The sequence below is a fragment of the Streptomyces sp. NPDC053076 genome, assembly GCF_044546845.1.
GTDB lineage: Bacteria > Actinomycetota > Actinomycetes > Streptomycetales > Streptomycetaceae > Streptomyces.
The window spans coordinates 1-55953 of the sequence record NZ_JBITZL010000006.1 but is presented as its reverse complement, the minus strand read 5'-3'; the positions used below and the strand labels follow the sequence as shown (position 1 = coordinate 55953).

Annotated in this window: 54 protein-coding genes and 1 pseudogene (1 of these 55 only partly in view); 20 read left to right on the top strand and 35 right to left on the bottom strand. The window is 71.7% G+C overall.

Annotated elements, in window-relative coordinates; genetic code table 11:
• The 6 genes from ACIGYR_RS24155 to hemL form a co-directional block, all read right to left on the bottom strand.
• Positions 1–657, bottom strand: the 5' end (the start) of a protein-coding gene (locus ACIGYR_RS24155; protein ID WP_399596636.1) for a cytochrome c biogenesis protein ResB. It extends 1074 nt beyond the left edge of the window; the window shows 657 of its 1731 coding nt (coding positions 1–657); it begins with the start codon at positions 655–657; its stop codon lies beyond the left edge, outside the window.
• Positions 658–660: 3 nt separating this feature from the next.
• Positions 661–1434, bottom strand: coding sequence for a cytochrome c biogenesis CcdA family protein (locus ACIGYR_RS24150; RefSeq protein WP_391848087.1), 774 nt, complete (start codon positions 1432–1434; stop codon positions 661–663).
• A 1-nt stretch (position 1435) separates the two neighbouring features.
• On the bottom strand, positions 1436–2026 hold the full coding sequence (locus tag ACIGYR_RS24145; RefSeq protein WP_391848086.1) for a TlpA family protein disulfide reductase: 591 nt from the start codon (positions 2024–2026) through the stop codon (positions 1436–1438).
• Between the two features lie 109 nt (positions 2027–2135).
• Positions 2136–3428, bottom strand: a complete 1293-nt coding sequence (locus ACIGYR_RS24140; RefSeq protein ID WP_391848085.1) for a hypothetical protein — start codon at positions 3426–3428, stop codon at positions 2136–2138.
• A 144-nt stretch (positions 3429–3572) separates the two neighbouring features.
• The gene (locus ACIGYR_RS24135; RefSeq protein ID WP_399596631.1) at positions 3573–4268 is read right to left on the bottom strand and encodes a histidine phosphatase family protein; all 696 of its coding nucleotides are present in this window, start codon (positions 4266–4268) and stop codon (positions 3573–3575) included.
• The gene (hemL, locus tag ACIGYR_RS24130) at positions 4265–5584 is read right to left on the bottom strand and encodes a glutamate-1-semialdehyde 2,1-aminomutase (protein ID WP_399596628.1); all 1320 of its coding nucleotides are present in this window, start codon (positions 5582–5584) and stop codon (positions 4265–4267) included. Before hemL ends, ACIGYR_RS24135 begins: the two co-directional genes overlap by 4 nt.
• 515 nt (positions 5585–6099) lie before the next feature.
• Here hemL and ACIGYR_RS24125 point away from each other — a divergent pair.
• Entirely contained in the window at positions 6100–6537 is a 438-nt protein-coding gene (locus tag ACIGYR_RS24125) for a hypothetical protein (protein ID WP_003974483.1), read from the top strand.
• A gap of 147 nt (positions 6538–6684) precedes the next feature.
• On the opposite strand, the gene ACIGYR_RS24120 is transcribed toward ACIGYR_RS24125, so the two are convergent.
• Positions 6685–7566: a helix-turn-helix transcriptional regulator gene (locus ACIGYR_RS24120; protein WP_399596625.1), complete on the bottom strand. Its 882-nt coding sequence runs from the start codon at positions 7564–7566 to the stop codon at positions 6685–6687.
• Positions 7567–7769: 203 nt separating this feature from the next.
• Between ACIGYR_RS24120 and ACIGYR_RS24115 the strand changes: the two genes are divergently transcribed.
• Positions 7770–9182 carry an MFS transporter gene (locus tag ACIGYR_RS24115; protein ID WP_399596622.1) on the top strand — a complete coding sequence of 471 codons (1413 nt, stop codon included), beginning with the start codon at positions 7770–7772 and terminating at the stop codon, positions 9180–9182.
• 8 nt (positions 9183–9190) lie between these two features.
• Here the strand turns inward: ACIGYR_RS24115 and ACIGYR_RS24110 are convergent, their stop codons facing one another.
• Positions 9191–9937: an MBL fold metallo-hydrolase gene (locus tag ACIGYR_RS24110; protein ID WP_399596620.1), complete on the bottom strand. Its 747-nt coding sequence runs from the start codon at positions 9935–9937 to the stop codon at positions 9191–9193.
• An 88-nt stretch (positions 9938–10025) separates the two neighbouring features.
• Here ACIGYR_RS24110 and ACIGYR_RS24105 point away from each other — a divergent pair, with 88 nt between their 5' ends.
• The 3 genes from ACIGYR_RS24105 (at position 10026) to ACIGYR_RS24095 (ending at position 13251) form a co-directional block, all read left to right on the top strand.
• Positions 10026–10694, top strand: a complete 669-nt coding sequence (locus tag ACIGYR_RS24105) for a CGNR zinc finger domain-containing protein (RefSeq protein WP_399596618.1) — start codon at positions 10026–10028, stop codon at positions 10692–10694.
• A gap of 128 nt (positions 10695–10822) precedes the next feature.
• Positions 10823–11101, top strand: coding sequence for a hypothetical protein (locus ACIGYR_RS24100; RefSeq protein WP_399596615.1), 279 nt, complete (start codon positions 10823–10825; stop codon positions 11099–11101).
• Positions 11102–11463: 362 nt separating this feature from the next.
• Positions 11464–13251 (top strand): phosphatidylglycerol lysyltransferase domain-containing protein, encoded by a 1788-nt coding sequence (locus ACIGYR_RS24095; RefSeq protein ID WP_399596612.1) that lies wholly within the window; start codon positions 11464–11466, stop codon positions 13249–13251.
• Here ACIGYR_RS24095 and ACIGYR_RS24090 read toward each other — a convergent pair.
• The 7 genes and pseudogenes from ACIGYR_RS24090 to ACIGYR_RS24060 form a co-directional block, all read right to left on the bottom strand.
• Complete coding sequence (locus tag ACIGYR_RS24090; RefSeq protein WP_399596609.1) at positions 13246–13947, bottom strand: hypothetical protein; 702 nt, start codon at positions 13945–13947, stop codon at positions 13246–13248. The genes ACIGYR_RS24095 and ACIGYR_RS24090 overlap by 6 nt on opposite strands.
• 324 nt (positions 13948–14271) lie before the next feature.
• The gene (locus ACIGYR_RS24085) at positions 14272–15708 is read right to left on the bottom strand and encodes an ATP-binding protein (RefSeq protein WP_399596606.1); all 1437 of its coding nucleotides are present in this window, start codon (positions 15706–15708) and stop codon (positions 14272–14274) included.
• The gene (locus ACIGYR_RS24080; RefSeq protein WP_391848075.1) at positions 15709–16431 is read right to left on the bottom strand and encodes a response regulator transcription factor; all 723 of its coding nucleotides are present in this window, start codon (positions 16429–16431) and stop codon (positions 15709–15711) included.
• A gap of 481 nt (positions 16432–16912) precedes the next feature.
• Complete coding sequence (locus tag ACIGYR_RS24075; protein WP_391848074.1) at positions 16913–17485, bottom strand: FMN reductase; 573 nt, start codon at positions 17483–17485, stop codon at positions 16913–16915.
• Positions 17482–18570 carry an LLM class flavin-dependent oxidoreductase gene (locus tag ACIGYR_RS24070; protein WP_399596602.1) on the bottom strand — a complete coding sequence of 363 codons (1089 nt, stop codon included), beginning with the start codon at positions 18568–18570 and terminating at the stop codon, positions 17482–17484. The genes ACIGYR_RS24075 and ACIGYR_RS24070 overlap by 4 nt, the downstream gene beginning before the upstream one ends.
• A 245-nt stretch (positions 18571–18815) precedes the next feature.
• A pseudogene (locus tag ACIGYR_RS24065) lies at positions 18816–19460 on the bottom strand (zinc-binding dehydrogenase); the annotation flags it as partial.
• 126 nt (positions 19461–19586) lie between these two features.
• On the bottom strand, positions 19587–20474 hold the full coding sequence (locus tag ACIGYR_RS24060) for an NADP-dependent oxidoreductase (RefSeq protein ID WP_399596600.1): 888 nt from the start codon (positions 20472–20474) through the stop codon (positions 19587–19589).
• Between the two features lie 135 nt (positions 20475–20609).
• Here ACIGYR_RS24060 and ACIGYR_RS24055 point away from each other — a divergent pair, with 135 nt between their 5' ends.
• Complete coding sequence (locus ACIGYR_RS24055; RefSeq protein ID WP_399596598.1) at positions 20610–21014, top strand: winged helix-turn-helix transcriptional regulator; 405 nt, start codon at positions 20610–20612, stop codon at positions 21012–21014.
• A gap of 23 nt (positions 21015–21037) precedes the next feature.
• Here ACIGYR_RS24055 and ACIGYR_RS24050 read toward each other — a convergent pair whose 3' ends face one another.
• The gene (locus ACIGYR_RS24050) at positions 21038–21409 is read right to left on the bottom strand and encodes a hypothetical protein (protein ID WP_399596595.1); all 372 of its coding nucleotides are present in this window, start codon (positions 21407–21409) and stop codon (positions 21038–21040) included.
• Between the two features lie 237 nt (positions 21410–21646).
• Here ACIGYR_RS24050 and ACIGYR_RS24045 point away from each other — a divergent pair, with 237 nt between their 5' ends.
• The 4 genes from ACIGYR_RS24045 to ACIGYR_RS24030 all read left to right on the top strand — a co-directional run bounded on the left by ACIGYR_RS24045 (position 21647) and on the right by ACIGYR_RS24030 (position 23604).
• Complete coding sequence (locus ACIGYR_RS24045) at positions 21647–21985, top strand: YnfA family protein (RefSeq protein WP_103817826.1); 339 nt, start codon at positions 21647–21649, stop codon at positions 21983–21985.
• Between the two features lie 49 nt (positions 21986–22034).
• Entirely contained in the window at positions 22035–22811 is a 777-nt protein-coding gene (locus tag ACIGYR_RS24040) for an SDR family NAD(P)-dependent oxidoreductase (protein WP_391848069.1), read from the top strand.
• The gene (locus tag ACIGYR_RS24035; RefSeq protein ID WP_391848068.1) at positions 22808–22957 is read left to right on the top strand and encodes a hypothetical protein; all 150 of its coding nucleotides are present in this window, start codon (positions 22808–22810) and stop codon (positions 22955–22957) included. Before ACIGYR_RS24040 ends, ACIGYR_RS24035 begins: the two co-directional genes overlap by 4 nt.
• Positions 22958–23019: 62 nt before the next feature.
• The gene (locus tag ACIGYR_RS24030; RefSeq protein ID WP_399598562.1) at positions 23020–23604 is read left to right on the top strand and encodes a TetR/AcrR family transcriptional regulator; all 585 of its coding nucleotides are present in this window, start codon (positions 23020–23022) and stop codon (positions 23602–23604) included.
• 43 nt (positions 23605–23647) lie between these two features.
• Here ACIGYR_RS24030 and ACIGYR_RS24025 read toward each other — a convergent pair whose 3' ends face one another.
• Positions 23648–24841, bottom strand: coding sequence for an RtcB family protein (locus tag ACIGYR_RS24025; RefSeq protein ID WP_399596590.1), 1194 nt, complete (start codon positions 24839–24841; stop codon positions 23648–23650).
• A gap of 215 nt (positions 24842–25056) precedes the next feature.
• On the opposite strand from ACIGYR_RS24025, the gene ACIGYR_RS24020 reads away from it, so the two are divergent.
• The 3 genes from ACIGYR_RS24020 (at position 25057) to ACIGYR_RS24010 (ending at position 28392) form a co-directional block, all read left to right on the top strand.
• A complete protein-coding gene (locus tag ACIGYR_RS24020; protein ID WP_399596587.1) occupies positions 25057–25941 on the top strand; it encodes a DUF3558 domain-containing protein in 885 nt (294 codons plus the stop codon).
• A 126-nt stretch (positions 25942–26067) separates the two neighbouring features.
• On the top strand, positions 26068–26970 hold the full coding sequence (locus tag ACIGYR_RS24015) for a DUF3558 family protein (protein ID WP_399596584.1): 903 nt from the start codon (positions 26068–26070) through the stop codon (positions 26968–26970).
• A gap of 120 nt (positions 26971–27090) precedes the next feature.
• Positions 27091–28392 carry a DUF2637 domain-containing protein gene (locus ACIGYR_RS24010; RefSeq protein ID WP_399598560.1) on the top strand — a complete coding sequence of 434 codons (1302 nt, stop codon included), beginning with the start codon at positions 27091–27093 and terminating at the stop codon, positions 28390–28392.
• A gap of 92 nt (positions 28393–28484) precedes the next feature.
• Here ACIGYR_RS24010 and lysS read toward each other — a convergent pair whose 3' ends face one another.
• Entirely contained in the window at positions 28485–30224 is a 1740-nt protein-coding gene (gene lysS, locus ACIGYR_RS24005; RefSeq protein WP_399596581.1) for a lysine--tRNA ligase, read from the bottom strand.
• 127 nt (positions 30225–30351) lie between these two features.
• Between lysS and argS the strand changes: the two genes are divergently transcribed.
• A complete protein-coding gene (gene argS / locus ACIGYR_RS24000; protein WP_391848063.1) occupies positions 30352–32124 on the top strand; it encodes an arginine--tRNA ligase in 1773 nt (590 codons plus the stop codon).
• 38 nt (positions 32125–32162) lie between these two features.
• Here argS and ACIGYR_RS23995 read toward each other — a convergent pair whose 3' ends face one another.
• Positions 32163–33131 carry a helix-turn-helix transcriptional regulator gene (locus tag ACIGYR_RS23995; protein WP_399596579.1) on the bottom strand — a complete coding sequence of 323 codons (969 nt, stop codon included), beginning with the start codon at positions 33129–33131 and terminating at the stop codon, positions 32163–32165.
• Positions 33132–33203: 72 nt separating this feature from the next.
• On the opposite strand from ACIGYR_RS23995, the gene ACIGYR_RS23990 reads away from it, so the two are divergent.
• Positions 33204–33593: a VOC family protein gene (locus tag ACIGYR_RS23990; protein ID WP_391848061.1), complete on the top strand. Its 390-nt coding sequence runs from the start codon at positions 33204–33206 to the stop codon at positions 33591–33593.
• A 105-nt stretch (positions 33594–33698) separates the two neighbouring features.
• The gene (locus ACIGYR_RS23985) at positions 33699–34523 is read left to right on the top strand and encodes a DUF4253 domain-containing protein (protein WP_399596577.1); all 825 of its coding nucleotides are present in this window, start codon (positions 33699–33701) and stop codon (positions 34521–34523) included.
• 97 nt (positions 34524–34620) lie between these two features.
• Here ACIGYR_RS23985 and ACIGYR_RS23980 read toward each other — a convergent pair whose 3' ends face one another.
• A complete protein-coding gene (locus tag ACIGYR_RS23980) occupies positions 34621–36108 on the bottom strand; it encodes a helix-turn-helix domain-containing protein (protein WP_399596575.1) in 1488 nt (495 codons plus the stop codon).
• A 190-nt stretch (positions 36109–36298) separates the two neighbouring features.
• Here ACIGYR_RS23980 and ACIGYR_RS23975 point away from each other — a divergent pair, with 190 nt between their 5' ends.
• A complete protein-coding gene (locus ACIGYR_RS23975; protein ID WP_399598557.1) occupies positions 36299–37039 on the top strand; it encodes a DUF4232 domain-containing protein in 741 nt (246 codons plus the stop codon).
• Positions 37040–37051: 12 nt separating this feature from the next.
• Here ACIGYR_RS23975 and hemB read toward each other — a convergent pair whose 3' ends face one another.
• From hemB to ACIGYR_RS23945, 6 genes are all read right to left on the bottom strand, one after another.
• Positions 37052–38044, bottom strand: a complete 993-nt coding sequence (hemB, locus tag ACIGYR_RS23970) for a porphobilinogen synthase (RefSeq protein ID WP_391848058.1) — start codon at positions 38042–38044, stop codon at positions 37052–37054.
• A 433-nt stretch (positions 38045–38477) separates the two neighbouring features.
• Positions 38478–40190 (bottom strand): uroporphyrinogen-III synthase, encoded by a 1713-nt coding sequence (locus tag ACIGYR_RS23965; RefSeq protein WP_399596573.1) that lies wholly within the window; start codon positions 40188–40190, stop codon positions 38478–38480.
• Positions 40187–41182 carry a hydroxymethylbilane synthase gene (gene hemC, locus ACIGYR_RS23960; RefSeq protein WP_391848056.1) on the bottom strand — a complete coding sequence of 332 codons (996 nt, stop codon included), beginning with the start codon at positions 41180–41182 and terminating at the stop codon, positions 40187–40189. The genes ACIGYR_RS23965 and hemC overlap by 4 nt, the downstream gene beginning before the upstream one ends.
• Positions 41179–42888: a glutamyl-tRNA reductase gene (locus tag ACIGYR_RS23955; protein ID WP_399596570.1), complete on the bottom strand. Its 1710-nt coding sequence runs from the start codon at positions 42886–42888 to the stop codon at positions 41179–41181. The genes hemC and ACIGYR_RS23955 overlap by 4 nt, the downstream gene beginning before the upstream one ends.
• On the bottom strand, positions 42885–43649 hold the full coding sequence (locus ACIGYR_RS23950) for a redox-sensing transcriptional repressor Rex (RefSeq protein WP_399596568.1): 765 nt from the start codon (positions 43647–43649) through the stop codon (positions 42885–42887). Before ACIGYR_RS23950 ends, ACIGYR_RS23955 begins: the two co-directional genes overlap by 4 nt.
• A gap of 281 nt (positions 43650–43930) precedes the next feature.
• Positions 43931–44203: a glutaredoxin family protein gene (locus ACIGYR_RS23945; RefSeq protein ID WP_391848053.1), complete on the bottom strand. Its 273-nt coding sequence runs from the start codon at positions 44201–44203 to the stop codon at positions 43931–43933.
• 126 nt (positions 44204–44329) lie between these two features.
• On the opposite strand from ACIGYR_RS23945, the gene ACIGYR_RS23940 reads away from it, so the two are divergent.
• The 3 genes from ACIGYR_RS23940 (at position 44330) to ACIGYR_RS23930 (ending at position 47838) form a co-directional block, all read left to right on the top strand.
• Positions 44330–45250 carry an HAD family hydrolase gene (locus tag ACIGYR_RS23940; protein WP_399596567.1) on the top strand — a complete coding sequence of 307 codons (921 nt, stop codon included), beginning with the start codon at positions 44330–44332 and terminating at the stop codon, positions 45248–45250.
• Between the two features lie 337 nt (positions 45251–45587).
• Positions 45588–46367, top strand: coding sequence for an ECF subfamily RNA polymerase sigma factor, BldN family (locus ACIGYR_RS23935; protein WP_391848051.1), 780 nt, complete (start codon positions 45588–45590; stop codon positions 46365–46367).
• Positions 46368–46602: 235 nt separating this feature from the next.
• Positions 46603–47838, top strand: coding sequence for a DUF5667 domain-containing protein (locus ACIGYR_RS23930; protein WP_399596565.1), 1236 nt, complete (start codon positions 46603–46605; stop codon positions 47836–47838).
• A 187-nt stretch (positions 47839–48025) separates the two neighbouring features.
• Here ACIGYR_RS23930 and ACIGYR_RS23925 read toward each other — a convergent pair whose 3' ends face one another.
• The 9 genes from ACIGYR_RS23925 to ACIGYR_RS23885 form a co-directional block, all read right to left on the bottom strand.
• A complete protein-coding gene (locus ACIGYR_RS23925; protein ID WP_391848049.1) occupies positions 48026–49090 on the bottom strand; it encodes a lysophospholipid acyltransferase family protein in 1065 nt (354 codons plus the stop codon).
• Positions 49091–49104: 14 nt separating this feature from the next.
• Entirely contained in the window at positions 49105–50166 is a 1062-nt protein-coding gene (locus tag ACIGYR_RS23920) for an NAD-dependent epimerase/dehydratase family protein (protein ID WP_391848048.1), read from the bottom strand.
• A 197-nt stretch (positions 50167–50363) separates the two neighbouring features.
• The gene (locus ACIGYR_RS23915) at positions 50364–50462 is read right to left on the bottom strand and encodes a 30S ribosomal protein bS22 (RefSeq protein WP_003948845.1); all 99 of its coding nucleotides are present in this window, start codon (positions 50460–50462) and stop codon (positions 50364–50366) included.
• A 136-nt stretch (positions 50463–50598) separates the two neighbouring features.
• The gene (locus ACIGYR_RS23910; protein ID WP_121791081.1) at positions 50599–50811 is read right to left on the bottom strand and encodes a helix-turn-helix domain-containing protein; all 213 of its coding nucleotides are present in this window, start codon (positions 50809–50811) and stop codon (positions 50599–50601) included.
• 129 nt (positions 50812–50940) lie between these two features.
• Positions 50941–51756 carry a phosphatase gene (locus ACIGYR_RS23905; protein ID WP_399596563.1) on the bottom strand — a complete coding sequence of 272 codons (816 nt, stop codon included), beginning with the start codon at positions 51754–51756 and terminating at the stop codon, positions 50941–50943.
• Positions 51757–51910: 154 nt separating this feature from the next.
• Complete coding sequence (locus ACIGYR_RS23900) at positions 51911–53083, bottom strand: acetoin utilization protein AcuC (protein WP_399596562.1); 1173 nt, start codon at positions 53081–53083, stop codon at positions 51911–51913.
• The gene (locus ACIGYR_RS23895) at positions 53034–54266 is read right to left on the bottom strand and encodes an MFS transporter (RefSeq protein WP_399596560.1); all 1233 of its coding nucleotides are present in this window, start codon (positions 54264–54266) and stop codon (positions 53034–53036) included. The genes ACIGYR_RS23900 and ACIGYR_RS23895 overlap by 50 nt, the downstream gene beginning before the upstream one ends.
• 86 nt (positions 54267–54352) lie before the next feature.
• Entirely contained in the window at positions 54353–55063 is a 711-nt protein-coding gene (locus tag ACIGYR_RS23890; protein ID WP_399596559.1) for a VC0807 family protein, read from the bottom strand.
• A 92-nt stretch (positions 55064–55155) separates the two neighbouring features.
• The gene (locus tag ACIGYR_RS23885; RefSeq protein WP_391848043.1) at positions 55156–55800 is read right to left on the bottom strand and encodes an HAD family hydrolase; all 645 of its coding nucleotides are present in this window, start codon (positions 55798–55800) and stop codon (positions 55156–55158) included.
• Positions 55801–55953 lie beyond the last annotated feature (153 nt).

Below are 55953 nucleotides of genomic sequence, written 5' to 3'. Positions count from 1 at the left end.
GTACAGCTGCCCGGAGGCGAAGGCGACCAGCAGCACGATCAGGGCGATGTGGAAGACCAGGTTGCCCAGCTCGCGCAGATAGCCCTTCTCGGCGGCGACGGCGTCACCGGCGACATGGGCGCGGAAGCGGCGCTTCTTCAGCAGGGCGAGCGCGGCCTCACGGACCTGCTCCGGATCGGCCTCGGTGCGCCACGTCGTGTACGCGGGCAGCCGGGTCAGCCGCTTGGGCGCGGCCGGCGGACGGCCGCGCAGCTGGCCGACGAACTGCCAGGTGCGGGGGATGATGCAGCCGACGAGGGAGACGAACAGCAGGATGTAGATCGCGGAGAACCACGCCGAGCTGTAGACGTGGAACAGGCCGAGCTTGTCGTAGACCGGCGCCAGTGTCCTGTGGGCGGCCCGGAAGTCCTCGACCTTGCTCGCGTCGGCGCCGGTCTGCGGGATCAGCGAGCCGGGGATCGCGCCGAGCGAGAGCAGCAGGAGCAGCAGCAGCGCGACCCGCATGGAGGTCAGCTGCCGCCAGAACCAGCGCGCCCAGCCGACGACACCGAGGCCCGGCACGCCCGCCAGTTCCTCCCGCGGCGCGGTGGACAGCTGGGAACCGGCGGCCCCCAGGTCCTCCTGGTCCTGGCTCGTGTCGGTGTCGGTCTTGCTCATCGGTCAGATCCCCACGTTGAAGCCGTCGGACCAGGTCTGCATCTGCTGGATCAGTCCGCTCCAGGCGCCCGTCAGCAGCAGCACACCGGTCAGGATCATCATCGAGCCTCCGATGCGCATCACCCACACATAGTGGCGCTTGACCCAGGCGAAGGCACCGAGCGCCCTGCGGAAACCGATCGCGGTGAGGACGAAGGGCACGCCGAGGCCGAGGCAGTAGACGAGCATCAGCAAGGAGCCGCGCGCGGCGCTCGACTCCTGGAAGGAGAGGGCGTTCACCGAGGAGAGCGTCGGGCCCATGCAGGGCGTCCAGCCGACACCGAAGAGGGCACCGAGGACGGGCGCCCCCAGCAGGCTGCCCGTGGGCCGCTTGTGGAAGCGGAACTCGCGCATGGTGAACCAGGGCATCAGCCCCATGAAGAACACACCCATGACGATCATGAGCACGCCGAGCACCTTGGACAGGGCGCCCTGGTAGTCGATCAGGTTGGCGCCGAAGTAGCCGAAGAGCGCCCCGCTGGAGACGAACACGGCGCTGAAGCCGAGCACGAACAGGGAGGCGCCGGCGACCATCCGTCCCCGTCGGGCCTCGGCCAGGTCGGTGCCCGCGACGCCCGTCACATAGGAGAGGTAGCCGGGGACCAGCGGCAGCACGCACGGCGAGAAGAACGAGACGAGCCCGGCGAGCAGCGCGATCGGCAGCGAGACCAGCAGGGCGCCGTGCATCACCGTCTGGTTCGGCCCCGGCCCGGCGGCCAGCGTCAGCAGAGCACTCACGTCACTTCTCCGCGAGGACCGGCTTGAGCATCTCCAGCAGACCCGTGTCGTCCAGCGCCTCCAGGGCCCGCGCGGCGACCTTGCCGTGCCGGTCGATGATGAGCGTGGAGGGGATGAGCTGCGGGTTGAGGGTGCCCTTCTTGAAGCGGAGCATCAGCTTGCCCGTGGGGTCGTACAGGCTCGGGTACCCGACGCCGTGGTCCTTCTCGAAGGCTAGCGCGGGGGTGGTGCTGGTGTCCCGCGTGTTGATGCCGACGAACTGGACACCCTTGTCCTTGTACTCCTTCGAGACCTTGGCGAAGTACGGCGCCTCGCTGCGGCAGGGCCCGCACCATGAGCCCCAGACGTTGATGACGACGACCCTGCCCTTGTAGTCGGCGACGTCGAGGGTCGTGCCGTCGATGGTCTTGCCGGACAGGTCCGGGGCCGGGGCGCGCTTGCCGGCCGGGACGGTGTCGATGCCGTTGTCGCCGGTGACGAAGTTGGTGTCGCCACCGCCACCGGAGATGCCGCCCTTACCGCACGCGGACAGGGCCAGGGCCGCGGCGGCGGCCGCGGCGGTGAGCAGGACGGCGCGGCTACGGGTACTCATGTGAAAAGTTTCGCATGCCTGTTCCGGGGATTTCGCCCACCCCCCTGCCGGGCGGAAAACCGCATTTCAGGGCGTATTTACACAGGGCATTTCGGACACCAGGCCCCGATCAGGCGGCATCGGAGGAGGCCGACCCGCCCTTGCGCAGGAACTCCTTCCAGCCCCCGGCGGGCTGCTGCCCGACCCCGAGCGTGCGCAGCTTGGCGAGCACCTCGGGCTTCTGCACGTCCATCCAGTCCGCGAACTGCCGGAAGGAGACCAGCCGCACGTCGGCGCCCTTCTCCTTCTCCCGCGCGATGTGCTTGATGGCCTCCTCGACGGAGTCCATGTAGATGCCGCCGTTCCACTGCTCGAAGTGGTTGCCGACGAAGAAGGGCGCCCGGTTCGACTCGTAGGCCCGCTGGAATCCCTGGATGTACGCCTGCGCGGACTGCTTGCGCCAGCCCGGGTAGTTGTACGAGGGCGCCTTGGTCGAGTTGACCGACTGGTTGGCGAGCATGTTGTAGTCCATGGACAGGACCTCGAACGAACGTCCGGGGAAAGGTATCTGCTGGAGGGGCAGGTCCCATATGCCCTTCCGCTTCTCCGGCCACACCTGACGGCCGCCCGGCGAGGAGGCGTCGTAGCGCCAGCCCAGCTCGCGGGCCTTGGGCAGCAGGTTGTCCTGGCCGAGCAGACAGGGCGTACGGCCGCCGACCAGCTCCTTGTCGTAGTCGAACGGCAGCGACGGCAGATCGGTCCAGCCGGTGTTGGTCCGCCACTCCTTCACGAACGCCTTGGCCTGCCGGATCTCGTCCCCCCACTGCTGCGGGGTCCAGTTGCCGACCGTGCCCGAGCCGGCGCAGAAGTGCCCGTTGAAGTGGGTGCCGATCTCGTGGCCCTCCAGCCAGGCCCGGCGCACGTTCTTCAGCGTGGCCTTGATGTGCTCGTCGGTGAGGTAGCCGATGTCGGAGGCGCCGCGCCGGTTGTTCGGGGGCTCGTACAGCCGCTTCTTCGACTCGGGCAGCAGGTACAGCCCCGAGAGGAAGAAGGTCATGCTCGCGCCGTGCTCCTTGGCCAGATCCAGGAAGCGCGGGAAGAGGCCGTTGCCGACCTCACCGGCGCCGTCCCAGGAGAAGACCACGAACTGCGGCGGGGTCTGTCCCGGCTCCAGCGGCTCGGGCTTGGCCGGCTGGTGCGGCTGCTTGCCGGTGAAGGAGGTGGAGCCGTCGCCGATGGGCCGCGCCGGGTGCCCGCCCGCCTTGCTCCCCTGCTCGGTCCCGCCCTTGCCGGAACCGTCCGGGTGCCCGGCGTCGTCCGAGGACGTGGAACCGCCGCAGCCGGCGAGCGAGGCGGCGGCCGCCGCGCCCGCGCCGAGGCCGAGTACTCCCCTCCGGGAGAGGTTCCGGGAGAAGGTGCGCATGGAAATCCCCGATCGTCGCTACCTGCTGGTCACCCAGTCAGAGGGTGTGACGATCGGGGAGGTTCCGTTGATTTGTGTGATTTTCGTGACGGATGCCGCGAAGGTGCGCTAAGCCACCTCAAACGGACTGTCAGTGACGGGCGGTCAGGCCCCGAACGCCTTCCCCTGCGCCGCGCCCTTGCCCTTCTGGGGCTTGGCGCCGGCACGCAGATGGACCGGGACGAGATCGATGGCGGGCTCGCTGTAGCCCACGGACACGATCCTGTCGCCCTGATATGTGAAAGTCGTCAGGGAGGCGAGGGTGCACTGCCGCTTGCGCGGGTCGTGCCACAGCCGGCGCCGCTCGATGTACGACCGCACGATCCAGACCGGCAGCTGATGGCTGACCAGCACCGCCTCGTGCCCGCGTGCCCGGTCCTTGGCCGCGTTCAACGCACCCATCATCCGCACGACCTGGTCCACGTACGGCTCGCCCCAGGACGGCCGGAACGGGTTGACGAGGTGCTTCCAGTTGTCCGGGTTGCGCAGCGCGCCGTCCCCGACGCCGAACGTCTTGCCCTGGAAGACGTTGTCGGCCTCGATCAGCCGCTCGTCGGTGTCGAGGTCCAGCCCGTGCGCCTTGGCGATCGGGGTGGCCGTCTCCTGCGCCCGCTCCAGCGGGGAGGCGCAGACGTAGGTCACGTCCCGCGGGGCGAGGTGCTCGGCGACCCGCTCGGCCATCTGCCGGCCCAGCTCGGACAGGTGGTAGCCGGGCAGCCGCCCGTACAGGATCCCGTCCGGGTTCTCGACCTCGCCGTGCCGCATCAGGTGGACGACGGTGATGTCCTTGGTGTCACTCATTCCGCAGTGGCCTCCGCAGCCGCCCGGGCCGCCGCCGGAAGGGCGTCGGCGATCTTCTGGATGGCCCGCTCGTCATGGGCCGTGGACACGAACCAGGACTCGAAGGACGACGGCGGCAGATAGACGCCGTTCGCCAGCAACGAATGGAAGAACGCGGTGAAGCGGTACGACTCCTGCCGCTTGGCGTCCTCGTAGTCGCGCACCTGCCGGTCCGTGAAGAACACGGAGAACATGTTGGAGGCGGTCTGCAGCCGGTGGGCGACGCCCTCCTTGGACAGCGCCTCGCTGACCAGCGTCCGGATCTGCTCGGAGACGGCGTCGACCTTGTCGTAGGCGGCGTCGTCGAGCAGCCGCAGCTGGGCGAGACCGGCGGCGGTGGCGACGGGGTTACCGGAGAGGGTGCCGGCCTGGTACACCGGCCCGGCCGGGGCGAGGTGGGCCATGACGTCGGCACGCCCGCCGAACGCGGCCGCCGGGAAGCCACCGCCCATGACCTTCCCGAAGGTCATGAGGTCGGGCTTGACGCCCTCCACGCCGTACCACCCGGCGCGGCTGGTGCGGAAGCCGGTCATGACCTCGTCGGAGACGAAGAGGGCACCGTTCTTGCCGCAGGCGTCCTTCAGGCCCTGGTTGAACCCGGGGTCCGGCGGCACGACGCCCATGTTGCCGGGCGACGCCTCGGTGATCACGCACGCGATCTCACCGGGGTGCCGGTGGAACGCCTCCTGCACCGCCTCCAGGTCGTTGTACGGCAGCACGATCGTGTCGCCGGCCTGGGCGCCGGTGACGCCCGGGGTGTCGGGCAGCGCGAACGTGGCGACGCCGGACCCGGCCGCGGCGAGCAGCGAGTCGACGTGCCCGTGGTAGCACCCGGCGAACTTGATCACTTTGGACCGCCGGGTGAACCCGCGGGCGAGCCGGATGGCGGACATGGTCGCCTCGGTGCCGCTGCTGACGAGCCGCACCTGCTCCACGGGCTCGACGCGGGCGACGATCTCCTCGGCGAGCGCCACCTCGCCCTCGCCGGGCGTGCCGAAGGACGTACCGCGGGCGACGGCGTCCTGGACGGCGGCGATGACCTCGGGGTGGGAGTGCCCGAGGATCATGGGGCCCCAGGAGCAGACCAGGTCGACGTACTCGCGTCCGTCGGCGTCGGTGAGGTAGGCCCCCTTGCCCGACACCATGAAACGGGGGGTGCCGCCGACGGCGCGGAAGGCGCGCACCGGGGAGTTCACTCCGCCCGGCGTGACGACGGAGGCGCGGTCGAAGAGCGCCTGTGAGGCGGGCGCGTCGTAGGGATAGGGCGTTTCGCTCATGGCACTCATGACGTGCGGCTTCTCCGGCTTCTCGGACTCCGGTTGCGGGGTGACCTCCTCAGGGTAGGCCGCGTCCCGGGCGGACCGTGGACGACCTCAAGATCAAAGCGTCGCCATTCGGCGGGCATCTGCGAGACTGACACCTGATACACAGAGCCCATACGCACGTAATCATCAGGGCCGGATGATCAGGGGCCGCCAGTTCCTCGTGGACTGTTGTTCCACCGCACGTTTCGGCGGGCGGACGTGGGGGAGGTCACTGACACGATGATCGGGTTGCGCGGCGGGGGCCACGCGTCCTAGAAAAGCAGTCGGGTGGAGATATGCATCGCGGTGGCGGACTGGGCGAGGGGACTGATGACCTGGGTCCTCGACGTGCCCGGCGGGGAAGGCACCGGCGCGACGCGGAGGAAACGACCGAAGCACGTCAGAGAGACACACATCAGGCCGACGCACGTGAGGCACAGGGGCTGCGCGCCGACCGCCTCCGGGCAGGGAGCAGGAACGGTGGTCGGGTGGGGGTGACGTACAAATACTTCGGCGCGCCGGACGGCGCGACCGCGGCCCGTGTCCCCATCTCGATGCGTCCCGAGGAACTCGGCGGCGACGAGCTGGGCATGAACGGCATGTTCACCAAGATCAAGCCGGAGACGATGGCCGCGATGGTGCTGACCGGCATCGAGGGCGTTCCCCTGCACAAGGTGCCGCCCCTGGAACTGGTCGTCCTGCATCCCGACTACGCGGTCGTCAAACTGCCCATGACCGTGGTCGACCCCCTGCGCGGCATCGGCGAGGAAGCGGTCGGCGCGGCGGCCTTCATCTGGTCGACGGTCCCGGACCGGGGCGGCCCACGGGACGCCTTCAACGTGTACCAGCTGCTGCACGAGTGGCAGGACTTCAGCCACCGGCTGCATGAGGCGGGGCATCAGCCGTACTGCCTGGTGTGGCCGTAAGCCCTTTCGCCGGTGTGATCCTGCGCTTCACTCCTCCCCGCCGCGGCGACCGGCCGCAGCTCCCGGGGGACGTAGGCGGGTCGTCGGCCACCAGGAGGCCGGGGGCGCCGGGGCCGCGCAGGGGGCGGGTCGGGTCCGCGGTGTCGCCTACGAGGCCCGTGTGGTCGAACTGATCACCCAGCTGGTCGTCGTACTGGCCAGCAGACGCAGGGCGGCGTCGGACGGGGAGCCGGGCTCGGCCGTGTAGGCGATGAGACGCCGGCCCGCGGAGCCCGGAAGGCTCAGGTTCTCGAAGCTCAACTCCAGCGGGCCCACCGTCGGATGGTGCAGCGACTTGCGCCCCGAGGTGCAGGTGCGGACCGGGTGCCGGGCCCAGAGCGCGGTGAACTCGTCGCTCTGGATGGACAGCCGGCCGATCAGCTCGGCCAGCGCCCGGTCGTCGGGGTGCCGGCCGGCGACCAGGCGCAGGGAGGCGACCGCGAGGTGCGCCTCCTCCTTCCAGTCGGGGTACCGCTCCCGGTACCGCTCGTCCAGGAACAGCATCCGGACCAGGTTCGGCCGCACGGCGGGTGCCTCCGGCCCCTCCCAGGGCAGATGCCCGGCGAGCAGGGCGTGGCCGAGCCGGTTCCAGGCCAGGACGTCGCCCCGCCGGTCCAGGATGAGCGCGGGTACGTCCGTCATGGCCGCGAGCAGCTGACGGGCCGACGGGGTCGCGTGCTCGGCGCGGGGCGCGGCCGGGCGGCGCCGGACGGTGGGGCGGGCCAGGTCCTTGAGGTGGTCGGTCTCGTCCTCGGTGAGCCGCAGGGTGCGGGCGACGGCGTCCAGCACGGAGTCGGAGACACCGGTCGCCCGGCCCTGTTCGAGGCGGGTGTAGTGGGTGATGCTGACGCCGGCGAGCAGGGCCAGTTCCTCGCGGCGCAGCCCGGCCACCCGGCGGCGCTCCGGTGCGGTCGCGAGGCCGACGTCCTCCGGCCGTACCGCGGCACGGCGGGACTTGAGGAACTCTCCCAGTTCGGACGGGGCGTCCATGTCTGCCTCCGGGGTGCAGGGCGGTCGTCGTCCATCCTGCCCGTCGGGCCGCGCGAACGGTATGCGTGAGGGTGGTCGTGCGATGACCACCCTCGCGCTGACCGGTCGCGCGGGGGTGCTGGCTGGGGCGGCGCGCCCGGACGAGTCTCGTGTCCGGCGACTTCGCCGCTCGAGCTCCGTCATCCAGAGGGGACCACCTCGTCATGTCCGTCGTAGCGACACAACCGGTCGGCGCACCCGCCGCCCTGACCCCACGGCTGCGCCTGGTGCTGGTGCTGCTGCTGGCCGCCCAGTTCATGCTGGCCGTGGACTTCTCGATCCTGAACGTGGCCCTGCCGGTGATCGGCGCGGGTCTGGGCTTCTCGCTCGACCGTCTCCAGTGGATCGGCACGGCGTTCGCCCTGTGCGCGGCCGGGTTCACCCTGCTGTTCGGGCGGGTCGCCGATCTCTTCGGCCGTCGCCGGCTGTTCCTCGGCGGTCTGGTGGTCCTCGGCGCGGCCTCGCTGGCGGGCGGACTGGCGCAGAGTCCGGAAGTGCTCATCGCGGCCCGGGTGTTCCAGGGACTGGCCACCGCCGCGGTGACCCCGGCCGGGCTCTCACTGCTGACGACGTCTTTCCCGGAGGGCCCGCTGCGGGAGAAGGCGCTCGGCCTCAACGGGGCGCTGATGTCGGCCGGTTTCACCACGGGCGCGATCCTCGGCGGCCTGCTGACGGACCTGCTGTCCTGGCGCTGGGCCTTCTTCATCAATGTTCCGGTGGCGCTCGCCGTGCTCCTGGTCGCGCCCGCGGTCATCGCCGAGTCCCGGCCCGAGGAGCGGCCGAAGCTGGACGTACCGGGGGCCGTCACGGTCACGCTCGGACTGCTGGCCGTCATCCTCGGCCTGACCCAGGCCGGCGAGCACGGCTGGGGTGCGCCGGCCACGCTGCTGCCGCTGGCGGCCGGCGCGCTGCTGCTGCTCCTGTTCGCGGTCGTCGAACGCCGGGTGTCCGCCCCGCTGGTGCCGCCGAGCGTGTTCGGCAGGCGGTCGGTGGCCTGGGGCAATGGCGCCGGTCTGATCGCATTCCTCACCGAGACGTCCCTGGTGTTCCTGCTGACCCTCTACCTCCAGGAGGTGCTCGGCTTCTCCCCGTTGGCCGCCGGGCTGTCGTTCGGTGTGCTGGGCGCGGGGACGGTCGTCGGCGGCACTCTCGCCCCGCGGCTGATCGGCCGGTTCGGTGCCACTCGGGCGCTCCTGGCCGGCGGTCTCGTCCAGGCCCTGTTCACGGCGGCCCTGCTCGGGCTCGGCACCGGCCGTTCCTCGCTCTGGCTGCTGCTGGCCGCGACCTTCGCGGGCGGTGTGGGCAACATGCTGGTCATCGTCGGCTTCATGGTGACCGCCACGTCCGGTCTCGCCGACGACGAGCAGGGCCTGGCCACGGGCCTCGCGACGATGACCCAGCAGATCGGCATCACCATGGGCACGCCGGTGATGAGTGCCGTGGCCACCGCCGCCATGTCCGGTACGGGCACCCTGGCCGTCCTCGGCGGCCTGAAAACCGCCATCGCGCTGAACGCGGCCCTGGTGCTCCTGGGCACCCTCACCAGCGCGGTGTTCCTGCGCGACAGGGCGCGGTGAGCCGCCGGTCAGTCCCGTTGCAGGCGGTCCGCCAGCCCCGCCTCCTCGAACGCCCGCACCACGTCGTCCCGGGTCTCGGTGAAGTGCGCCCAGCTGTCGCAGTGGGCCGGGACCACGCGGCGGGCCTCCAGGAGACGGGCGGCGGTCGCCGTGCCGGTGCCGTCGAGGACGAGGAGAGCGTCGTCGAGGACCGGCAGGCGGGGCGCGCCGGCGAAGAGGACGGCGGTGTCGACGGGGGCGTAGCGGGCGGCGATCTCCTTGACGAGGTCCAGGGAGGCGTTGTCGCCGCTGACGTAGACGGTGGGCAGGTCGGCGGCGGTCAGCAGAAAGCCGGTGACCTCGCCGACGATCGACTCGGAGCCCTCGGGGCCGTGCAGGGCGGGGGCGGCGGTCACGGTGAGCGTGCCGCCGTCGGGGCGGGGCAGGTCCACGGACTGCCAGGGAGTGAGGGGCTCGGTGGTGCCGCCGAGCCGGCCGGCCGCGGCGGGCGTGGTGAAGGTGCGCGGGACGTCGGCGAGCAGCGCGCGGCCGGAGTGGTCGAGGTTGTCGGCGTGCTGGTCGTGGGAGAGCAGGACGACGTCGACGGGGCCGAGTTCGGCGAGCGGGGTGCAGGGCGGCGCGGTCTTGGTGAGGACCCGGCCGCTGGGCGCCGGGTAGTCGCCGGGGTCGTCGAAGGTCGGGTCGGTGAGGAAGCGGAGGCCGCCGTACGCGATGAGGACGGTGGGACCGCCGAGGACCTGGACCGGTGTCTGCATTCCGCTCACCTCATGGAAAGATTCGGCTTCATCCGTGAGAGACGCTAGCTTCTTCTCACGGATGAAGGCAAGCCCTAACATGAGATGCATGAGAGACAGCGACGAGGCACTCATGGGGGCGCGCGTGGGGCAGCCCGTACGCGGCCACGCGAAGCCACCTGCCGGACGAGGCCCCGAGCCGCCCCTGCCACCCGTCCCCGGCGCCGCACAGCACCCCGCCCTCGACCTCGCCAACACCGCGCTCACCCTTCCGGGTGGCCAGTCGGCGGACCTCCTGGGCACCCCCTCCGCCGCCCGGCACTGGCTGGTGGCCCGCGGCCTCGCCCCGGACGCCGCCGACCTGCGCGAGAGCTGCGCCGGCAGGCTGCGCGCCCTGCGTGAGCAGGTCCGCGCGCTGCTCGCCGCCCGGATCGACGGCCACCCGGCCCCGGCCGAGGCGCTCGACGCCCTCAACGACGCGCTCAGCCTGGCCCCGGCCGCCTCGCTGCTGCACTGGTCCCCGGACCGCGGCCTGTACCGGGCCGCCGCCCACCCCACCACCCAGCTCGTCGAGCACGCCCTGGCGGCCCTCGCCGCCGACGCCGCCGATCTGCTGACCGGGCCGGACGCGGAGCGCCTCACCGCCTGCGGCTCCCCGCCCTGCAACCGCTACCTGCTCCGCCACGGCCGCCGGCACTGGTGCTCCACCCGCTGCGGAGACCGCGCCCGCGCAGCCCGCGCCTACGCCCGCCGCACCCGGCAGAACGCGTCGGAGTGACCTCGTGCGCCTCGTCCCCCCGTCAGCGCGCCGCGTACGGCGCCGGACCCCACCGACCCTACGTATCGTAGGTTCCCAACAGCCAGCCCCTACCGGGCTGTTCACAAGCCTGTTCAACCGGGGGACGCATGCAGGACATCACGGAGACGGAACCCGGCACGGAGGTCTGTGCGAGCAGTCTCGCGCCGACGCTGACCGTGCTGGTCGTCAGTATGGCCATCGCCGCTGTCGGCGTGTACGAGTTGTGCGGCTTCGGTCTGCACAGCCTGGACCGGCGCCCGCACCTGTTCAGCGACGGCCTCGCGACCGGCGGGGTGATCGTCGCCACGGTGGCCGCGGGAGCGGCGGTGGGCAACCTGGCCTGGCTGCTGACGGCGGCCCGCCGCGGCATCGGCAACGGCAGCTGAGGGCAGCACGGCAGCGACAACCGAGGCGGCCGGCACGACAGCCGCCGACCGCCAGCTGACAACCACCGACCGGCAGCGGCAGTGCCAGCGGCAGCAACTGACGGTGGCTCCGCTCGGCAAGGGCAACGGCGACGGCAGTCCGCGGATCCGCTCGGCGACGGCAGTTGGCAGTCGGTGGTGGCAGTCGGTGGTGGCAGTCGGTGGTGGCACTCGGTGGTGGCAGTCGGTGGTGGCCCGGTGCGGCGTTGGTCGTCGAGAATGAGACGCTGTGCGCCGGCTGTGCGAATCCCCGTACGCCCGCGCACCGCTCCCTGCAAACCGCAGGGTCTGCGCCGCCCCGTCCCCAAGGGTGACCACTCCTCATGCCCGCACCACAGACGACCCTGGCCCCGCCACGGGTTCCCGCTCCCCGCGGCCCCGGCCGCGCCGTCCGCCTCCTCCCGTCCCCTCTCCGCACCTCCCCCGGCGACGGCCAGCTGCGCGCCCGCGCCGCCACGGCGACCGTCTGGTACCTGCGCCTGCTGGCCGTGCTGAACATCGCGGCGGTCATGTCCCTCCCCTTCCGCGAGGAGGTGCACGAGCACAACGCGGGCGAGTACTTCACCCCGTACCTGGCCACCGCCGGCCTGGGCTCGGCGGCCCTCGCCCTGTTCCTCGCGGTGGTGATGCGCCGCCGTAAGCGAGCCGCCTGGCTGTTCAACCTCCTCCTCGCCGGCTCACTCCTCGGCCTCTACGCCGTCGCCCTGACCCACGCCCCCTACCGCGAACACGCCTTCAACTGGGTTTCCGCCGCCCTCACCGGCCTGTTCGTCGCCGCCCTGCTGATCGGCCGGCGCGAGTTCGACGCCATCGGCGACCGCTCCAACCCGCGCCTGGCCCTCGCCGTCGGCGTGGGCGGCACCCTCGTCAGCGGCGGCCTCGGCACCCTCCTGGCGCACGCGACGAACAAGGTGCCCGGCGCCGCCCTCAAGGACGAGATCGCGTACAGCCTGCTGCGCGGCGTCAGCGTCGGCCCGCTCGCCGACCGCGTCGCCGCCGTCCAGGCCCCGCGCTGGGCGGACATGGTCATCAACATCCTGATGGCCGTCACGTTCCTGCTGGTCCTCTACGCCTGCTTCCGCGCGCCCCGCGGTGCCTGCCTGCTGGCGCCGGAGGACGAGTCCCGGCTGCGCGCCCTGCTGGACCGCCACGGCGACCGCGACTCCCTCGGCTACTTCGCCCTGCGCCGCGACAAGTCCGTCATCTTCTCCCCGAGCGGCAAGGCGGCCATCGCCTACCGGGTCGTCGGCGGGGTCAGCCTCGCCTCCGGCGACCCGCTCGGCGACCCCGAGGCATGGCCCGGCGCCATCGACGCCTGGCTCGCCGAGGCCCGCCGCCACGCCTGGACACCGGCCGTCATGGGGGCCGGCGAGGAGGCCGGTACGGTCTACGCCCGCCACGGCCTGGACGCGCTCGAACTCGGTGACGAGGCCATCGTGGACCTCGCCGACTTCACCCTCGACGGCCGCGCCATGCGCGTGGTCCGCCAGGCCCACAACCGGGTCCGCAGAGCCGGCTACACGGTTCGCATCCGCCGCCACGAGGACATTCCCGCCGAGGAGATGGCCGTCCTGGTGGACCGCGCCGAGCACTGGCGCGACGGCGCCGCCGAACGCGGCTTCTCCATGGCCCTCGGCCGCCTCGGCGACCCGGCCGACGGCCGCTGCGTGATGCTGGAGTGCCGGGACGCGAACGACGAACCGCGCGCCCTGCTCAGCTTCGTCCCCTGGGGAGAGCACGGCCTCTCCCTGGACCTGATGCGCCGCGACCGCTCCTGCGAGAACGGCCTGATGGAGTACATGGTGGTGGAACTCCTGCTCAGGGCGGAGGGGTTGGGGATCGAGCGGGTCTCCCTCAACTTCGCGATGTTCCGCTCGGTCTTCGAGCGCGGTGCCCGGCTCGGCGCGGGACCCGTCCTGCGCGTGTGGCGCTCGACCCTCACCTTCTTCTCCCGTTGGTGGCAGATCGAGTCCCTCTACCGGGCCAACGCCAAGTACCGCCCGGTGTGGGAACCCCGGTTCCTGCTGTTCGCCAAGAGCAGCGACATCCCGAGGATCGGCCTGGCGAGCGCCCGCGCGGAAGGTTTCCTCACGCTGCCCGGCCGCTCATAGGCTCCCGGGCCCGAGGACCGGCGGCGTCACGGACTCGGCGGCGGAGTCGGGGCCGTGGAAGCCGCCGGCACCGTCCGTCCACCCGGGGTCGTAGGCGCACGGCACGGTGGCACTGCCCGTGAAGTACTGCCGCTCCGGGTACCACGTGAAGGACATGCGCTCCCCGCCGTCCCGCTGGACGAACAGCGACCAGTCCTTGTCCTTCCCGCCCTCCTGGTACGACGAGACGTCCCAGCCGTCCTCCTGAAGCCGCCGGTGCAGCCGGCGCAGGCCGGGGACGGCCTGGCTCGCGGGCACGCGATCCAGCGCCCACTCGTGATACATCCGGTAGGCGCCGTCGACCGTCTTGTCCTCCAGCCCCAGCGGACCGCCGTCGTAGCAGTACTCGGCACCCAGCGTGTTCTGCGGGTCGACGCCAATGTCCCCGGCTCCCGGCGGCAGGGTGCGGGTGAACCCCATGGCGCCGTACGCCTCCCGCGAGTCGCGGAAGGCACGGTTCGCCATGTCCTGGGGTTCCACTCTGGGGTAGTCCGTGCCGTTCGAGGCGTTCCACAGGAGCATGCCGACCAGGGCCAGGACCGCGACGAGTACGAGACCGCCGCATCCCGAGCAGCCGAGGCCGAGGGCACGCGCCCCCGAAGCGGTGGGCGCGGGGCCGGCGGCGGGCGGGGCGGTGGGCGGGGTCTCCTCGGGCATACGGCGACGTTATGGCCGCGGGCGCGCCGAGGGGATGAGCGTGCCTACCCGCCCAGCGATAGGTACGCGTACTCAACCGACGGCGGCCCGGCACCCGCCTTCCCGGCACCCCCGGTACCCGCCCGGCACCCAGCTGCCCGGTAGCCGCCCGCCAGGCGCCCGACTGCCCGGCACCCACCACTTCGGCGCCACCTGCCCGGCACCCACCACTTCGGCGCCACCGACCTGGCACCCACCTGCCCGGCGCCCGCCCGCGCGGCCCGCTCGGGCCGCCCGTCAGCTCGTCAGCGCGTGAGCCCGTCAGCTCGTCAGCCCGTCAGCCCGTCAGCCGGAGCCGCCGCCCCCGGTGATCCCGCCCCCGACCGTGAACCCGATGACCGACCCGCCGCCCTCGCGACGGAAGGCGAACGGCGCTCCGCCGTGGGCCATCGCGACCTCGCGCACGATGGACAGGCCGAGACCGGAGCCGGGCTGGGAGCGGGCGTCGGCGGCGCGGTAGAAGCGGTCGAAGATACGGACGAGGTCGCCGGCGGCGATCCCGGGCCCCCGGTCCAGCACATCCACCCGTACCGTGCCCGGCCGGGCCGGCCCGGTGACGACGACCTGGATCGGCGCCTTGCCGTCCGGATCGAACTTGGCCGCGTTCTCGACCAGGTTGGAGATGGCCCGCTGGAGCATCCCGGGCCGCCCGTCGGTCGTCGTGTCACCGCTCGTGCGCAGCACGACGTCCCGGCCGGTACGGCGCCGGGCCAGCCCGACGACGTCCTCGGCGAGATCGGCGAGGTCCACCCGCTGCGGCGGCTCGGCGTCGGACTGCCCGGCGGCGAGGTCGACGAGTTCGTTGACCAGGTCGGTCAGTTCCCGGGCCTCCTGGGACAGGTCGGCGACCAGTTCCTCCCGGGTGGCGGGCGGCAGTTCGTCGATCCGGCGCAGCAGGGAGATGTTGGTGCGCAGGGAGGTCAGCGGCGTGCGCAGTTCATGGCCGGCGTCCTGCACCAGCCTGCGCTGGTCCTCCTCCGACTGCGCGAGCCGCCCCAGCATCCGGTCGAAGGCGCGCCCGAGCCGTCCCACCTCGTCAAGGCCGGCCACCGGCACCTGGATGCCCAGCCGCCGGGTGCGGGCGACGTCCTCGGCGGCGGAGGTGAGGACCACCAGGCGCCGGGTGATCCGCCGGGCCAGCCACCACCCGAACAGCCCGGCCGCCACCACGACCGCCGCCATCAGGATCAGCGTCCGCTGCTGGAGTGCCCGCAGCAGGTCCTCGGTGTCGCTGAACTCCTGCGCCACCTGGACCGCGCCCCGCCCGTCACCGAGCGAGACGGTGGCGATCCGGAACAGGTCCTCGTCCACCCGTACGTCCTTGTGCTGGACGACCTGCCCGGCCGGGCGGGCGACCGCCATCCCCTTGTCCTCGGAGGTGACGGGCAGCACCGGGCTGCCGTGGTCCATGATCTGCCCCCGCACGCCGAGCACCTGGACGTCGGTGCGGGCGGGGCGGACCAGGTCGTGCCCGGGGCGGGAGGAAGAGAAGTCCTCGGGCCCCATCGCGTGCTGCCGTACCTCGTCCCGCACGTCCTGCACGACCTGGTCGAACACCGACTGCTGGTCGACGCGGACGAGCCGTGCGGCGGAGTTGTACGACAGGATGCCGACGAGGATCGTGACGGCCGCGGTGACGGCCGCGAAGGAGACCGCGAAGGTGGTGCGCAGGGAGACCAGCTTCGGCCGGGGCCCGTCCGGCAGCCGCCAGCGGCGGCCCACTCAGTCCTCCCGCAGCACGTAACCCACGCCGCGCACGGTGTGGATCAGCTGGGGGGCGCCGGGTTCGTCCAGCTTGCGGCGCAGGTAGCCGACGTAGACGGCGAGGTTCTTGGAGCCCGGGCCGAAGTCGTAGCCCCAGATGCGGTCGTAGATGGTGGAGTGGTCGAGCACGATGCCCGCGTTGCGCACGAGCAGTTCCAGCAGCTCGAACTCGGTGCGGGTCAGTTCCAGCTCGCGCCGGCGGCGCCAGGCCCGGCGGGCCTGGAGGTCCATGCGGATGCCGGCGGCCTCCAGCTGCCGGTCGGAGACCTGCGCCTCCCGTACGGGTTCCTCGGGGCCGCCGGTGGGGGGTGCCGCGCTGGTGCGGCGCAGCAGCGCGCGCAGCCGGGCGAAGACCTCCTCGACGTCGAACGGCTTGACCACGTAGTCGTCGGCGCCGGCGTCCAGGCCCGCGATGCGGTCGGCGGTCTCCACCAGCGCGGTGAGCATGAGGATCGGGGTGCGGTCGCCCTCGGCGCGCAGGACCCGGCAGACCTGGAGGCCGTCGATGCCCGGCATCATCACGTCCAGGACGAGGACGTCCGGCGGGTTGCGGTGGGCCTGCGCCAGCGCTTCCACGCCGTCGGCGACCGCCGTCACCTCGTACCCCTCCAGCGACAGGGCACGCTCCAGGGCATGACGGATGGCACGGTCGTCTTCGGCGAGCAGCACAGTCTGGGGCACCTCCCCAGTCTGCCAAGACCCCCGTCGGTCCGACCGGCCACGATGGACCGACGATCACCCTTTTTACCGGCCTCTCACCGACCCGACCGAGCCACCACCCCCCGAAACCACCCACCCCCGGCCACCCACCCCAGCCCCCCTCCAGCCGCCCACCCCCACCCAAGCCCCCAACCCCGCCACCCGCCCGAGCCACCCCCACCCGAGACGGCGACCTTTCAGCCGACCGAGCCACCCCCACCCAAGACACCGACCCCGCCAGCCCACCGAGCCACCCCACCCAAGCCCCCAACCCGGCCAGCCCACCGAGCCACCCCCCGAGACGGCGACGTTTCAGCCGACCGAGCCACCCCACCCAAGACGGCGACCTTTCAGCCGACCGAGCCACCCCCACCCAAGACACCGACCCCGCCAGCCCACCGAGCCACCCCCACCCGAGACGGTGACCTTTCAGTCGGCCGAGACGGGTGGGTGGGTGGGCAAATCAGCGCCGCAACGCCGCCAGCTGCTCGGCGAACGGCAGCACCGCCGGCTCTTCCCGCCGCACAGCCAACGGCATCAGCACGGCCAGCTCCCCCGCCGCCCGCTCGACCCGCTCGGGCAACCCCTCCGCGCCCCAGTCCTCGGAGGCGGCGTACACGCCCGTCGGCACGACCACGGCCCGCAGGTGGGCGAACAACGGCCGCAGGGCGTGCTCCAGCACCAGCGAGTGCCGCGCCGTACCACCGGTCGCCGCTATCAGCACCGGCTTGCCGGCCAGCGCGTCCTTGTCGAGCACGTCGAAGAACGACTTGAACAGCCCGCTGTACGACGCGCTGAACACCGGGGTGACGACGATCAGCCCGTCGGCCCCCGCCACCGCGTCCTGCGCGGCGGCCAGGGCCTTACCGGCGAACCCGTTGGTGAAGTTGTGCGCGATCTCGACCGCGAGGTCGCGCAACTCGACCACCTCGATGTCCACCGGCGTCCGCCGGGCCACCGCGGCGGCCAGCCGGTCGGCCAGCAGCCGGGTGGAGGACGGGACGCTCAGTCCCGCCGAGACGACGACGAGCTTCATGCGACGGTCTCCTTCCGCGCTGCGGCCAGCAGGGACTGGTGGGTCGGCGCCTCCGGCACATCCGCCGGGCGCCCGGCGGCGAACTCCTTGCGCAGCACCGGCACGACCTCCTCACCGAGCATGTCGAGCTGTTCCAGTACGGTCTTCAGCGGCAGGCCCGCGTGGTCCATCAGGAACAGCTGGCGCTGGTAGTCACCGGCGTACTCCCGGAAGGACAGCGTCCGCTCGATCACCTGCTGCGGGGAGCCCACGGTCAGCGGGGTCTGCTCGGTGAAGTCCTCCAGCGAGGGTCCGTGGCCGTAGACCGGCGCGTTGTCGAAGTACGGCCGGAACTCCCGCACCGCGTCCTGCGAGTTCCTCCGCATGAACACCTGGCCGCCCAGGCCGACGATCGCCTGCTCGGGCGTTCCGTGCCCGTAGTGGGCGTACCGGTTCCGGTAGAACTCGACCATCCGCTTGGTGTGGTCGGCGGGCCAGAAGATGTTGTTGTGGAAGAAGCCGTCGCCGTAGTACGCGGCCTGCTCGGCGATCTCCGGGGACCGGATGGAGCCGTGCCAGACGAACGGCGGCACGTCGTCCAGCGGGCGGGGCGTCGAGGTGAACCCCTGAAGCGGCGTCCGGAACTTGCCCTCCCAGTCCACGACGTCCTCGTTCCACAGGCGGCGCAGCAGGGCGTAGTTCTCGACGGCGAGGTTGATGCCGTCCCGGATGTCCTTGCCGAACCAGGGGTAGACCGGCCCGGTGTTGCCGCGGCCCATCATCAGGTCCACGCGCCCGTCGGCCAGGTGCTGGAGCATCGCGAAGTCCTCCGCGATCTTCACCGGGTCGTTGGTGGTGATCAGGGTGGTGGAGGTGGAGAGGATCAGCCGCTCCGTCCGGGCCGCTATGTAGCCGAGCATGGTGGTCGGGGACGACGGCACGAAGGGCGGATTGTGGTGCTCGCCGGTCGCGAAGACGTCCAGGCCGACCTCCTCGGCCTTCAGCGCGATGGCGACCATGGCCTTGATCCGCTCGCGCTCGGTCGGAGTGCGCCCCGTGGTGGGGTCCGGCGTGACGTCACCGACCGAAAAGATCCCGAACTGCATGGTCGCTCACCCTCCATGTTGTTGACCGTTCAACTATACCCTGCAACGGTCACCCCACCCCAGGTATTCCGGCCCCCTCCACGCCCCCTTCCCGCCGCCTCCGACAGCACCACCACCCCACCCCGAGGCCGCCTCGGCAGCAGCACCAACCGCCCTCGCAGGCCGCCCGCCCTGCGGCAGCGCCGCCAACCCACCCGCACAGACCACCCGACGCCGGCAGCACCAGCCCACCCACGCAAACCGCCCTACGGCAGCAGCACCAACCGCCCTCGCAGGCCGCCCTCCGCCAGCCGGGCGTGCGCCTTCGCGGCCTCCTCCAGGGCGTAGGTCTCGGCCACCCGCAGGGTCAGCACCCCCTCCTCGACCAGCCGGACCAGCTCCGCCAGCTGCGCCCCGTCCGCGGCCACCTCCACCGCCCCCGTCCGCACCCCGCGCACCGACCCGGGCTGCGCCCCGGGGTGCACACCGATGTACGCACCGCCGTCCCGCACCCACTCCAGGGCCGGTTCGCCGAGCACCGCCGCGTCCAGCACCGCGTCCACGCCGCCCGGAGCGGCCCCGACGGTGAAGCGCGCGGCGCCCAGCGACCGCACCAGCTCCTCGTCGCCCGCCCGGGCCTGTCCGGTCACCTCGATCCCGCGGTGCGCGGCCAGCTGCACGGCGAACCCGCCGACCGCGCCCGCAGCCCCGGTCACCAGCAGGGACGCGCCCGGCGCGAGGTCCAGCAGGTCCAGCGCCTGGAGCGCGGTGAGTCCGTTCAGCGGCAGGGTGCCCGCGTGGACGGCGTCCACCCCGGCCGGTGCCTTCGCCGCCGCGCCCGCGCCCACGACGACGTACTCGGCGTGCGCCCCCAGCGGGTCGGCCACACCCGGGACGAGCGCCACCACCCCACCCCGAGGCCGCCTCGGCAGCAGCACCAACCGCCCTCGCAGGCCGCCCGCCCTGCGGCAGCGCCGCCAACCCACCCGCACAGACCACCCGACGCCGGCAGCACCAGCCCACCCACGCAAACCGCCCTACGGCAGCAGCACCAACCGCCCTCGCAGGCCGCCCTCCGCCAGCCGGGCGTGCGCCTTCGCGGCCTCCTCCAGGGCGTAGGTCTCGGCCACCCGCAGGGTCAGCACCCCCTCCTCGACCAGCCGGACCAGCTCCGCCAGCTGCGCCCCGTCCGCGGCCACCTCCACCGCCCCCGTCCGCACCCCGCGCACCGACCCGGGCTGCGCCCCGGGGTGCACACCGATGTACGCACCGCCGTCCCGCACCCACTCCAGGGCCGGTTCGCCGAGCACCGCCGCGTCCAGCACCGCGTCCACGCCGCCCGGAGCGGCCCCGACGGTGAAGCGCGCGGCGCCCAGCGACCGCACCAGCTCCTCGTCGCCCGCCCGGGCCTGTCCGGTCACCTCGATCCCGCGGTGCGCGGCCAGCTGCACGGCGAACCCGCCGACCGCGCCCGCAGCCCCGGTCACCAGCAGGGACGCGCCCGGCGCGAGGTCCAGCAGGTCCAGCGCCTGGAGCGCGGTGAGTCCGTTCAGCGGCAGGGTGCCCGCGTGGACGGCGTCCACCCCGGCCGGTGCCTTCGCCGCCGCGCCCGCGCCCACGACGACGTACTCGGCGTGCGCCCCCAGCGGGTCGGCCACACCCGGGACGAGCGCCACCACCGGGTCGCCCACCTGCCAGGCGGCGGCCACGCCGACCGCGTCCACGGTCCCGGCCACGTCCCAGCCGAGCCCCAGCGTCTTGCCGGCCCCGCCGAAGAAGCCGGCACGCACCCCGGCGTCCACCGGGTTCAGCGCCCCCGCGGCCACCTTGATCCGCACCTGCCCCGCTCGCGGCTCCGGCACCGGCACCTCCGCGATCTCCACGGCCTCCGGTCCGCCGAACGTCCTCACCACAGCAGCACGCATGACAACTCTCCTCGATCCCCAGGACCGTGACGGTTCGCGCGGCACGTTCCGGCCGCGACACCAACCGTAGGAGAGGTACTATCGAACAGTAAGTAGTTACCTGAGAGTGCGTAGCTGACCCGGAGGGAAGAAACCATGGTGACCACGACCGCGGCCCAGCGCCGCGAACGGGCCCGCGCCGACTACGACGCCTTTCTGCGCGCGTGCCCCACCAACCAGCTCCTCGGCCGGCTCAGCGACAAGTGGGTCAGCCTCGTCGTCGCCGCCCTGACCACCGGCCCCCGGCGCTACAGCGACCTCGGCCGCAAGATCGCCGGCGTCAGCCCGAAGATGCTCACCCAGACCCTGCGCAGCCTGGAGCGGGACGGCATCGTCAGCCGCACGGTCACCCCGTCCGTCCCGGTCCGCGTCGACTACGAGCTCACCCCGCTCGGCACCAGCCTCGCCTGCCTGCTCACCGCCGTGAAGGACTGGGCGGAGAACCACTTCGACGAGGTCCAGGAGGCCCGCGCACGCTACGACACGGAGAACAGCGACTGACGGGCCGCCCTCGCCGAGGGCGTTCAGAAGGCGTACGGGTCGCCCGTGGCCAGGACCAGCACCTCCATCCGGTCGTTGGACCGGTCCCTGTCCAGCACGCCCGAGCTCCACGCCGTGTCGATCTCCAGCGTCACTTCCGGCGTCCGCTCCCGCAGCCGCAGGGGGAGCCGCAGCTGCTCCCCCGCCGCGTCCACGGTCAGCGCCCCGGTCCCGCACAGCACCGTCCGCTCGTCCTCCCGGAGGCACCGGGCGGGCAGCTCCTGCTCGTCGGCCAGCGCCACCGACCAGCGCAGCCGGACCGTGGCGTCCGTGACGGCGGCGGGCCCGTCGTTGCGCGGGGTCAGCCGCACCTCCACCTGGTCCCCGTCCAGCACCACAGTCCCGTGGAGGGTCACATCGGCATCCGGAGCCGGAGCGGCCACCGCGACCCCCGGCGCCAGCACCGCACCGGCACACACCCCGGACAACACCCACGCCCGCATCCGCACGGCCCTCACCACTTCCCGCTCGCGCTCCCGCTGCCGTACGGATGTATGCCACGCGCGCCGCCCGTCAGGCGCCCTCCAACAGGTGACAAGGCCGCCGGACACCGCCGCCCGAGTGCGGCGACGGCCGCGTGGGAAGCTGCCCCCATGCCGATCCTCCGCTCCGCCGCCCTGTTCGTCGTCGCCGCGCTGTTCGAGATCGGCGGCGCCTGGCTGGTCTGGCAGGGCGTACGGGAACACCGGGGCTGGCTGTGGATCACCGGAGGCGTCCTCGCCCTCGGCGCGTACGGCTTCGTCGCCACCTTCCAGCCGGACGCCCACTTCGGCCGCATCCTCGCCGCCTACGGCGGGATCTTCGTCGCCGGCTCGATCCTGTGGGGCGTGGTCGCGGACGGCTACCGCCCCGACCGCTGGGACATCACCGGGGCGCTGATCTGCCTCGCCGGGATGGCCGTCATCATGTGGGCGCCACGGAACGGCGGCTGAGACTCACTTACGCTGGACGAAAGGTCCCGACGCAGTCCCAGGAGCAGCCATGGCCACCGCCGCCCCGTCCGCCGCCTCCCGCATCGCCGTCGTCACCGGCGCGAGCAGCGGCATCGGCGCCGCCACGGCCCGGCAGCTCGCCGAGGCCGGCTACCGCGTCGTCCTCACCGCCCGCCGCAAGGACCGCATCGAGGCCCTGGCGGAGGAGCTGGCCAAGGCCGGGCACTCGGCGTTGGCGTACCAGCTGGACGTGACGGACCGCGCGGCCGTGGACGAGTTCGCCACGGCCTTCAAGACGATCGGTGTCCTGGTCAACAACGCGGGCGGCGCCCTCGGCGCGGACCCGGTGGCCACCGGCGACCCGGCGGACTGGCGCACGATGTACGAGACGAACGTCATCGGCACCCTGAACGTGACGCAGGCCCTGCTGCCGAAGCTGGTGGCGAGCGGTGACGGCGTGGTCGTGGTCGTCTCCTCCACCGCCGGCCACGGCACCTACGAGGGCGGCGGCGGCTATGTGGCCGCCAAGCACGGCTCCCACGTCCTGGCCGAGACCCTCCGCCTGGAGATCGTCGGCCGGCCGGTCCGGGTCATCGAGATCGCCCCCGGCATGGTCAAGACGGACGAGTTCGCGCTGACCCGCTTCGGCGGGGACAAGGAGAAGGCGGAGAAGGTGTACCAGGGTGTCGCCGAGCCCCTCACCGCGGACGACGTCGCCGAGACCATCACCTGGGCGGTGACCCGCCCCAGCCATGTCAACGTCGACCTGCTGGTCCTGCGCCCGCGAGCCCAGGCGTCCAACACCAAGGTGCACCGGGAGTCGTGACGAACGACGACGACTGCCTGGAGAAGCGCCGCCTGGCCCAGGAGACGAAGGACGAACGCCAGGTCTGGTACTTCCTCGCCTACTTCCTCTTCGGCATCCACTTCCTGGCGTTCGTGATGATCTACGCGGTACGGCACGCGAAGTAGCGCGCCGGCCCACCGCCTCGCCCTCTCGGGCCCTGTCTATGGTCAGTCAGGTGACAAACTCAGTGGAGCGGCGGGTACGGGCGTCGCAGAAGCGCCAACGGCTCACCGCGGCGGCGGCCCGGGTCCTGCACGAGCAGGGGATGGAGCGGACCACGCTCGCCGACATCGCGCGGGAGGCCGGCGTACCGGTAGGGAACGTCTACTACTACTTCAAGACCAAGGACGAGCTGGTCCGGGCGGCACTGGCGGAGCACCGCACCCGCCTGGACGAACTCACCGGCCGGCTCGGCCGGTTGCCGGATCCGCGCGACCGCCTCAAGGGCCTGGTCGAGGCATGGGTCGCCCGACGCGAGAGCGCCGCCCGGTACGGCTGCCCCATCGGCACCCTGGCCGTCGAACTCGGCAAGCGCACGGACGGCACACTGGACGCGGAGGCCGGCGCGGTGCTCCGCCGCCTGCTGGACTGGACGGCCGCCCAGTTCCGCGCCCTGAACCTGCCCGCCCCCGACGACCTCGCCCTGACCCTGGTCTCCGGCTACCAGGGCATGTCCCTCTTGGCCAACGCCCTGCGCGAGCCGGACATCGTGAGCCGCGAGAGCGAACGCCTGCTGCGCTGGCTGGACTCGCTCCAGCCGGTGCACGAGTGACCCGCAAGGGCGCGGCGAACACGCGCCACGCCCCTCACCGCGCCTAGCCCTTCACACAGACGACCTGCCGCAGCTTCGCGACGACCTGCACCAGGTCCCGCTGCTGGTCGATGACCTGGTCGATCGACTTGTAGGCGCCCGGGATCTCGTCCACGACACCGGAGTCCTTGCGGCACTCCACGCCCCGGGTCTGCTCCTCCAGGTCCTTGGTCGTAAAGCGCCGCTTGGCGGCGTTCCGGCTCATCCGCCGGCCCGCGCCGTGCGAGGCCGAGTTGAAGGACAGCTCGTTGCCCAGGCCCTTCACGATGTACGAACCCGTGCCCATCGAGCCCGGGATGATCCCGTACTCGCCGGAACCGGCCCGGATCGCGCCCTTACGGGTCACGAGCAGGTCCATGCCCTCGTACCGCTCCTCCGCCACGTAGTTGTGGTGGCAGGAGATCTCCGGCTCGAAGAGCGGCTTCGCCTTCCTGAACTCCTTGCGGACCACGTCCTTCAGGAGCGCCATCATGAGCGTGCGGTTGTACTTGGCGTACTCCTGCGCCCAGAACAGGTCGTTGCGGTAGGCCGCCATCTGCGGAGTGTCCGACACGAAGACGGCGAGGTCGCGGTCGACCAGGCCCTGGTTGTGCGGGAGCTTCTGCGCCACGCCGATGTGGTGCTCGGCGAGTTCCTTGCCGATGTTCCGGGACCCGGAGTGCAGCATGAGCCACACGGCACCGGACGAGTCTATGCAGACTTCAACAAAGTGATTTCCCGAGCCGAGGGTTCCCATCTGCGTGACCGCGCGCTCGCGCCGGAACTTGACCGCGTCCGCCACTCCGTCGAACCGCTTCCAGAAGTCGTCCCACCCCGCCGTGGGCAGCCCATGGAAGGAGCCGGGCTCGACGGGATCACCGTGCGCCCCCCGCCCCACCGGAATGGCCTGTTCGATCTTCGAGCGGAGGCGGGACAGGTCCCCCGGGAGGTCGTTCGCGGTCAGCGACGTCTTCACCGCCGACATTCCGCAGCCGATGTCCACACCCACCGCCGCCGGGCACACGGCGCCCCGCATCGCGATGACCGAGCCGACCGTCGCGCCCTTGCCGTAGTGCACGTCCGGCATCACCGCCAGGCCCTTGATCCACGGCAGGGTCGCCACGTTCTGGAGCTGGCGCAGAGCCACGTCCTCGACCGCCGCCGGATCCGCCCACATGCGGATCGGGACCTTGGCGCCCGGCATCTCCACGTACGACATATCTTCCTCATTCCCCCGAAAGCAACAACAAAAGTCTTGAAGGCAGCAAAACGCAAAAGCCACGCCAAGGTCGATGAAAAGGGACGGGGGACCGGCGTCCACGGCAGTGCGTGCGATACACATTGTCTCCAGGGGGCGCCCCGCCGCGGCAAGCGAATAACAGGCGGGGACACTGGAGCACCGAGCGAGCACAGACCGTCGAGAGGAGCCCGACCGTGCAGCGGAAGGCGTACGTAACCGGCACCGCCGCCCTCCTCGCGGCGCTGCTGGCCGGCTGTACGAGCGGCTCCACGGACGACGGCGCCAACCCGGACGACGCCAACCCGGGCAGCGCCGGCACGGCCACGGTCGCCGCGCAGCCCGGCAAGTACCACACGCTCCCCGAACCCTGCGGCGCGGTCGGCCACGACGCCCTGGACTCGCTGCTGCCCGGTATCCAGCAGATCGCCGACCCCGCCCAGCGGGACCAGGCGTACCGGGGCGAGGCCACGCTCACCTACGACACCGACCGCAAGGTCGGCTGCCACTGGAAGGTCGAGTCGGCCGGCGCCACGGACCGCCTCTCCGTCGACTTCGAGCGCGTGGTGTCGTACGACAACATGGTCAGCGACGACGACCAGGCGCAGAAGCTGTACCAGGAGAAGCAGACGGCCGCCGACCTCCCGGCGCCGAGCGCCTCCTCGTCAACCCCCCAGTCCCCGGCACCGACGTCGTCCTCGAAGGACTCCCCCAGCGGGGCCGCCTCCTCGCCCGCGTCCGATCCGTCGTCGACGTCGCCGAAGTCGTCGGCCTCCTCGGAGCCTTCGGGGTCTTCCTCCGGGGCCTCGGGGTCCTCGGAGTCCGGCGCCCCGGCCGCCGAGCTACAGCCCCGCACGCTCACCGATCTCGGTGACGAGGCGTATCTGGACGACCAGGCGAACACGTCCGGTTCGACGGCCGAACAGCGGACGGTCACTGTGGTGTTCCGCACGTCCAACGTCGTCGTCACCCTCGAGTACGAGGAGCAGCCGACGGCCACCGGAACGGTCCCGGACAGCGAGGAAATGCAGGACAGGGCCCGTAATCTGGCCGCACAACTGGCCGACACGCTGGGCGGCTGACGGCTTCGCCGACCGCACCGGCCCCCGCCCGCAAAGCACCCGAACGGAAGCCGCACAGCTCCCTCACCGCGTACCGTGGCCCCGCAGGAACCCGCACGAACACCGAGCGTCACGAGTGAAGGAACCATGCAGCGAGCAGCCCAGCGAGACGACCGTGCCCACGCCCAGCGAGTCAAGCGCCTGCGCCGCGCCCTTGTCTGCGCGGCAGCCGTTCCCGCGGTCCTGATCACCGCCGCCTGCTCCTCGGACTCCGGCGACTCCAAGGCCAAGTCCGGTCAGGAGAGCACCCAGCCGACCACGGGCGGCACTTCGCAGCCCTCGGCGAGCGCGTCCCCGACCGTGCGGGCCGCCGCGTACCAGAAGCTTCCCGAGCCGTGCTCGGCGCTGTCGAAGAAGACCCTGACCGATCTGGTCCCGCAGGGCGCGAAGTCGGGCAAGAAGGGCAGCTCGGACGATCCGTCGTCGCGCGCCTCGTGCTCCTGGAACAGCCTGGACAACAACGGTGTCAAAGGCTCGCAGTTCCGCTGGCTGAACGTCTCCCTGCTCCGCTTCGACTCGGACACCGCCCGGGGCGCCGGCGACGACCAGGCGCACACGTACTACTCCCAGCAGGTCAAGGACGCCCAGTCGGTGGACGGCGCCAAGAACCCCAAGGTCGTGCCGCTGTCCGGGACGGGCTCGGAGGCGACGACGGTGCGCTACGACCTGAAGAAGAAGGAAGGTCTGTTCAAGCAGCAGACGGTCGTCGCCCGGGTGGAGAACGTCGTGGTCACCGTGGACTACAACGGCGCCGGTCTCGCGGGCGAGAAGACCCCCGACGCCGACGATCTGGCGAAGGACGCGCAGAATGCGCTGAAGGAGATCGTGGCCGCGGTCTCGTCGGCCAACGGCAAGGGCGACGGGGCGACTTCGCCGACGACGGAGCCGGCCTCGCCCTCGAAGTCGGCGTCGAAGTCCGCCTCCAAGGCCCCGTCCAAGTCGTCCTCCTCCAGCGCATCTCCGTCCAAGTCGGCCGTGAAGAAGAGCTGACCGGAGGGCCGTAGGGGCTGACCGGCAGCGCGTTCGCCGCACACGTGTGCCACCCTGTTGCGCGCAACAACACGCAATGGGAGGGGAGTACGAGTGGCAGCGCCACTGCAGCTGACTCGGATGCACCGCGTACTCATCGGCGTGGTCGTGACCGGCGCGTTGATCATCGCCGGCATCGGCTTCGCCGGTTCGTACGCGGCCGTGCGAGAGCTGGCCATCAAAAAGGGTTTCGGGAACTTCTCCTACGTGTTCCCGGTGGGTATCGACGCGGGCATCTGTGTCCTTCTCGCCCTTGATCTGCTGCTGACCTGGATTCGCATCCCCTTCCCGCTCCTCCGCCAGACGGCGTGGCTGCTGACGGCGGCGACGATCGCCTTCAACGGCGCCGCCGCCTGGCCGGACCCGCTGGGTGTGGGCATGCACGCGGTGATCCCGGTCCTCTTCGTCGTGGCGGTGGAGGCCGCCCGCCACGCCATCGGCCGCATAGCCGACATCACCGCCGACAAGCATATGGACGGGGTCCGCCTCACCCGCTGGCTCCTCTCCCCGGTCCCCACGTTCCTCCTGTGGCGCCGCATGAAGCTGTGGGAGCTGCGCTCCTACGAGCAGGTCATCAAGATGGAGCAGGAACGTCTCGTCTACCAGGCGAGGCTGCAGAGCCGCTTCGGCCGGGCCTGGCGCCGCAAGGCTCCGGTGGAGTCGCTGATGCCGCTGAGGCTGGCCAGGTACGGCGTCCCGCTGGCGGAGACGGCCCCGGCGGGCCTGGCGGCGGCGGGCATCGATCCGGCGCTGGTGCCCACGGCGCCCCGACAGCCGCAGCTCGTGGCGGCCGGCGCCACCATGCCGGGCGGGGCCGCCACGCCGAGCGGGGCCGCCACGCCGGGCGGGGCCGCCGCCGCGGTCGCCGGCGGGCGTGCCGCTGAGTCGGCGGCCGTCCCCGCGCAGGCGGCACCTGCCGGCGGGCAGTACCCGGGCGAACCCCCGGTGGACGAGGAGAGCCCCTGGTTCCAGGCTCAGCGCGAGATCGAGTACCACGGCGGGTACGACCCCGCCTACGAACCGCCCCCGGAGCCTCAGTACGAGCCCGAGGAGCAGTACGAGGACTGGTACGAGGACCAGCCCCCGCAGCAGTTCCAGCAGCCCTCCCCGGAGGAGACGGGCAGCTTTCCCATCCCGGTGAGCCGGACCCGCACCCGGGAGCTCGGGGGAGGCGGCGGGGTGCCGGAGCCGAATCCGACCGAGGACGACTTCTACCAGGTCTTCCGCAAGTCGATAGACGGCAGTTTCCCCACGCCGCACCAGTTCGGCGAGGCGGTGGAGGCGACGTACGGCCTCACGCTCCCGGTGCGTGAGACGGACCGCATGGTCAACCGTTTCACCAACCGTTTCAACGCGGAACTGGAAGAGGACCACATCGCGTGACGGCATGAGAAAGGGGGCCCTCCCGGAAGGAGGGCCCCCTTTGCCGTGCGGCTGCTGCGGGCTCACGCCCGCTCGCTCGGCCTCACCCGGCCTTACTCACCGAGCAGCTTGCGTACCCGGTCCTGGCCGACCGCGAGCAGCAGCGTGGGCAGCCGGGGACCGGTGTCCCGGCCGACGAGCAGGTGGTACAGCAGGGCGAAGAACGTCCGCTGAGCCGTCTTGATCTCGGCCGGCAGCTCCTTCGGCGTGGCGTCGGCGGAGAACCCGGCCTGCACCTTCGGCACGCCGTACACGAGGTGCGTCAGCCCGTCGAGCGACCAGTGCTCGGCCAGCCCGTCGAGCAGCAGCCGCACCGACTGCGCGGACGCCTCGTCGAGCGACTTCAGCAGCTCCCCGTCCGGCTCGTCCCGCACGATGGTCCGCTGGTCGGCGGCCACGTGCGTGTTGATCCACGCCTCGGCCTTGTCGTACCGCGGACGGACCTCGTCCAGCGAGCCCAGCGGCTGCTCCGGGTCCAGCTCGGAGAGGATCCGCAGCGCCTGGTCCCCGTGCCCGGCGGTGATGTCGGCGACGGAGGCGAGCGTGCGGTACGGCAGCGGACGAGGCGTCCTCGGCAGCTCACCGGCGGCGGTGCCCACGGCACGGGTGTACGCGGCCACGTCGCCCGGCAGGGCGGAGCCGTCGGCGACCTTCCCCGCCAGCTTGTCCCACTCGTCGTAGAGCCGCTGGATCTCCTGGTCGAAGGCGATCTTGAAGGACTGGTTGGGCCTGCGGCGGGCATACAGCCAGCGCAGCAGCTGCGGCTCCATGATCTTCAGCGCGTCGGCCGGGGTCGGCACGCCACCGCGCGAGGACGACATCTTCGCCATGCCGCTGATACCCACGAAGGCGTACATGGGGCCGATGGGCTGCTTGCCCCCGAAGATGCCGACGATCTGCCCGCCCACCTGGAAGGAGGATCCCGGGGACGAGTGGTCGACGCCGCTCGGCTCGAAGATCACGCCCTCGTACGCCCAGCGCATCGGCCAGTCGACCTTCCAGACCAGCTTGCCGCGGTTGAACTCGCTGAGCCGGACGGTCTCGGCGAAGCCGCAGGCGGTGCAGGTGTACGCCAGCTCGGTGCTGTCGTCGTCGTAGGAGGTGACCGTCGTCAGGTCCTTCTCGCAGTTGCCGCAGTACGGCTTGTACGGGAAGTACCCGGCGGAGCCGGAGCTGCCGTCGTCCTCGGCCGCGGCGCCCGAGCCCTCCTCGGCCTCCAGCTCGGCCTCGTCGACGGCCTTCTGCTGGGGCTTCTTGGCCTTCGGCTTGGTCCGGTACTGGGCGAGGATCGCGTCGATGTCGCCGCGGTGCTTCATCGCGTGCAGGATCTGCTCGCGATAGACACCGGAGGTGTACTGCGCGGTCTGGCTGATCCCGTCGAACTCCACGCCCAGCTCGGCCAGCGACTCGACCATCGCGGCCTTGAAGTGCTCGGCCCAGTTCGGGTGGGCCGAGCCCTGCGGTGCCGGGACCGAGGTCAGCGGCTTGCCGATGTGCTCGGCCCAGGACTCGTCGACGCCCGCGATGCCGGCCGGGACCTTGCGGTAGCGGTCGTAGTCGTCCCAGGAGATCAGGTGCCGGACCTGGTGGCCGCGGCGGCGGATCTCGTCGGCGACGAGGTGCGGGGTCATGACCTCGCGGAGGTTTCCGAGATGGATCGGACCGGAGGGGGAAAGTCCGGACGCGACGACGACCGGTTTGCCCGGGGCCCGGCGCTCCGACTCTTCGATGACCTCATCCGCGAAACGGGAGACCCAGTCGGTGGTCTCGGTGCTCTGAGCCACGATCGGCACGTCCTTCTTTCTGAACGGGGTGACACCCCATTCTCACAGACCGTGCGGCGACCGGGAAAACGGCTTTACCCCCCATGGGATACTGGCCGGGACCATCCGCCCCACGAGGAGAACGGCACCCATTCCTATGGCCTCGGTCACGTCCCTCAGCGACAACGTCCGGCAGCACCTCGCGTCCGCCCTCTCGGCCACCCTGCCGGAGGCCGCCGGCGCGGACCCGCTGCTGCGACGAAGCGACCGGGCCGACTTCCAGGCCAACGGCGTCCTGGCCCTGGCCAAGAAGGCGAAGGCGAACCCCCGGGAACTGGCGGCCCAGGTCGTCGCCCAGGTGGTGACGGGTGACCTGATCCAGGACATCGAGGTCTCCGGCCCCGGCTTCCTCAACATCACGATCGCGGACCGGGCGATCACCGAGAACCTGGCCGCGCGGTACGCGGACGAGGCGGGCCGCCTCGGCGTGCCGACCGCTGCGAACCCGGGCACGACGGTGATCGACTACGCCCAGCCGAACGTGGCCAAGGAGATGCACGTCGGCCATCTGCGCTCGGCGGTGATCGGCGACGCGGTCGTCCAGCTCCTCGAGTTCACCGGCGAGAACGTGGTCCGGCGCCACCACATCGGCGACTGGGGCACCCAGTTCGGCATGCTCATCCAGTACCTGGACGAGCACCCGCACGAGCTGGACCACAAGGACGCCCAGGTGACCGGCGAGGAGGCGATGTCGAACCTCGACCGCCTCTACAAGGCCGCGCGGAAGAAGTTCGACTCCGACGAGGAGTTCAAGACGCGGGCCCGCCGCCGGGTGGTCGACCTCCAGGCCGGCGACCCGCACACGCTGGCCACCTGGCAGAAGTTCGTGGACGAGTCGAAGATCTACTTCTTCTCCGTCTTCGAGAAGCTGGACATGGAGGTCCGGGACGCCGACATCGTCGGCGAGTCCGGCTACAACGACATGCTGGCCGAGACCTGCCGTCTGCTGGAGGAGTCGGGCGTCGCGGTCCGCTCCGAGGGCGCCCTGTGCGTCTTCTTCGACGACATCAAGGGCCCGGACGGCAACCCGGTCCCGCTGATCGTGCAGAAGTCCGACGGCGGCTACGGCTACGCGGCCACCGACCTCTCCGCGATCCGCGACCGTGTCTTCCACCTCAAGGCGAACACCCTCCTCTACGTGGTGGACGCCCGGCAGGCCCTGCACTTCCGGATGGTCTTCGAGACGGCGCGGCGGGCCGGCTGGCTCAACGAGGACGTCACGGCGACGCAACTGGCGTTCGGCACGGTCCTCGGCAAGGACGGCAAGCCGTTCAAGACGCGTGCGGGCGAGACGGTCAAACTGCAGGACCTGCTGGACGAGGCCGTCGAGCGGGCCACGGCGGTGGTGCGCGAGAAGGCCGAGAAGGTGGGCCTGACCGAGCAGGAGATCACGGAGAACGGCCGCTACGTCGGCATCGGCGCGGTCAAGTACGCGGACCTTTCCACCTCCGCCGTGCGGGACTACAAGTTCGACCTGGACCAGATGGTCTCGCTCAACGGCGACACGTCCGTCTACCTCCAGTACGCCTACGCCCGGATCCGGTCCATCCTGCGCAAGGCGGGCGAGGCCCGCCCGGTGCCCCACCCGGAGCTGGCCCTGGCCCCGGCGGAACGCGCCCTGGGCCTGCACCTGGACCGGTTCGCCGAGACGGTCCTGGAGGTGGCGGCGGACTACGAGCCGCACAAGCTGGCCGCGTACCTCTACCAGCTGGCGTCGCACCTGACGACGTTCTACGACCAGTGCCAGGTGCTGTCCGCCGACAACCCGGCCGAGGTCGTGGAGAACCGTCTGTTCCTGGTGGACCTCACGGCCCGCACCCTGCACCAGGGCATGGCCCTGCTGGGCATCAGGACGCCCGACAGGCTCTGACCGAGCGGCACGCGCAACGTACGGCCGACGGCCCGCCCTCATGTCGGGGGCGGGCCGTCGGCCGTGTGGGCGGCGAGGAGTTCCCGGGTCCGGCGCAGCAGGGCCTGCCGTACCGAGTCCGGGGCGAGGACGCGCAGGGGCGCCGCCAGGCCGAGGAGGTAGCGGGCGAGGCCGTCCGCGTCCGGGCCGCCGATGTCGATCAGGGTGGCATCGGGGCCGTCGGAGCGGTGGGTGCCGACCGTCGCCGGGACGATCCGCAGCGCCTGGTCCAGGGGGACGGGGAGGCGGACGGTCGCGGACAGCGGGTAGGGGCCGTTCGCCGTGTTGTGGGAGACGAGCTGAGCCGGATCGGGCGGGTCGGTGATCTCCACCGGCTGTCCGGTGGGCACCAGACGCTCCACCCGGTCGGCGCGGAACGTACGCCAGCCCCGGGCCACGTCCCGGGCGACGAAGTACCAGCGCCGGCCGGTGTGGACGAGCCGGTACGGATCGACGTCCCGGACCGTGCTCCTGCCCTGCCCGTCGCGGTACGACAGCTGGGCCCGTTCGCCTCGTCGGCAGGCCGCGGCCAGCTCCAGCAGCATGCCGGGCCGCAGCCGCGGCTCCTCGGGCCAGGGCAGCCGTACCAAGGCGTCGTCCCACTGCGCGAGCCGCTCGGCGATCCGGGGCGGCAGCACCTGGCGCAGCTTGAGCAGCGCGGACAGCGCGGCCTGGTCCCCGCCGAGGGCTCCGCTCAGCGCCGCCTCCCGCAGGCCGACCGCCACGGCCAGCGCCTCCTCGTCGTCCAGCATCAGCGGCGGCACGCGCGAGCCGGCCCGCAGCCGGTAGCCGCCCCAGGGCCCGGCGTCGGAGTCGACGCTGTACCCGAGCTCCCGCAGCTTGGCGATGTCCCGGCGCACGGTGCGGTCGGTGACGGCCAAGCGGCCGGCCAGCTCGGCGCAGGTCCAGGAGGGCCGGGCGGCGAGCAGCGAGAGCAGACGCAGCAGACGGGCGGACGCGCTGAGCACGAGGCGAAGTTTTCCACACGGTCCGCACGACCAGGACAGGAACTGTCCTGGTCGCCTTCTACTGTCGCTCCCATGACATCGGAGACCTCTTCCGCACCCGCGTTCCGCTACGTCGCCGTCACCTTCGACTGCGCCGACCCCGCCGAAATGTCCCGCTTCTACGGCGAGATGTTGGGCCTGCCCGTCGCCTACGCGTCCGACGACTTCGTCCTGCTGGGCGGCAAGGACGGCGCGGCGGGCCTGGGCTTCAACCGCCTGGCCGACTACCGCCGCCCCACCTGGCCGGACCCGGCCCAGGAGAAGCAGGCGCACATCGAGGTGGGCGTCGACGACCTGGACACGGCCGAGGCCCACCTGCTGAAGCTGGGCGCCACCAAGTCCGGGACCCAGCCGCAGCCGAACCGCTGGCGGGTCCTGCTGGACCCGGCGGGCCACCCGTTCTGCATCACGACCTTGGTCTGACGCCGGGTCCGGGTACGGGGCCTGAGCCGGCCACTGTTCCCGGTCGGCTCCACGGCGGTCCACCGGCCAACGGCGTTGTCAGTGGCTCCCCTTACAGTCGGCGGCATGGCGACTCTTCCCAACCCGCTGCCCAGGCTGGCCACCGACCCCAGTGGGCGTTCTCTAGGACTTCAACTGCCGCCCGGCAGGCTGGTGGACGAGACGGACGACGGGCCCTGGCACGAACCCCTGCTGTGGCACGCGGAGAAGCCCTCCGCGCCCGGCACCTGGAAGGCGCTGGGCGTGCCGGCGGCCCGTACGGGGCTGTTGCCGGTGCTGGTGGATCTGGCCAGTTGCCGGGTCGGTATCGAGGACTGGGTGCTGCTGCCCGGTGAGGTGTCGTATCCGGGGGACCACGATGTGGAGGAGGTCCTCGCCGAGTACTGGAAAGAGGAGACGGACGGGTACGCCGGCGACGAGACCGAGCCGTTCGGGGTCAAGTGGCCGGGGCTCGCGTCCGCCGGGGTTCTGGCCGCCGACCCGGAGACGCGGGCCGCGCAGGTCGCCGACGCGGTGAACCGTGATCCGAGCACGTGGGCCGAGTGGATCGAGGAACCGCACCTGGCCCTCGTCCCGGCCCGCCGGTCCGCCGACATACCGGCGGCGATCGGCTGGGCGGGCCCGCTGAACTACGAAGGGGACGTAGCCCGGATCTGCGCGGTCCTGCGGTCCTGGGAGGACCGGTTCGGCATCCGGGTGGTGGCGCTCGGACTGGACACGCTGGTCGTCTCCGTCGCGGCGCCGCCCGGCAGCCTCGACGACGCCGAGGTCCTGGCCGCCGAGCACTACGCCCTGTGCCCGAACACCGTCGCCCAGAGCGGCCCGGGGAGCGTGCGGGCGTACGCCAAGGGGCTGGTCGGGGCCACCAGTTGGTCCTTCTGGTGGGACTGACCCGGGCCGAGCCCGAGCCCTTCACGTTCCGGTGCCGGCCGCCGCTTCACGTTCCGGTGCCGGCCGCCGCGCCGGAAACGCCCGGCGGGGCCGGCGCTCAGCCGGCGTCCGACGCCGGTTGCCACTTCTCGCCGCCGAGCGGGAAGGCGTACGCCGGCCGGCCGTTGTTCCCGCTGGTGCGGAACGGGCGGCCGGCGTCGTCGATGAGCAGGATGCCGTGTCGGCTCCCGCTGGACCAGGTGAGTTCCAGGTACCAGCTGACGTCATAGGCGGACGCGTCGGCCGTGACATGGAAGACCTCGGGGTCGGACTGGCTCACCTTGAACGGGAAGTTCCGGTTCCCGGCCTCCGGTACGGGCGCGGGGCGCATCGCGTCCAGCGCGACCGTGAAGGACCGGGTCGGCACACCGCCGCCGCAGCCGACGCCCGGGTAGCCCATGGCGTAGTCGTTCCAGGCGAGCGGGGACCGCTTGCCCGCCATGCGCACGGACAGCCCCTCCAGGACGACGGTCTCCTCGCCGGTGCCCTGCACGGTGAAGGTGACGTACTGCTCCCCCGCCGACACCGCATGGTGTACGTCCACCCAGGCGGGCGCGTCCTGCTCCAGCGGCGGTGGAGAGACGTCGGCCGACGGCCGGTCGATCAGGTAGTGCTGGGAGCAGGGGCTCTCCCAGGCGTAGGGGTGCGTGGTGACCGTGAGGGGCGGGGCGGCCACCGGGGACGTCCGCCTCGTCCCGGAGGCGCTCGGCCTGCGTGCGGGTGTGCCGCTGCTGCTGCGGGTGGCGGGGGCCTTGGCGGAGGGTGAGGCCGAGGGAGTGGTGGACCCGCTCGGGGTGGGGCTCCCGGCCGTCGGCGTCACCGGCGCGCTGTCCCGGGCGGCGGCCCGCACGTCCACCGTCGCGCCCTTGCCGTCCGGCCTTCCGCCGTCGGAGGGCAGGTTCAGGGCGACCGCCACAGTGCCGAGCAGGGCGGTGACGGTGAGGGCGGCGAGGAGAACGGTCCGCCGACGCCGAGAGCCGGTCGCCGCCGTCCCCGTCGCCGGCCGGGGCGCAGACGCGACTCCCGGCACCGGCACCGGCTCCCCCTCCGGGGCGCCCTCGGACACGGGCTCGGACACGGGCTCGGGCTCGGACGCAGGGACAGACCCGGAACGGGACACGGGCACAGTTCCGGGTCCGGGCTCGGACGCAGGAACAGACCCGGAACCGGAGACGGACACAGCTCCGGCTTCGGGCTCGGCTCCCGGCCCCGGCCCCGGCCCCGGCTCTGGCCCTGTCCCCGGCCCTGGTCCTGCACCCGGCCCCGGCTTCCGTACCGGCTCCGGGCCCTTCCGGCCCCGTCCCGCATCCGCCAGCACCCACCGCCGATGCAGTTCCACCAGCTCCTCCGGGGTGGCCTTGCACAGCCGGGCCAGCCGCTCCACGGGCGCGTAGTCCGTCGGTACGGCGTCCCCGTTGCAGTAGCGGTGGAGCGTCGACGTGCTCATGTGGAGCCGTTTGGCGAGCGTGCCGTAACTGTGCCCGGAGCGGTTCTTCAACTCCCCCAGCAGCTCGGCGAAGCCGCCCTCAGACGTGCCTTGCGACACCGTTCCTCCGTCCCCCTCGTCCCACCCGGGCGTTCCAGGGAAGGACTGATGTGGCAGGTCACAGCCGGTGCGGGCATTCCAGCGTCCCGGATCGTCCGCAGGTGCTGGCCGCCGGGACGGACCCGCCCACAGGCTGTTGGTCATCCAAGCACGACAACCGGCTCATCCCGAAAGAGGACTTGCCATGCTTATGCGCCATATCCGTCTGCTCGCCGCCACCGGCACCGCCGTCGCCGCCCTCTCGCTCACGGCGTGCGACGGCGGAACGGGCACCAAGGACGAGGGCGCCTCCCGGCCGACGGTGGCGGAGACGGGCGCGTCCAGGACAGCCGAGGGCGGCGCCACCACCGGCGGCGGCAAAGACAGCGGCAACGGCAACAGCACCGGCAACAGCACCGCCGCAAGTACGGCGGACGGCACGCCCGTGGCCCGTACCCGCGCCCCCGGCGCCCGGCCGAACGCCTCCGCCGGCCACAGCACCAAGGGCACCTCCACCGGCGGCTCGGTGGTGCTGTGCAACGGCGCGAACACCTCTGTCACCGCCCAGCCGCTCAACCGGCCCCTCAACCACCTGCTGCTGACGGTGAAGAACACCGGAGGCAAGACCTGCGAGCTGCCGTACTACCCGGTCCTGCGCTTCGACGAGATGCAGTGGGTGCCGCAGGCCGACCGGGACACCCAGCCGCAGGCCGTGGTGTCCCTGGCTCCCGGCGCGTCGGCGTACGCGGCCGCGCTGCTGTCGGCCGCCGACGGCAGCGGTACCGGGGGGACGACCGGCCACAAGCTGACCGTGGCCTTCCAGGGCTACACCCCGAACAGCAGCGGCGGGCCGTCCGCGACGCCGGCCCTGCCCGCCAAGGGTGTCTCCTACGACAGCTCGCTGAAGGTGACGTACTGGCAGCAGGAGCTGGACAGCATCGACAGCTGGTGAGCCGCGTGCCGGTCAGCGCAGTCGCTGGGCCACCTCGGTGGCCCAGTACGTGAGGATGTTCCGCGCCCCGGCCCGCTTGATGCCGGTCAGGGTCTCCAAGATGGCCTGGTCCCGGTCGATCCAGCCCTTCTCGGCGGCGGCCTCGATCATCGCGTACTCGCCGGAGATCTGGTAGGCGGCGACGGGCACGTCCACGGCGTCCGCGACCCGGGCGAGGATGTCGAGGTAGGGACCGGCCGGCTTGACCATCACCATGTCGGCGCCCTCGGCCAGATCCAGCTCCAGCTCCCGCAGGGACTCGCGCCAGTTGGCCGGATCCTGCTGGTAGGTCTTGCGGTCGCCCCGCAGCGAGGAGGCGACGGCCTCGCGGAAGGGGCCGAAGAAGACCGAGGAGTACTTGACGGTGTAGGCGAGGATCGCCACGTCCTCCCGGCCGATCTGGTCCAGCGCGTCGCGGATGACGCCGATCTGGCCGTCCATCATCCCGCTGGGGCCGACGACATGGGCGCCGGCGTCGGCCTGCACCTGGGCCATCTCGGCGTACCGCTCCAGGGTGGCGTCGTTGTCGACGCGGCCCTCGGCGTCCAGCACGCCGCAGTGCCCGTGGTCGGTGAACTCGTCCAGGCACAGGTCGGACATGACGAGCAGGTCGTCGCCGACCTCGGCCCGGACGTCCCGGATGGCGACCTGGAGGATCCCGTCCGGGTCGGTTCCGACCGTGCCCTGGGCGTCCTTCTTGGACTCCTCCGGCACTCCGAACAGCATGATCCCCGAGACCCCGGCCTCCGCGGCCTCCAGCGCGGCCTTCTTCAGGCTGTCCCTGGTGTGCTGGACCACACCGGGCATGGTGCCGATCGGCACGGGCTCGCTCACGCCCTCCCGGACGAACGCCGGGAGGATGAAGTCGGCGGGATGCAGTCGCGTCTCGGCGACCATCCGCCGCATGACGGGCGAGGTCCGCAGTCGCCGGGGACGCGTACCGGGGAAGGATCCGTACTTCGTCATGCCTTCTACGCTACGCCCGCGCCGGATGCGCCTTTGCCGACGCGACGTCGGCGACCACGGCCGTCCCGGTCCAGTGGCCGTCGACCCGGCGAGCCCGTGGCTGACCGGACGAAGCACCTCACCCACGGGTTCGCGGAGGGGAGGGGCGGACACCACCGGCGGGCCGGCCCGTACGCCAGCGAGATCACGGCTCCGTGGTAGCACCGAACGCACGCGGGGAGCCGCCGGACGCCGGACACACACGGGGACCCGCCGGACGCCGGACACACACGGGAAGCCACCGGACGCCGGACACACACGGGAAGCCGGACGCCGGACGCTCGCGGGGAGCCGCCGGGCCGGACACACTCGGGGAACCACCGGACGCCGAACGCCCCGTCGTCCGCTGTGCGGGACGACGGGGCGTTCGGCTTCTGTCCGTGGGCGGCCGGGGCTAGGTCGTCGACCGGCGCCGCCGCGCACCCGGCCGGCGCTCGCTCGGCCGGGTCACCGGGTCCCCGGCCTCCAGGGCCGCGGTCCGCCGCTTCATGCCGAAGTCGGCCAGGGCCTCGGCCAGCTTGTGCACCGACGGCTCGGGAGCCATCACGTCCACGCGCAGCCCGTGTTCCTCGGCGGTCTTCGCCGTGGCCGGGCCGATGCACGCGATCACGGTCACGTTGTGCGGCTTGCCCGCGATGCCGACCAGGTTCCGCACGGTGGACGACGAGGTGAAGAGCACCGCGTCGAAGCCACCGCCCTTGATCGCCTCCCGGGTATCCGCCGGCGGCGGCGAGGCGCGCACGGTCCGGTAGGCCGTGACGTCGTCGACCTCCCAGCCCAGCTCGATCAGACCGGCCACCAGGGTCTCCGTGGCGATGTCGGCACGCGGCAGGAAGACCCGGTCGATCGGGTCGAACACCGGGTCGTACGGCGGCCAGTCCTCCAGAAGGCCCGCGGCGGACTGCTCACCGCTCGGCACCAGGTCCGGCTTCACGCCGAAGGCGACCAGCGCCTTGGCGGTCTGTTCGCCCACCGCGGCCACCTTGATGCCCGCGAAGGCACGGGCGTCGAGGCCGTACTCCTCGAACTTCTCGCGGACGGCCTTCACCGCGTTGACCGACGTGAAGGCGATCCACTCGTACCGGCCGGTCACCAGGCCCTTGACGGCACGTTCCATCTGCTGGGGCGTGCGCGGCGGTTCGACGGCGATCGTCGGGACCTCGTGCGGCACGGCACCGTAGGACCGCAGCTGGTCGGAGAGCGACGCCGCCTGCTCCTTCGTGCGCGGCACGAGCACCTTCCAGCCGAACAGCGGCTTGGACTCGAACCACGACAGCTGGTCGCGCCGGGCGGCGGCGGAACGCTCGCCGACCACGGCTATCACCGGCCGGCCGCCGTCCGGCGACGGCAGCACCTTCGCCTGCTTCAGCGTCTGCGCGATCGTGCCGAGCGTCGCCGTCCAGGTGCGCTGGCGGGTCGTCGTACCGCCGATCGTCACCGTCAGCGGGGTGTCCGGCTTGCGGCCCGCCGAGACCAGTTCGCCCGCCGCGGCGGCCACGGAGTCCAGGGTCGTCGACACGACCACCGTGCCGTCCGAGGCGCCCACCTCCGCCCAGCAGCGGTCGGAGGCGGTACGGGCGTCCACGAACCGGACGTCCGCGCCCGCGGCGTCCCGCAGCGGCACACCGGCGTACGCGGGCACGCCGACCGCCGCCGCGACACCGGGGACGACCTCGAAGGGCACCCCGGCGGCGGCGCAGGCGAGCATTTCCTCCGCCGCGTACGTATCAAGTCCCGGGTCCCCGGACACCGCACGGACGACCCGCTTGCCGCCCCGCGCGGCCTCCATGACAAGATGAACGGCATCCCGAGCAGCAGCCGGGACAGCGGCGGGTGTTGACGTGCCGTCAACCACCGTCAGCTGGGGCGTGCCCGTGCCCGGCGGCGAGACCGCGGAGGGATCCGCGTCCGTGTGCACCACGGAGACGCCCTGTCGGGCGTGCGTCCGGATCACGTCGAGCACCTCGTGCTCGGCGACCAGGACGTCCGCGCTCGACAGCGCCTCCACGGCGCGCAGAGTCAGCAGTCCCGGATCTCCGGGTCCGGCACCGAGGAAGGTGACGTGCCCGTGTTCCGGACCGGCGGCAGGAAGGGCGGTGGGGCTCACTGTGCTCGCTCCCCCATCAGACCGGCCGCGCCCCGGGCGAGCATCTCGGTGGCGAGTTCGCGACCGAGTGCCATCGCCTGGTCGTGCGTCTGGGGCACGGGACCGGTGGTGGACAGCTGCACCATGCGGGTGCCGTCGGTCGTGCCGACGACGCCGCGCAGGCGCATTTCCTTGACAATCTGCCTGTCGGCCTGGGGGTCCCCCCGCTCGAGCGGAGCCGAGAGTGGGGGAAGGTCGGCGAGCGCACCCACAGGTGCGCTGCAGCCGGCCTCCAGGGCGGCGAGCAGGGATCGTTCGGCGGTGACGGCGACCCGCGTGAACGGGTCGTCGAGTTCGCCGAGCGCCGCGATCAGGTCCGCGTTGTCCGCGGCACACTCGATCGCCAGGGCCCCCTGGCCGGGGGCGGGCAAAACTGTGTCGACCGACAGGAAGTCGGTCACCTCGTCGGTCCGGCCGATCCGGTTGAGCCCGGCGGCGGCCAGCACGACCGCGTCCAGCTCGCCGTCGTGGACGTACCGGATGCGGGTGTCCACGTTGCCGCGGATCGGGACCGTCTCGATGTCCAGCGCGTGGGCGCGGGCGTACGCGTTCAGCTGCGCCATGCGGCGCGGCGAGCCGGTGCCGATGCGGGCGCCCCGCGGCAGGTCGGTGAACTTGAGGGCGTCGCGCGCGACGATCACGTCCCGCGGGTCCTCGCGCAGCGGTACGGCGGCCAGGACGAGGTCCGCGGGCTGCGCGGTCGGCAGGTCCTTCAGCGAATGAACCGCGAAGTCGACCTCGCCCCGCGCCAGCGCGTCGCGCAGCGCCGTCACGAAGACACCGGTGCCGCCGATCTGCGCCAGGTGCTCGCGGGAGACATCGCCGTAGGTGGTGATCTCGACCAGCTCGACGGGCCGTCCGGTCACCTGGCGGACGGCCTCCGCCACCTGCCCGGACTGGGCCATGGCGAGTCTGCTCCGCCTGGTCCCCAGCCTCAAAGCCTTCTCACTCATGCCGGTCGGTCCTTCTCGTCTGTGCTGTCCCCGGCCCGGGAGACGGCGGCCACCGTCTCGGGGTCGAGGTCGAACAGGGTGCGCAGCGCGTCCGCGTACCCGGCGCCGCCGGGCTCGGCCGCGAGCTGCTTGACCCGTACGGTCGGCGCGTGCAGCAGCTTGTCCACGACCCGGTGCACGGCCTGGCGGATCTCGCCGCGCTGGCGTTCGTCCAGGTCGGGCAGGCGGCCGTCGAGCCGCGTGATCTCACTGGCGACGACGTCGGCGGCCATGGTGCGCAGCGCGACCACGGTCGGCGTGATGTGCGCCGCCCGCTGTGCCGCGCCGAAGGCCGCGACCTCGTCGGAGACGATACGCCGGACCTGGTCCACGTCGGCCGCCATCGGCGCGTCGGCGGACGCGTCCGCCAGCGACTCGATGTCGACCAGGCGCACCCCGGCCAGCCGGTGCACGGCCGCGTCGATGTCGCGGGGCATGGCGAGGTCGAGGAGGAAGAAGAAGGGTGCCGGGCGCTCGGCCACCGGCTCCGGCCTGCGCCGCTCGGGAATGCGGCCCACGGTCGCGGCGGTCGCGGCGAGCGCGTTGATCAGCTCGGCGTCCGCCTCGGGGGTACGGCGGTCCCGGCGGTCCACCGTGCCGCCGGCGGCCCAGGCCGCGTGCTGCTCCAGGGTGGCCGCGTCCATGCCGGCCACGGCGGCCTCGCCCATGACGGAGAAGCCGGGCTGCGCGGCGGCCAGGTCCAGCGGGCAGTTCTCGTCGCCGCCGGCGGACGGCAGCGGCGCCTTGGTCTGTACGGCCGTACGAGTGGTTTCGGCGATCTCGGCGGCGGGGGCGCCGGTGCGGCCCTCGACCGCCTGCGCGACCACCTCCGCCGTGAGCACCAGACCCGTCGCCCCGGTACAGGAGACGACGACGTCGGCACGTGTCAGCTCGTCGGCCACCGCGTCCATCCGCACCGCGCGGGCGGTCACGGATCCCGTGTCCGCGTCCTCGGTGAGACTGTGCCCGTACTGCTCCTCGAGCAGGAGCGCGAGCCGCTCGGCGCGCTCCACGGTGCGGTTGGCGACGACGATCTCGGCGACACCGGCGCGCGCGAGCGTGGCGGCGGCCAGGGACGACATCGAACCGGCGCCGATGACCAGCGCCTTCTTGCCCTCGGCCCACGTCGGGACCGCGGTGCCGACGGCCAGCTGCTCCAGGCCGAAGGTGACCAGGGACTGGCCCGCGCGGTCGATGCCGGTCTCGGAATGGGCGCGCTTGCCGACCCTGAGGGCCTGCTGGAACAGGTCGTTCAGCAGCCTGCCCGCGGTGTGCAGGTCCTGGGCGCGGGCCAGGGAGTCCTTTATCTGACCGAGGATCTGCCCCTCGCCGACGACCATCGAGTCCAGCCCGCAGGCCACCGAGAACAGGTGGTGGACGGCCCGGTCCTCGTAGTGCACGTAGAGGTAGGGGGTCAGTTCCTCCAGGCCGACGCCGCTGTGCTGGGCGAGCAGCGTGGACAGCTCGGCGACACCGGCGTGGAACTTGTCCACGTCGGCGTACAGCTCGATGCGGTTGCAGGTGGCGAGCACCGCGGCCTCGGTGGCGGGCTCGGCGGCGACCGTGTCCTGGAGCAGCTTGGTCTGGGCGTCCGCGCTCAGCGCGGCCCGCTCCAGCACGCTGACCGGGGCGCTGCGGTGGCTCAGTCCGACGACGAGGAGGCTCATGCCGGCATCACGGCGGGTACGTCCCCGTCGGGTCCCTGGTCGGCGGACGCGTCGCGGGGGGTGGCGGCGGGCAGCGCGCCGTCGCCCGCCGCGGTCTCCTCGCCGGCCTTGCGCTGCTCGTGGAAGGCGAGGATCTGAAGCTCGATGGAGAGGTCGACCTTGCGCACGTCGACGCCGTCCGGGACGGACAGCACGGTCGGCGCGAAGTTGAGGATGGACGTCACCCCGGCGGCCACGAGCCGGTCGCAGACCTGCTGGGCGGCGCCGGCCGGGGTGGCGATGACGCCGATGGAGACGCCGTTGTCCTTGATGATCTTCTCGAGGTCATCGGTGTGCTGCACGGGGATGCCCGCGACCGGCTTGCCGGCCATCGCCGGGTCGGCGTCGATCAGCGCGGCGACCCGGAAGCCACGGGAGGCGAAGCCGCCGTAGTTGGCCAGGGCGGCGCCGAGGTTGCCGATACCGACGATCACGACCGGCCAGTCCTGGGTCAGGCCGAGCTCGCGGGAGATCTGGTGAACGAGATACTCCACGTCGTAGCCGACACCGCGGGTTCCGTACGAGCCCAGGTACGAGAAGTCCTTGCGCAGCTTGGCGGAGTTGACTCCCGCCGCCGCGGCCAGCTCCTCGGAGGAGACCGTGGGGACCGAGCGCTCCGACAGTGCGGTCAGGGCTCGGAGGTACAGCGGAAGCCGGGCGACGGTGGCCTCGGGAATCCCTCGGCTACGGCTCGCCGGTCGGTGTGTTCGGCCAGTTGCCACGGTGCTCCTGCGGGTAGAGCGGGGCTGCAGGCGGTCATACGTCCCCAGACCGCCCCGTCGACAGCAGGCTATGTCTTTGTGAACGCGTGCACAAAGATGGTGTCCGATTTGCCCGGCAGAAGTGACCGGGGTCACGCCGGTTTCGCGCCCCTGGCGGGAACCGGCGCATACGCACCGGCGTTCCTTCGTTACTGGGGGCAAAACCGCACACTCTCCTCACGAATCCCGCCCCCGAGACCAGACCGCCGTCGATCCTAAGCGACTTTCCCGGCCGGTTTGTACTAGTCGGTCAGTGCCCGGCGCAGTCGCTCCTCGTTCACGCGCCAGAAGGTGTGCTGTTCACCGTCGACCAGGACGACCGGGATCTGCTCCCAGTAGCGGTCGTGCAGGACCTGGTCCTCGGTGATGTCCTTCGGCTCCCACGGCACCCCGAGGTCGCCGCACACCTTCTCGATCACCGACTGCGCGTCGTCGCACAGATGACAGCCGGGCTTGCGGATCAGAGTGACCAGCCGCGCACGCGGCTCGGCCCTGCGTCGGAAGAGGGGACTCATAAGGGCCATTCTCGCGCGCTCCGCACCCATTCCGGATCGCTTCTTTAATGGCCCTGTCGAGCAGAGTTCACACCCTGCCAACCTCTCGACTCCGGAACCACCGAACAGACTGGCTATGCTCGCGTCATGGCCGCTCTCGGATGGCTCACTCCCCGTAGGCGCTCCGCCACGGCGCGGAGCGTGTTGGCAGGCGAGGCTTCGGCGGAGGCAGCCCGCAAGTCCTCGCAGGAGGCACCGCGCGCCACGCCGGAGGAACCGCAGTTCCCCGTGATCGGCGACGACAGGGCCGCCGCCTTCTTCGACCTCGACAACACGGTGATGCAGGGCGCGGCGCTGTTCCACTTCGGCCGGGGGCTGTACAAGCGGAAGTTCTTCGAGACCCGCGACCTCGCCAAGTTCGCCTGGCAGCAGGCGTGGTTCCGGCTGGCCGGCGTCGAGGACCCGGAGCACATGCAGGACGTCCGCGACTCCGCGCTGTCGATCGTCAAGGGCCACCGGGTCGCCGAGCTGGAGTCGATCGGCGAGGAGATCTACGACGAGTACATGGCCGACCGCATCTGGCCCGGCACCCGCGCCCTCGCCCAGGCCCATCTGGACGCGGGCCAGAAGGTCTGGCTGGTCACCGCGGCCCCCGTCGAGATCGCCCAGGTCATCGCCCACCGCCTCGGCCTCACCGGCGCCCTGGGCACGGTGGCCGAATCGGTCGACGGCGTCTACACCGGCAAGCTGGTCGGCGAGCCGCTGCACGGCCCCGCCAAGGCCGAGGCGGTCCGCGCCCTGGCCGCGGCCGAGGGGCTGGACCTCTCCCGCTGCGCGGCCTACAGCGACAGTCACAACGACATCCCGATGCTGTCCCTGGTGGGCCACCCCTACGCCATCAACCCGGACGCCAAGCTCCGCAGACACGCCCGGGACAAGGACTGGCGCCTGCGGGACTACCGCACGGGCCGCAAGGCCGCGAAGGTCGGCATCCCCGCGGCGGCGGGCGTCGGCGCGGTCGCCGGCGGCACGGCGGCGGCGATCGCGTTGAGCCGACGGCGCCGATAGCGCCCGACAGCTCCGCACATCGAGCCGCGCGCCCCGCAGCCCGCCTTGCCGCAGCTCCACGCGCGTCTTGAACGCGCTTGTGTACATCACCGCGTTCAACATGCCCCGCACATCACCGAAACACGTCCTTTTCCGGTCACTCAGCGATCATCTTGCGGCACGCAACCTGCCATCAAACGGTTACAGACGCGACGCAATCGATGATTTGAACAACTCGGTGTAGCAGTGCCTGTACGAAGCGTTATTCTCCTCAGACGCAATCCGGTACCCCTCCGTCGCCACGACGGGTGAACGGTCCCGCACTGCACGTGATGGAAGCTCTGCCTCTGGGAGTCCCGTGTACCCACACGTCGGGGTTGACGCCTCGGGCCTGGCTACGCTGCGCGCAACGGTCGCGACGGTCAAAGAGACGCTGCGCGGCTTCGTCCCCCCCGCGTACGCCGTCCCTGCCTTCGCCGCCGCCGCGCCGGCAGGCCCGTGCTACGCACTGGCCGACGGCGGCGCCGCCGTCGGCAGACGAGGGCGTGCCACCGGCGCGGCCACCGCCCGCCGGCCGGCCGCCGACAGCGACAGCGCCCGGATGATGGACCTCGTCGAACGCGCCCAGGCGGGGGAGTCCGAGGCATTCGGGCGGCTCTACGACCAGTACAGCGACACCGTCTACCGGTACATCTACTACCGCGTCGGCGGCCGGGCCACCGCCGAGGACCTCACCAGCGAGACCTTTCTGCGGGCGCTCAGAAGGATCGGCACCTTCACCTGGCAGGGCCGCGACTTCGGGGCCTGGCTGGTCACCATCGCCCGGAACCTGGTCGCCGACCACTTCAAGTCCAGCCGCTTCCGGCTGGAGGTCACCACCGGCGAGATGCTCGACGCCAACGAGGTCGAGCGCTCCCCGGAGGACTCCGTCCTGGAGTCCCTGTCGAACGCCGCCCTGCTCGACGCCGTGCGGCGGCTCAACCCACAGCAGCAGGAGTGCGTGACGCTCCGCTTCCTCCAGGGCCTCTCCGTCGCCGAGACGGCCCGGGTCATGGGCAAGAACGAGGGTGCCATCAAGACCCTCCAGTACCGCGCCGTGCGGACCCTCGCCCGCCTGCTGCCGGACGACGCCCGCTGAGGGAGGCAACGGTGGGCGACACTCAACTCACGCTCAGTGAAGCCCCGTTGCCTTTCCGATCCGGACCTCCGCTGTCCGTAACCCAAGTGCCGCGCCAGTCGTTGTGCGGGATACAGGCTCCCTGTGGTCACGTCCTGGCCGACCCCGATCGCTCGATCGTGGGAAGTGGTCGTGGGCGTGCAACCCTCAGGACCCCCTGGGGAGTCGACCGTCATGACGAGAGGAGGTGCCGCCAGTGATCGCGAACGTATCGGCGCACCGGCGGGCGAACGCCTTCGCCCAGGCCCTGGAGGAGCAGTCCGACCGGGACACGGCGGCCGAGCAGTCCGCAGCGGCGGGATCCCCGCCGCCCGCCGAGGAACGGTCCGAGCCGGGCGAGCTGTTGGTCCTGGCCACGGGTCTCGGCGCGCTGCCCAAGCCGCAGCTCGACCCGGAGGTCAAGGTCGTCCAGCGGGCCCAGTTGGTGGCCGCGATGGAGGCCATGCTCCGGGAGGGCACGGGGGCGGCGGATGCGTCGGTACCGGAACAGCGTTCGCACCGTAGCCGGGGCGCACACCGGGCGAGCCCGCTGGGCAAGCTCCGGCCGCGCACCAGGCTGACCAAGGGGCTCGCGGCCGGCGGGCTCAGCGTGGGCGTGGCAGCCGGAGCCTTCGGCGGGGTCGCCGCCGCCAGCTCCGACGCCCTTCCCGGTGACTCGCTGTACGGCCTGAAGCGCGGCATCGAGGATTTCAAGCTCAACTATCTGGCCGACGGCGACGACCAGCGCGGCCAGACCTACCTCGACCAGGCGTCCACCCGGCTCAGCGAGGCCCGCCGGCTGCTGGAGCGCGGCCGGGGCGGGCACCTGGACCACGAGTCCATCGGCGAGATCCGCCGCACCCTGTCCGGGATGCAGCACGACGTCACCGAGGGCCACCGCCTGCTCCACGCGGCCTTCGAAGCCGATCCGGACTCCCTCGGCCCCATCCAGGCGCTGTCCTCCTTCTCCCGGTCCCACCGCGAGGCATGGAGCGCGCTCAGCGACAGGCTGCCCGTGCAGCTGGGCGATGTGAAACAGCAGGTGTCGTCGGTCTTCGACGCCATAGACGAAGAGGTCGCCCCGCTGCAGTCCCTGCTCCCGCAGCCGCCGGCCCAGCCCGGCGGCGGCAGACGCCAGGGTGGCTCCGGGTCGCCGTCCGTCGGCTCCTCCGGCAGTCAGCGGTCGACGGCGCCCAGCTCCGCCGGCGGCACCCCGTCCGCCGGGCAGCACACCGGCTCCGGCTCCGGCACCCCGAGCGGCTCGGCCACCGGCACCAGCGGTGAGGGCCGCATCGGCGGGGACACGGGCGGTCTGCTCGAACCGCCGACCGGGCCCGACGGCAGCCTCCCGTCGGCCGGCAAGTCCCCCACGGGTCAGCCGGACGTCACCATCCCGCCGCTCCTGCCCGACCTGCTCCCCGGCCTGGGCATCGACGGCGAGGACGCGGACTAGGCACGGTCACGACGACGAGGGGCGCCCCTCCCGAGCGGGGCGCCCCTCGTCGTACGACCACCCAGCCCAGAAGAACACCGACCTGCGCTGCACCGACAGCTTGGCTCCTCCCCGCCGCCGTCCTCGCACCGCTGCGCAGGCTTCACACGGCTGCGCCGGAGCCCGTCCGCCGAACCCGCCACCCAGCTCAGAAAAAGACCGACCTGCGCTGCACCAACAGCTTGTACAGCGTGTGCTGGATCTGTTCGCGGACCTGGTCGGTCAGGTTGAACATCAGCATCGGGTCCTCCGCCGCCTCCGGCGGATAGCCGTCCGTGGGGATCGGCTCACCGAACTGGATCGTCCACTTGGTGGGCAGCGGGATCGCGCCCAGCGGCCCCAGCCACGGGAAGGTCGGCGTCAGCGGGAAGTACGGGAAGCCCAGCAGCCGGGCGAGGGTCTTGGCGTTGCCGATCATCGGGTAGATCTCCTCGGCCCCGACGATCGAGCAGGGGATGATCGGCGCCCCCTGCCGCAGGGCGGTGGAGACGAAGCCGCCACGGCCGAACCGCTGGAGCTTGTAGCGCTCGCCGAAAGGTTTCCCGATGCCCTTGAAGCCCTCCGGCATCACCCCGACCAGCTCGCCCTGGGCCAGCAGCCGTTCCGCGTCCTCCGCGCAGGCCAGCGTGTGCCCCAGCTTGCGGGCCAGCTCGTTGACCACCGGCAGCACGAAGACCAGGTCGGCGGCCAGCAGCCGCAGGTGCCGGTCGGCCGGATGGTGGTCGTGCACCGCGACCTGCATCATCAGGCCGTCCAGCGGCAGCGTCCCGGAGTGGTTGGCGACGATCAGCGCCCCGCCCTCGGCCGGGATGTTCTCGATGCCCTTCACCTCGACCCGGAAGTACTTCTCGTACACCGGCCGCAGCAGCGACATCAGAACCTGGTCGGTCAGCTCCTCGTCGTAACCGAAGTCGTCGACCTCGTAGTCCCCGGTGAGCCGGCGCCGCAGAAAGGCCAGCCCGGCCGCCACCCGCCGCTCCAGGCCGCCGTCCTGCCCACCGGCCTCCGGCTGCGTCGGCGACTCCTCCTCGCGGCTCACAGGCTCATCCTCCTGCGCCCGCTCCCGGCCCGGCAGGGGCTGGACCGCACCGATCTCGCCCGGCTCCCCGAGCGCACCGCGCCGGCTCCCCCCGCTGCGCCGCCGCGCCTGGCGCTGCGCGGCGCTCCCGCGAGACCGGTCGTCGTCGAACGGAATGACCTTGGCGTCAGCCATCGTTGCCGCTCTCCTCACTTGGCGCTGTACGTCTGGGTGTGGCCGTCCGCCCTCGCGGTCAGCGCGGCGATCCGGTCGACGGCACCCGCGAGAGCCTCCGGCGGCAGCAGCCCGGGGCCCTGGCCGTGCGCGAAGTCCGCGAAGGCCCCGGCCGTCGTGTACCGGGGCGTGAAGCCCAGCGTCTCGCGCATCTGGACGGTGTCCACCACGCGCCCGTGGGTGAGCAGCCGGATCTGCTCCGGTGAGAAGTCCGTCATACCGAGCGTACGGACCAGGGAACCGGCCCAGGTGACCGCGGGCAGCAGCAGCGGCACGGTGGGCCGTCCCAGCCGCCGGGAGCACTGCGAGAGGAGCAGCACGCCGTCCCCGGCGATGTTGAAGGTGCCGCTGTTGAGGGTGCCCCGGCGGGGCTCGTGCGAGGCGATCCGCAGCACCTCGATGACGTCGTCCTCGTGCACGAACTGCAGCCGGGGGTCGTAGCCGAACACGGTCGGCAGGACGGGCAGCGCGAAGTACGAGGCGAGCGGGGTGTCCGCGGTCGGCCCGAGGATGTTGGCGAACCGCAGCACGCACACGGCGACGTCCGGCCGTCGGCGCGCGAACCCGCGTACGTACCCCTCCACCTCGACCGCGTCCTTGGCGAAGCCGCCGCTGGGCAGCGACTTGGGCGGGGTCGTCTCGGTGAACACGGCCGGATCACGCGGCGCGGAGCCGTAGACGTTCGTACTGGACTTCACCACCAGCCGCTGCACGGCCGGCGACTTCTGGCAGGCGCCGAGCAGCTGCATGGTGCCGATGACGTTGGTCTCCTTGACCGAGGCCCGGTTCCCGCCGCCCAGCGCCGTGCCCGTCACGTCCATGTGGACGACCGTATCGGCGCCCGTCTCGGCGAGCACCCGGGCGATGGTCGGCTGCCGGATGTCGGCCTGGATGAAGTCGGCACCGCCCAGATGGTGCGCCGGCGGCACCGCGTCCACGGCGATCACCCGGTCCACCTCCGGGTCCCGCTGGATCCGCCGCACGAACCGGCCGCCCAGCTGCCGGGCCACTCCGGTGACGAGCACGACCTTTCCCAAGATCAGCGCCTTCCTTCCAGCACAACCGGTGTCCCGCGTTCCCCGTCTGCGGCCAACCTAGCCGTTTGTCGTTGCGCTGTGATGACCCTCTATGCGTGAGGTGACGGAATTTCCCCCATCGGCACATGCCGGAATATGCCTGTGGCCCCCCACCGCTGACGGTGGGGGGCCACAGGGCCACGCTCTCGCGACGCCGCTTACTTCTTGTTGCGGCGCTGAACGCGCGTGCGCTTGAGCAGCTTGCGGTGCTTCTTCTTGGCCATCCGCTTGCGCCGCTTCTTGATAACAGAGCCCACGACTACCCTCGCTCACTTCTCATCACTCGGTTGTTTGGGCGCCATGGGCCCACACGACCTACGAGGGGCTAGCCTACCCAACCGAGCGCTGAGGTCGTAATCGAGGGGGTACCCCCTGGTCACCAGGGGGTAGCCGTCAGGCCGTCTCCACCCCCACATAGCTGTCGCGGAGGTACTCGTGTACCGCTTGTTCCGGGACGCGGAACGACCGCCCCACCCGGATCGCGGGCAGATGACCACTGTGCACCAGGCGGTACACGGTCATCTTGGACACTCGCATCACCGAGGCGACCTCCGCCACGGTAAGGAACTGAACCTCGTTCAGAGGCCTCTCGCCAGCTGCAGCCATGACACACCTGAACCTTCCGCACTCGACGGCCACCGGCTTCCCCTTCCGGTGACTCTTCGTCGTTGCGTGCTCACTCCCCAGACTAGGGGCGGGTGATGCGAGTGGGGAAGAGGTGCTCCCATCGGCGGCCTACTGTGACAGACACGCTCGATTGAGTACGTAGCGGGTCAGCGGCCGGTAGTAACTAGACCGCACTGCGTCATCAACCGGAACGACGACGGACACCCGTCCCTCGGCCTCACCCACGAACAGCGCGGGATCGTCCGTGTCGGCCAGGCCGATCGCCTCGAATCCCAGCTGACCAGCACCGCAGACCCAGCCGTGATCGCCGACGACCAGCTCGGGCAGCGGCCCGCCGGCCTCCGCCGCGGCGTCCAGCGCGACCCGAACCGGGAGCGGCGAGTGGCTGTGGGCACCCGGCTCACAACCGGGGCGCTCGCTCGCCGGTTCCCGCACCAGGGCAACCCCTCGTACGTAGTCGAGGCGATGGGTGCGTAGACCGAACCGGGTCAATATGTCGACACAGCGACCCTGCGCCGGGGTGAGAACCTCACATCCCGCCGCCGACAACGCGTCCGCCAAGCCGGCGTAGAAGCCGAGCAGCCGCTGCGGGTGCCCGGTGCCGAGGAGCACGGGCGCGCCGCGCCGGGCCGCCTCCCGGATCCGCCCGGCGAAGGCGTCCAGCGCGCCGAGGGTCCGCTCCGGATCGATCACATCCGGTCCGGTCGTGCACCGAGGATCGGCCGAAACCCCGCACCTCCGCGCCATCAGCCCGAGCAGTTCCCGAATCCCCCAGCTGCCTTCCGGATCGATCCCGATCAGAGCGCGCGGATCCCGGGCGGCGAAGAGCCGATAGCTCCGCAGACTCTCCTCCCGCGTGGTCGCCACCACCCCGGCCAGCCGAACGGCCACCAGGTGCGCGCGGAGACGGTCGGGGGTCAACACGGATGCGATGGTGGCCCATCGGAGGTGGTGCCGGGACGGAAACCCGGGAATTCCGCACGGTTGGCCTAATGGGTGCCTGCGACGGAAGCATCCCAGCGGACTGTGCCAGGCGGGCGGAGAGACGGGGGCAAAAGGGCGGAGCCCCCGGCCCGGGTCAGGGCAGCAGCCCCCGCAACGGGAACACGGCCCGGCGAGTGGCCAGCACGGCCTGGTCGATCCGGTCCGCGGGGTCGTACCCGGCCTCCCACGAGCCGTACTCCACCGGCCACCGCCCGTCGGTCATCCGGTGCGGCCCCCACTGCCGCGTCCGGGCGAACACCTCCTGGCGCCACCCCTCGGGGATCATCGCTTCCGGAGCCACCGGCTTGCCCGCCGCGATGCCCACCAGATGCGTCCAGGACCGCGGTACGACATCCACCACCGCGTACCCTCCGCCGCCCAGCGGGATCCACTTCCCGCCCGCGTACTCGTGCGCCAGCTCGTGACACGCCACCTGCACCGCCCGCTGCGCGTCCAGCGAGACGGCCAGATGCGCCAGCGGGTCCTCGAAGTGCGTATCGGCCCCGTGCTGGGACACCAGCACCTGCGGCCGGAACTCGGCGAGCAGCTCCGGCACCACGGCGTGGAACGCCCGTACCCAGCCCGCGTCGCCCGTCCCGGCCGGCAGCGCCACGTTCACCGCGGAGCCCTCCCCCGCGCCCGCCCCCGTCTCCTGCGGCCACCCGGTCTGCGGGAACAACGTACGGGGATGCTCGTGCAGCGAGATCGTCAGCACCCGCGGGTCCTCCCAGAACGCCGCCTGCACCCCGTCCCCGTGATGCACGTCGACGTCCACGTAGGCGACCCGCTCGGCCCCCAGCTCCAGCAGCCGCGCGATCGCGAGCGCCGCGTCGTTGTAGATGCAGAACCCCGACGCCCCGCCCGGCATCGCGTGGTGCAGGCCGCCCGCGAAGTTCACCGCGTGCTCGGCGTCCCCGCGCCACACCGCCTCGGCCGCGCCCACCGACTGTCCCGCGATCAGCGCGGACACCTCGTGCATCCCGGCGAACGCCGGATCGTCGATCGTGCCGAGCCCGTACTCCCCGTGGGCCCCCGCCGGATTCGCGGACGCGACCTTCACCGCGTCGATGTAGTCCTCGCGGTGGACCAGCCGGAGCGTCGACTCGCCGGCCGGTTTCGCCGCGACGACCGCCAGCTCCCGGTCGAGCCCGAAGGCACCGACCAGCCGGCGGGTCAGGTCCAGCCGGACCGGATCCATCGGATGGCTCGGACCGAAGTCATAGCCCGTTACTGCCTCGTCCCACATCAGCTGTGCGCGGCCGCTCATGTCCGCCACCGTATCGGTCCGGTTGAGCGGCGAACGACCTGGCGTACCCCAGTGTCACCAGCACCAACACCAACGGCACGAGCATGGCGCCCCGGTAGCTCCAGGCATCCCCCAGCGCGCCCACCAGCGGCGAACCGATCAAGAAGCCCACGTAGTTGAAGATGTTCAGCCGGGCGATCGCTGCGTCCGACGCCCCCGGACCGTAATTCTCGAAAGCGTGCCTTCCCGCCGCCGCGAAGGTCTGCGGCACCAGCACACACAACCCCAGCCCCAGCAGCGTGAACCCGAGCATCCCGACCCACGCGCCGGGCGCCACGGCCACCACCGCGAACCCGCCGGCCGCCACCAGCGCCCCGAGCCGTACGACCGCCGCCGCACCGAACCTCCGCACCCCGAAGTCCCCGATGGTCCGCCCCACCAGCGTGGTCACCATGTACACGTTGTACGGCACCGTCGCCAGCTGCTCCGAGCTGCCCAGCACGTCCTTCAGATACTTCGCGCTCCAGTTGGAGACGGTCGAGTCCCCGATGTAGGCGAAGGTCATCACCAGACACAGCGGCAGCAGCAGCTTGAAGACCAGGCCCCCGCCCTGTGCCCGGCCCTCCCGCACGGGCCCCGGCTCCCCGTCCACGTACCACCGGCTCCCCACCAGCGTCCCCGGCAGCAGCAGCGCCACCACCGGCAGGTACGACACCCATAGCGCGAGGTGCCAGTGCGCCCCGGCCCAGGCCAGCGAGGCACCCAGGATCCCGCCCAGGCTGTAGGCGGCGTGGAAGCTCAGCATGATGCTGCGCCCGTAGGACCGCTGAAGGCTGACACCGAGCATGTTCATCGAGGCGTCCAGTGCCCCCACCGCCAGGCCGAAGATCCCCAGCGCCACCGCCGGCGCGGCCACCTCCCCGGGCGCGCCCGCCCCGACCCCGAGCAGGGCCAGCAGCACCACCGGCTGGGACCAGCGCAGCAGCCGGCTGGGCCGTATCCGCTTCACCAGCTGCTCGGTGGTCACGCTGCCGGCCCCGGCGAGGATCGGCACGGCGGCCAGGAAGACCGGCAGCAGCCCGTCGGAGATGCCGTACCGGTCCTGGATGGCCGGGATACGCGTCACGAGCAGGGCGAAGGCGACGCCCTGGGCGAAGAAGCCGAACGCCAGTGAGGCCCTACCGCGCCGCAGCACATCAGTCATGGCGGCGAGAGTAGGGCCCCGAGCTACCTGTGGGTAGATCCAGCCAAAGATGAATTCCCCTCAGCTTCGGCTGCGCTGATCCTGCGTCAGGCGGCGACGGCCACCTCGGCCCGACCGGCCTCCGCCTCGGCCTCGGCCTTGAGCATCCGCTCCATCGGCTCGACCGCCAGCCCACCGCTGACCAGGAAGCCGATGACCATGGCGCCGATCATGAAGACACTGCCCAGCCACACCATCGTGTCCACCGAAATGGTGTAGGCACCCACGAAGCGCGCGACGCACTCGGTGAGCAGCACCACGCCCCAGACGATCGAGAAGACGTTCTCCTTGCGCCGGAACGCCGCGGAGTCCGCCGCCGCTCCGGACGCCAGCCGCTGCCAGGCGGCCTCCTTGTCCGGGTCACCCTTGACGATGAACGGCTTCATGCCGGCCGTCATCATCGGCTTCCCGAGCCAGACGGACACCAGGATGCCGATGGCGACCGTGCTGCTGATGCCGCTGTCCTTGGCCAGCATCAGCCGCGGGTCGCCGGAGACGAAGCTCAGCAGCAGCGACACGACGTTCACGACGAGGATCAGCCCCGCCAGCCCGTTGGTCTTCCGCTCCTTGACCAGGCTCCACACGGTCCGCACCGCGGGCACCACGCTGCTCCAGGCGAGCGCCGCGAAGGTGCTCATCCCGAAGGCGTCCTTGAACAGGTAGTACGAGCCGAGCGGCAGCGCGACATCGATGAGCAGCGGCTTGAAGTTGTCCAGCGCGCTCGGCTGCCGGCTCTGGGTCCCCGTGTTCTTCGTCATGCCCTCAGCTTCGCCGCCGGGCGGGGTACGGCAGTAGAAACGATCGTCCGGAGGTCCGCATGACAAATGTCAGCCCGGACGGCCGACCGCGGTCATATCAGCAGGTCAGCCAACTCGCCGAAGTCTGAGAAGAGTTGATCTGCGCTCGCGAGCCGCGCCGCGGGGGTCATCGCGGTGAACCCGTACACGTCCATCCCGGCCGCCACGGCCGCCTGTACGCCCAGCGGAGAGTCCTCGACGACCAGGCACCGCCCGGGAGCCACCCCCATCCGTTCGGCCGCGTGCAGGAACAGGTCCGGCGCCGGCTTGCCCCGCCCCACATCCTCCGAGCTGAAGATCCTGTCCTGCGTGAACCACCGGTCGAGCCCGGTGGTCCGGTGCCCCACCCGGATCCGCGCATGACTCCCGGAGGAGGCTACGCAGTACGGCACTCCGTCCGCGGCCAGTTTCTCCAGGACGCCGGCGGCCCCGGCCACGGGCTGCAGCTCCCGTGCGAACGCGGCGAACACCCGCGCGTGGAAGACCTCGTCGAAGTCCTCCGGCAGCCGCTGTCCCGTCCGCTCCAGAATCAGGTCATGGATCCGGTGCATGGCCGACCCCATGTAATCGCGGATGGAGTCCTCGTACGACGTGGGGTGGCCCAGCTCGGTCAGATACGCGGCCAGGAGCCGGTTCGATATGGGCTCGCTGTCCACGAGGACGCCGTCGTTGTCGAAGATGACGAGGTCATAGCGCATGACAGCGAGCCTAGAGGACACAAACCCAGAACGCAGAAAACCCCCGCATCGGCCCGAGGCGGGGGTTTTCTCAAAAATTGTTCGGCGGCGTCCTACTCTCCCACAGGGTCCCCCCTGCAGTACCATCGGCGCTGTGAGGCTTAGCTTCCGGGT

Excerpts from the sequence above, each read along its gene's own strand:
- ACIGYR_RS24145 (WP_391848086.1), bottom strand. The coding sequence starts at position 2,026 with ATGAGTACCCGTAGCCGCGCCGTCCTGCTCACCGCCGCGGCCGCCGCC.
- ACIGYR_RS24140 (WP_391848085.1), bottom strand. The coding sequence starts at position 3,428 with ATGCGCACCTTCTCCCGGAACCTCTCCCGGAGGGGAGTACTCGGCCTC.
- ACIGYR_RS24135 (WP_399596631.1), bottom strand. The coding sequence starts at position 4,268 with ATGAGTGACACCAAGGACATCACCGTCGTCCACCTGATGCGGCACGGC.
- hemL (WP_399596628.1), bottom strand. The coding sequence starts at position 5,584 with ATGAGCGAAACGCCCTATCCCTACGACGCGCCCGCCTCACAGGCGCTC.
- ACIGYR_RS24120 (WP_399596625.1), bottom strand. The coding sequence starts at position 7,566 with ATGGACGCCCCGTCCGAACTGGGAGAGTTCCTCAAGTCCCGCCGTGCC.
- ACIGYR_RS24115 (WP_399596622.1), top strand. The coding sequence starts at position 7,770 with ATGTCCGTCGTAGCGACACAACCGGTCGGCGCACCCGCCGCCCTGACC.
- ACIGYR_RS24110 (WP_399596620.1), bottom strand. The coding sequence starts at position 9,937 with ATGCAGACACCGGTCCAGGTCCTCGGCGGTCCCACCGTCCTCATCGCG.
- ACIGYR_RS24105 (WP_399596618.1), top strand. The coding sequence starts at position 10,026 with ATGAGAGACAGCGACGAGGCACTCATGGGGGCGCGCGTGGGGCAGCCC.
- ACIGYR_RS24100 (WP_399596615.1), top strand. The coding sequence starts at position 10,823 with ATGCAGGACATCACGGAGACGGAACCCGGCACGGAGGTCTGTGCGAGC.
- ACIGYR_RS24095 (WP_399596612.1), top strand. The coding sequence starts at position 11,464 with ATGCCCGCACCACAGACGACCCTGGCCCCGCCACGGGTTCCCGCTCCC.
- ACIGYR_RS24090 (WP_399596609.1), bottom strand. The coding sequence starts at position 13,947 with ATGCCCGAGGAGACCCCGCCCACCGCCCCGCCCGCCGCCGGCCCCGCG.
- ACIGYR_RS24075 (WP_391848074.1), bottom strand. The coding sequence starts at position 17,485 with ATGAAGCTCGTCGTCGTCTCGGCGGGACTGAGCGTCCCGTCCTCCACC.
- ACIGYR_RS24070 (WP_399596602.1), bottom strand. The coding sequence starts at position 18,570 with ATGCAGTTCGGGATCTTTTCGGTCGGTGACGTCACGCCGGACCCCACC.
- ACIGYR_RS24060 (WP_399596600.1), bottom strand. The coding sequence starts at position 20,474 with ATGCGTGCTGCTGTGGTGAGGACGTTCGGCGGACCGGAGGCCGTGGAG.
- ACIGYR_RS24055 (WP_399596598.1), top strand. The coding sequence starts at position 20,610 with ATGGTGACCACGACCGCGGCCCAGCGCCGCGAACGGGCCCGCGCCGAC.
- ACIGYR_RS24045 (WP_103817826.1), top strand. The coding sequence starts at position 21,647 with ATGCCGATCCTCCGCTCCGCCGCCCTGTTCGTCGTCGCCGCGCTGTTC.
- ACIGYR_RS24040 (WP_391848069.1), top strand. The coding sequence starts at position 22,035 with ATGGCCACCGCCGCCCCGTCCGCCGCCTCCCGCATCGCCGTCGTCACC.
- ACIGYR_RS24025 (WP_399596590.1), bottom strand. The coding sequence starts at position 24,841 with ATGTCGTACGTGGAGATGCCGGGCGCCAAGGTCCCGATCCGCATGTGG.
- ACIGYR_RS24015 (WP_399596584.1), top strand. The coding sequence starts at position 26,068 with ATGCAGCGAGCAGCCCAGCGAGACGACCGTGCCCACGCCCAGCGAGTC.
- ACIGYR_RS24010 (WP_399598560.1), top strand. The coding sequence starts at position 27,091 with ATGCACCGCGTACTCATCGGCGTGGTCGTGACCGGCGCGTTGATCATC.
- argS (WP_391848063.1), top strand. The coding sequence starts at position 30,352 with ATGGCCTCGGTCACGTCCCTCAGCGACAACGTCCGGCAGCACCTCGCG.
- ACIGYR_RS23990 (WP_391848061.1), top strand. The coding sequence starts at position 33,204 with ATGACATCGGAGACCTCTTCCGCACCCGCGTTCCGCTACGTCGCCGTC.
- ACIGYR_RS23985 (WP_399596577.1), top strand. The coding sequence starts at position 33,699 with ATGGCGACTCTTCCCAACCCGCTGCCCAGGCTGGCCACCGACCCCAGT.
- ACIGYR_RS23975 (WP_399598557.1), top strand. The coding sequence starts at position 36,299 with ATGCGCCATATCCGTCTGCTCGCCGCCACCGGCACCGCCGTCGCCGCC.
- hemB (WP_391848058.1), bottom strand. The coding sequence starts at position 38,044 with ATGACGAAGTACGGATCCTTCCCCGGTACGCGTCCCCGGCGACTGCGG.
- hemC (WP_391848056.1), bottom strand. The coding sequence starts at position 41,182 with ATGAGTGAGAAGGCTTTGAGGCTGGGGACCAGGCGGAGCAGACTCGCC.
- ACIGYR_RS23955 (WP_399596570.1), bottom strand. The coding sequence starts at position 42,888 with ATGAGCCTCCTCGTCGTCGGACTGAGCCACCGCAGCGCCCCGGTCAGC.
- ACIGYR_RS23945 (WP_391848053.1), bottom strand. The coding sequence starts at position 44,203 with ATGAGTCCCCTCTTCCGACGCAGGGCCGAGCCGCGTGCGCGGCTGGTC.
- ACIGYR_RS23940 (WP_399596567.1), top strand. The coding sequence starts at position 44,330 with ATGGCCGCTCTCGGATGGCTCACTCCCCGTAGGCGCTCCGCCACGGCG.
- ACIGYR_RS23925 (WP_391848049.1), bottom strand. The coding sequence starts at position 49,090 with ATGGCTGACGCCAAGGTCATTCCGTTCGACGACGACCGGTCTCGCGGG.
- ACIGYR_RS23910 (WP_121791081.1), bottom strand. The coding sequence starts at position 50,811 with ATGGCTGCAGCTGGCGAGAGGCCTCTGAACGAGGTTCAGTTCCTTACC.
- ACIGYR_RS23900 (WP_399596562.1), bottom strand. The coding sequence starts at position 53,083 with ATGAGCGGCCGCGCACAGCTGATGTGGGACGAGGCAGTAACGGGCTAT.
- ACIGYR_RS23895 (WP_399596560.1), bottom strand. The coding sequence starts at position 54,266 with ATGACTGATGTGCTGCGGCGCGGTAGGGCCTCACTGGCGTTCGGCTTC.
- ACIGYR_RS23890 (WP_399596559.1), bottom strand. The coding sequence starts at position 55,063 with ATGACGAAGAACACGGGGACCCAGAGCCGGCAGCCGAGCGCGCTGGAC.
- ACIGYR_RS23885 (WP_391848043.1), bottom strand. The coding sequence starts at position 55,800 with ATGCGCTATGACCTCGTCATCTTCGACAACGACGGCGTCCTCGTGGAC.